At 28.2% G+C, this 57,671-nt stretch carries 50 protein-coding genes, 3 tRNA genes and 1 rRNA gene (1 of these 54 running past the window's edge); 8 read left to right on the forward strand and 46 right to left on the reverse strand.

The features are described 5' to 3' along the window. The 10 genes from ABCP60_RS11495 to ABCP60_RS11540 all read right to left on the reverse strand — a co-directional run. Positions 1-80: ribosomal RNA gene (locus ABCP60_RS11495) — 16S ribosomal RNA — on the reverse strand; the annotation flags it as partial. A 609-nt stretch (positions 81-689) separates the two neighbouring features. Continuing rightward, the gene (locus ABCP60_RS11500; RefSeq protein WP_176579628.1) at positions 690-1,745 is read right to left on the reverse strand and encodes a spermidine/putrescine ABC transporter substrate-binding protein; all 1,056 of its coding nucleotides are present in this window, start codon (positions 1,743-1,745) and stop codon (positions 690-692) included. After that, positions 1,742-2,419 (reverse strand): ABC transporter permease, encoded by a 678-nt coding sequence (locus ABCP60_RS11505; RefSeq protein WP_092923305.1) that lies wholly within the window; start codon positions 2,417-2,419, stop codon positions 1,742-1,744. The genes ABCP60_RS11500 and ABCP60_RS11505 overlap by 4 nt, the downstream gene beginning before the upstream one ends. A 104-nt stretch (positions 2,420-2,523) precedes the next feature. After that, positions 2,524-3,363, reverse strand: coding sequence for an ABC transporter permease (locus ABCP60_RS11510; RefSeq protein WP_166504874.1), 840 nt, complete (start codon positions 3,361-3,363; stop codon positions 2,524-2,526). A 2-nt stretch (positions 3,364-3,365) separates the two neighbouring features. Then, positions 3,366-4,409, reverse strand: coding sequence for a spermidine/putrescine ABC transporter ATP-binding protein (potA, locus tag ABCP60_RS11515; protein ID WP_166504873.1), 1,044 nt, complete (start codon positions 4,407-4,409; stop codon positions 3,366-3,368). Positions 4,410-4,426: 17 nt separating this feature from the next. Continuing rightward, positions 4,427-4,966 carry an XRE family transcriptional regulator gene (locus tag ABCP60_RS11520; RefSeq protein ID WP_092923256.1) on the reverse strand — a complete coding sequence of 180 codons (540 nt, stop codon included), beginning with the start codon at positions 4,964-4,966 and terminating at the stop codon, positions 4,427-4,429. A 375-nt stretch (positions 4,967-5,341) separates the two neighbouring features. After that, positions 5,342-7,693 (reverse strand): leucine-rich repeat domain-containing protein, encoded by a 2,352-nt coding sequence (locus tag ABCP60_RS11525; protein WP_343101791.1) that lies wholly within the window; start codon positions 7,691-7,693, stop codon positions 5,342-5,344. A gap of 340 nt (positions 7,694-8,033) precedes the next feature. Beyond that, entirely contained in the window at positions 8,034-8,783 is a 750-nt protein-coding gene (nagB, locus tag ABCP60_RS11530) for a glucosamine-6-phosphate deaminase (RefSeq protein ID WP_343101792.1), read from the reverse strand. 18 nt (positions 8,784-8,801) lie between these two features. Then, on the reverse strand, positions 8,802-9,932 hold the full coding sequence (gene nagA / locus ABCP60_RS11535; protein WP_343101793.1) for an N-acetylglucosamine-6-phosphate deacetylase: 1,131 nt from the start codon (positions 9,930-9,932) through the stop codon (positions 8,802-8,804). Between the two features lie 11 nt (positions 9,933-9,943). Next, positions 9,944-10,678, reverse strand: coding sequence for a GntR family transcriptional regulator (locus tag ABCP60_RS11540; protein WP_092923217.1), 735 nt, complete (start codon positions 10,676-10,678; stop codon positions 9,944-9,946). Between the two features lie 338 nt (positions 10,679-11,016). On the opposite strand from ABCP60_RS11540, the gene ABCP60_RS11545 reads away from it, so the two are divergent. Then, the gene (locus ABCP60_RS11545) at positions 11,017-11,859 is read left to right on the forward strand and encodes a S1-like domain-containing RNA-binding protein (protein WP_092923214.1); all 843 of its coding nucleotides are present in this window, start codon (positions 11,017-11,019) and stop codon (positions 11,857-11,859) included. Between the two features lie 45 nt (positions 11,860-11,904). Here ABCP60_RS11545 and ABCP60_RS11550 read toward each other — a convergent pair whose 3' ends face one another. The 3 genes from ABCP60_RS11550 to ABCP60_RS11560 are packed head-to-tail and all read right to left on the reverse strand — an operon-like array spanning position 11,905 to position 14,497. Continuing rightward, positions 11,905-13,083, reverse strand: a complete 1,179-nt coding sequence (locus tag ABCP60_RS11550; RefSeq protein WP_092923210.1) for an NADP-dependent malic enzyme — start codon at positions 13,081-13,083, stop codon at positions 11,905-11,907. Between the two features lie 16 nt (positions 13,084-13,099). After that, positions 13,100-13,648, reverse strand: a complete 549-nt coding sequence (locus ABCP60_RS11555; protein WP_166504870.1) for a Fe-S-containing hydro-lyase — start codon at positions 13,646-13,648, stop codon at positions 13,100-13,102. Positions 13,649-13,657: 9 nt separating this feature from the next. After that, entirely contained in the window at positions 13,658-14,497 is an 840-nt protein-coding gene (locus tag ABCP60_RS11560) for a fumarate hydratase (RefSeq protein ID WP_166504869.1), read from the reverse strand. 172 nt (positions 14,498-14,669) lie between these two features. Between ABCP60_RS11560 and ABCP60_RS11565 the strand changes: the two genes are divergently transcribed. Continuing rightward, positions 14,670-14,882, forward strand: a complete 213-nt coding sequence (locus ABCP60_RS11565) for a DUF378 domain-containing protein (protein ID WP_092923204.1) — start codon at positions 14,670-14,672, stop codon at positions 14,880-14,882. A 74-nt stretch (positions 14,883-14,956) separates the two neighbouring features. On the opposite strand, the gene ybaK is transcribed toward ABCP60_RS11565, so the two are convergent. From ybaK to ABCP60_RS11615, 10 genes are all read right to left on the reverse strand, one after another. Then, complete coding sequence (ybaK, locus tag ABCP60_RS11570) at positions 14,957-15,436, reverse strand: Cys-tRNA(Pro) deacylase (protein WP_092923201.1); 480 nt, start codon at positions 15,434-15,436, stop codon at positions 14,957-14,959. Between the two features lie 3 nt (positions 15,437-15,439). Continuing rightward, the gene (locus ABCP60_RS11575) at positions 15,440-17,230 is read right to left on the reverse strand and encodes an aminopeptidase P family protein (protein ID WP_092923198.1); all 1,791 of its coding nucleotides are present in this window, start codon (positions 17,228-17,230) and stop codon (positions 15,440-15,442) included. Positions 17,231-17,399: 169 nt separating this feature from the next. Continuing rightward, entirely contained in the window at positions 17,400-18,230 is an 831-nt protein-coding gene (locus ABCP60_RS11580) for an energy-coupling factor transporter transmembrane component T (protein WP_092923195.1), read from the reverse strand. Next, positions 18,227-19,933 carry an ABC transporter ATP-binding protein gene (locus ABCP60_RS11585; protein ID WP_092923192.1) on the reverse strand — a complete coding sequence of 569 codons (1,707 nt, stop codon included), beginning with the start codon at positions 19,931-19,933 and terminating at the stop codon, positions 18,227-18,229. The genes ABCP60_RS11580 and ABCP60_RS11585 overlap by 4 nt, the downstream gene beginning before the upstream one ends. Positions 19,934-19,952: 19 nt before the next feature. Beyond that, entirely contained in the window at positions 19,953-20,510 is a 558-nt protein-coding gene (locus tag ABCP60_RS11590; RefSeq protein ID WP_092923189.1) for an ECF-type riboflavin transporter substrate-binding protein, read from the reverse strand. Positions 20,511-20,802: 292 nt separating this feature from the next. Then, positions 20,803-21,189 (reverse strand): hypothetical protein, encoded by a 387-nt coding sequence (locus tag ABCP60_RS11595; protein ID WP_092923186.1) that lies wholly within the window; start codon positions 21,187-21,189, stop codon positions 20,803-20,805. A 215-nt stretch (positions 21,190-21,404) separates the two neighbouring features. After that, positions 21,405-23,342 (reverse strand): YgiQ family radical SAM protein, encoded by a 1,938-nt coding sequence (locus ABCP60_RS11600; RefSeq protein WP_343101794.1) that lies wholly within the window; start codon positions 23,340-23,342, stop codon positions 21,405-21,407. A gap of 367 nt (positions 23,343-23,709) precedes the next feature. Continuing rightward, entirely contained in the window at positions 23,710-25,362 is a 1,653-nt protein-coding gene (locus ABCP60_RS11605) for an amidohydrolase (RefSeq protein WP_092923180.1), read from the reverse strand. 101 nt (positions 25,363-25,463) lie between these two features. Then, complete coding sequence (locus ABCP60_RS11610; protein WP_092923177.1) at positions 25,464-26,819, reverse strand: alanine:cation symporter family protein; 1,356 nt, start codon at positions 26,817-26,819, stop codon at positions 25,464-25,466. A gap of 418 nt (positions 26,820-27,237) precedes the next feature. Beyond that, complete coding sequence (locus ABCP60_RS11615) at positions 27,238-28,740, reverse strand: helix-turn-helix transcriptional regulator (RefSeq protein WP_092923175.1); 1,503 nt, start codon at positions 28,738-28,740, stop codon at positions 27,238-27,240. Positions 28,741-29,063: 323 nt separating this feature from the next. Here ABCP60_RS11615 and ABCP60_RS11620 point away from each other — a divergent pair, with 323 nt between their 5' ends. Further along, on the forward strand, positions 29,064-30,377 hold the full coding sequence (locus tag ABCP60_RS11620) for a conjugated bile salt MFS transporter (RefSeq protein ID WP_343101795.1): 1,314 nt from the start codon (positions 29,064-29,066) through the stop codon (positions 30,375-30,377). Positions 30,378-30,453: 76 nt separating this feature from the next. On the opposite strand, the gene ABCP60_RS11625 is transcribed toward ABCP60_RS11620, so the two are convergent. The 11 genes from ABCP60_RS11625 to hcp all read right to left on the reverse strand — a co-directional run bounded on the left by ABCP60_RS11625 (position 30,454) and on the right by hcp (position 39,888). Further along, a complete protein-coding gene (locus tag ABCP60_RS11625) occupies positions 30,454-31,773 on the reverse strand; it encodes a hypothetical protein (protein WP_343101796.1) in 1,320 nt (439 codons plus the stop codon). A gap of 148 nt (positions 31,774-31,921) precedes the next feature. Beyond that, positions 31,922-32,632 carry a phosphatase gene (locus ABCP60_RS11630; RefSeq protein WP_092923166.1) on the reverse strand — a complete coding sequence of 237 codons (711 nt, stop codon included), beginning with the start codon at positions 32,630-32,632 and terminating at the stop codon, positions 31,922-31,924. Positions 32,633-32,861: 229 nt separating this feature from the next. Further along, a complete protein-coding gene (locus tag ABCP60_RS11635) occupies positions 32,862-34,127 on the reverse strand; it encodes a S1 RNA-binding domain-containing protein (protein WP_343101797.1) in 1,266 nt (421 codons plus the stop codon). Positions 34,128-34,249: 122 nt separating this feature from the next. Then, positions 34,250-34,945, reverse strand: a complete 696-nt coding sequence (gene sfsA, locus ABCP60_RS11640) for a DNA/RNA nuclease SfsA (protein ID WP_343101798.1) — start codon at positions 34,943-34,945, stop codon at positions 34,250-34,252. Between the two features lie 99 nt (positions 34,946-35,044). Continuing rightward, complete coding sequence (locus ABCP60_RS11645; protein WP_343101799.1) at positions 35,045-36,445, reverse strand: MATE family efflux transporter; 1,401 nt, start codon at positions 36,443-36,445, stop codon at positions 35,045-35,047. A 173-nt stretch (positions 36,446-36,618) separates the two neighbouring features. Beyond that, a tRNA-Thr gene (locus tag ABCP60_RS11650) sits at positions 36,619-36,693 on the reverse strand. 4 nt (positions 36,694-36,697) lie between these two features. Further along, positions 36,698-36,773: transfer RNA gene (locus tag ABCP60_RS11655), tRNA-Asn, on the reverse strand. A gap of 11 nt (positions 36,774-36,784) precedes the next feature. Next, positions 36,785-36,858, reverse strand: a tRNA-Cys gene (locus tag ABCP60_RS11660). Between the two features lie 180 nt (positions 36,859-37,038). Continuing rightward, positions 37,039-37,224, reverse strand: coding sequence for a DUF1858 domain-containing protein (locus ABCP60_RS11665; RefSeq protein ID WP_092923153.1), 186 nt, complete (start codon positions 37,222-37,224; stop codon positions 37,039-37,041). Beyond that, positions 37,224-37,901 carry a nitrite reductase gene (locus ABCP60_RS11670; RefSeq protein ID WP_092923150.1) on the reverse strand — a complete coding sequence of 226 codons (678 nt, stop codon included), beginning with the start codon at positions 37,899-37,901 and terminating at the stop codon, positions 37,224-37,226. Before ABCP60_RS11670 ends, ABCP60_RS11665 begins: the two co-directional genes overlap by 1 nt. A 262-nt stretch (positions 37,902-38,163) precedes the next feature. Next, the gene (hcp, locus tag ABCP60_RS11675; protein WP_343101800.1) at positions 38,164-39,888 is read right to left on the reverse strand and encodes a hydroxylamine reductase; all 1,725 of its coding nucleotides are present in this window, start codon (positions 39,886-39,888) and stop codon (positions 38,164-38,166) included. Positions 39,889-39,993: 105 nt separating this feature from the next. On the opposite strand from hcp, the gene ABCP60_RS11680 reads away from it, so the two are divergent. After that, the gene (locus ABCP60_RS11680; RefSeq protein WP_240276161.1) at positions 39,994-40,632 is read left to right on the forward strand and encodes a Crp/Fnr family transcriptional regulator; all 639 of its coding nucleotides are present in this window, start codon (positions 39,994-39,996) and stop codon (positions 40,630-40,632) included. Positions 40,633-40,691: 59 nt separating this feature from the next. Here the strand turns inward: ABCP60_RS11680 and ABCP60_RS11685 are convergent, their stop codons facing one another. The 5 genes from ABCP60_RS11685 to ABCP60_RS11705 all read right to left on the reverse strand — a co-directional run bounded on the left by ABCP60_RS11685 (position 40,692) and on the right by ABCP60_RS11705 (position 45,799). Then, positions 40,692-41,360: a copper homeostasis protein CutC gene (locus ABCP60_RS11685; protein WP_343101801.1), complete on the reverse strand. Its 669-nt coding sequence runs from the start codon at positions 41,358-41,360 to the stop codon at positions 40,692-40,694. Positions 41,361-41,393: 33 nt separating this feature from the next. Beyond that, complete coding sequence (locus ABCP60_RS11690; protein WP_092923138.1) at positions 41,394-42,275, reverse strand: cation diffusion facilitator family transporter; 882 nt, start codon at positions 42,273-42,275, stop codon at positions 41,394-41,396. 118 nt (positions 42,276-42,393) lie between these two features. After that, positions 42,394-43,506, reverse strand: coding sequence for a DNA polymerase IV (gene dinB / locus ABCP60_RS11695; RefSeq protein WP_166504858.1), 1,113 nt, complete (start codon positions 43,504-43,506; stop codon positions 42,394-42,396). Between the two features lie 280 nt (positions 43,507-43,786). Further along, positions 43,787-45,295, reverse strand: coding sequence for a DUF1846 domain-containing protein (locus ABCP60_RS11700; RefSeq protein WP_092923132.1), 1,509 nt, complete (start codon positions 45,293-45,295; stop codon positions 43,787-43,789). A gap of 324 nt (positions 45,296-45,619) precedes the next feature. Further along, the gene (locus ABCP60_RS11705; protein WP_092923302.1) at positions 45,620-45,799 is read right to left on the reverse strand and encodes a hypothetical protein; all 180 of its coding nucleotides are present in this window, start codon (positions 45,797-45,799) and stop codon (positions 45,620-45,622) included. Between the two features lie 656 nt (positions 45,800-46,455). Between ABCP60_RS11705 and ABCP60_RS11710 the strand changes: the two genes are divergently transcribed. Next, a complete protein-coding gene (locus tag ABCP60_RS11710; protein ID WP_166504857.1) occupies positions 46,456-47,250 on the forward strand; it encodes a tetratricopeptide repeat protein in 795 nt (264 codons plus the stop codon). A 90-nt stretch (positions 47,251-47,340) separates the two neighbouring features. Here ABCP60_RS11710 and ABCP60_RS11715 read toward each other — a convergent pair whose 3' ends face one another. Then, complete coding sequence (locus ABCP60_RS11715; protein WP_195238552.1) at positions 47,341-49,002, reverse strand: ribonuclease J; 1,662 nt, start codon at positions 49,000-49,002, stop codon at positions 47,341-47,343. 110 nt (positions 49,003-49,112) lie between these two features. After that, on the reverse strand, positions 49,113-49,580 hold the full coding sequence (locus tag ABCP60_RS11720; RefSeq protein WP_092923123.1) for an iron dependent repressor, metal binding and dimerization domain protein: 468 nt from the start codon (positions 49,578-49,580) through the stop codon (positions 49,113-49,115). 145 nt (positions 49,581-49,725) lie between these two features. Between ABCP60_RS11720 and ABCP60_RS11725 the strand changes: the two genes are divergently transcribed. Continuing rightward, positions 49,726-49,953 (forward strand): FeoA family protein, encoded by a 228-nt coding sequence (locus tag ABCP60_RS11725; RefSeq protein WP_092923120.1) that lies wholly within the window; start codon positions 49,726-49,728, stop codon positions 49,951-49,953. Between the two features lie 29 nt (positions 49,954-49,982). Next, positions 49,983-52,109, forward strand: coding sequence for a ferrous iron transport protein B (gene feoB, locus ABCP60_RS11730; RefSeq protein ID WP_195581719.1), 2,127 nt, complete (start codon positions 49,983-49,985; stop codon positions 52,107-52,109). 74 nt (positions 52,110-52,183) lie between these two features. Here the strand turns inward: feoB and ABCP60_RS11735 are convergent, their stop codons facing one another. Next, positions 52,184-53,212 (reverse strand): BMP family ABC transporter substrate-binding protein, encoded by a 1,029-nt coding sequence (locus ABCP60_RS11735; protein WP_195929263.1) that lies wholly within the window; start codon positions 53,210-53,212, stop codon positions 52,184-52,186. A gap of 310 nt (positions 53,213-53,522) precedes the next feature. Further along, a complete protein-coding gene (locus ABCP60_RS11740; RefSeq protein WP_195929264.1) occupies positions 53,523-54,707 on the reverse strand; it encodes a M20 family metallopeptidase in 1,185 nt (394 codons plus the stop codon). A gap of 209 nt (positions 54,708-54,916) precedes the next feature. On the opposite strand from ABCP60_RS11740, the gene ABCP60_RS11745 reads away from it, so the two are divergent. Beyond that, positions 54,917-55,237, forward strand: a complete 321-nt coding sequence (locus ABCP60_RS11745; RefSeq protein ID WP_195581718.1) for a hypothetical protein — start codon at positions 54,917-54,919, stop codon at positions 55,235-55,237. Positions 55,238-55,363: 126 nt separating this feature from the next. On the opposite strand, the gene ABCP60_RS11750 is transcribed toward ABCP60_RS11745, so the two are convergent. From ABCP60_RS11750 to metK, 3 genes are all read right to left on the reverse strand, one after another. Continuing rightward, positions 55,364-56,230 carry a hypothetical protein gene (locus tag ABCP60_RS11750; protein WP_092923105.1) on the reverse strand — a complete coding sequence of 289 codons (867 nt, stop codon included), beginning with the start codon at positions 56,228-56,230 and terminating at the stop codon, positions 55,364-55,366. 45 nt (positions 56,231-56,275) lie between these two features. Next, entirely contained in the window at positions 56,276-57,373 is a 1,098-nt protein-coding gene (locus ABCP60_RS11755; RefSeq protein ID WP_092923102.1) for a hypothetical protein, read from the reverse strand. A 181-nt stretch (positions 57,374-57,554) separates the two neighbouring features. Beyond that, a protein-coding gene (gene metK / locus ABCP60_RS11760; RefSeq protein ID WP_343101802.1) for a methionine adenosyltransferase crosses the window boundary here: on the reverse strand, positions 57,555-57,671 show its 3' portion. 1,077 nt of this gene lie beyond the right edge of the window; the window shows 117 of its 1,194 coding nt (coding positions 1,078-1,194); its start codon lies beyond the right edge, outside the window; the stop codon is at positions 57,555-57,557.

Consider the following 57,671-nt stretch of genomic DNA (forward strand, 5'->3'; position numbering starts at 1 on the left):
TCCGAAGAGAATCGCTCGACTTGCATGTGTTAGGCACGCCGCCAGCGTTCATCCTGAGCCAGGATCAAACTCTCAAATATAAGTTTTCCTGCTCAGACTATCATTATCTGAATATCTGGCTTGGTTTGTTTTCGATTCTTTTAAGAATCAGTTATATAAATTAACCTACTGTTTAATTTTCAAAGTTCATTTTAAGCGACTATATTGGCGCTTACTTTTTTGTTTTGCCCTTTTCTTAAGGACAAGTATAACTATACCACCTTGAACGTATATAGTCAATAGTTTTTATTATTTTTTTATTTATATAAATCTCATACCTCTCTTCTTGTTTTTAAGTTAACATATGTCTCTTTAAATTAATAATATAATACTATAATCAAATTATATTACTTTAATAGGACATTCAATGGGTGGTGCTATATGCATTAGGTATATATCTAGATACAATGGATATGGAGTATCAAGACTTTAAAACTCTTATTTAGTTCATTTAGAAGAAGATGGGCATAAAGCCTTCTATGAATCAAGAGATATAATAAATAAAGTTCTGGAAGAGTTTATAAAACAAACTACAAAAGAAACTATTTTTATATATAAACAATAAGAATTATGTATTAAGTTTTATCTATTTATAAATTAACATAAAGTATAATTTCTTTTCAAAAAAAAGAGTAGAATACTCTACTCTTTTACTTTGATTTTAACTCAATCCAAGCTCTATCATATAATTTTATTTTGTCATCTAAATCTATAAATGTCTCGCATTTATCCAGTAACTTTTTAGGTGGATATGCAACTGGATTTTCAGTTGTTTGTTCATCTAATAGCTCTATTGCTCCCGTATTAGGTATAGAATATCCAATATATTCAGCATTTTGCTTAGCATTTTCAGGTTCTAATAAAAAGTTAATAAACATTTCAGCTTCTTTCTTATTTTGTGCTGTTTTGGGTATGCACATAGCATCTACCCATTTATTAGTTCCCTCTTTTGGTATTACATAAGCTAAGTTAGGATTTTGTTCCATTAAGGTAACTGCATCTCCAGAATAAATTATTCCCATAGCAACTTCTTCGCCTAATAATCTATCTTTACCTTCATCATTAACATATGCTAAAACTAAATCTTTTTGCTTCATAAGAAGTTCTTTTGCTTCTTCTATTTCTTTTGGATTTGTAGTATTCATACTGTATCCAAGTTTTTTTAATGCTATTGCCATAGTATCCCTAACTGAGTCAAACATCATTATGTTTCCTTTATATTTTGGATCCCATAATATGTCCCAGCTATCGACAGGCTCTTTTACCATTTTCTTATTATATAATATTCCAAATGTTCCCCACATATATGGTACGCTGTACTCATTATCTGGATCATATACTGGATTTAAAAAACTCTTATCTATATATTTCATATTTGGTATATTTTTAAAGTCTATCTTTTGAAGTAAGTCCTCATTTCTCATTTTCTCAACCATATAATCTGAAGGGAAAACTAAGTCATAATTAGTACTTCCACTTTTAACTTTCTGATACATCATCTCATTTGTATCATAAGTCTCATATAATACATCTATTCCAGTTTCTTTTTCAAACTTAGCTATAAGATCTTCGTCTATATAATCCCCAACATTGTATACATTAAGTACTTTTGTAGAATCTGTAGAACTTTTACATCCAGTTAATGCTACTGAACTTATTATACCTATAGTTAAAAGCGATATTATCTTTTTTCTTATTTTCACTATTTGTCACTCCCTGCTACTATAGATTGTTTTTTATTTGATATTAAAAGCAATATTAATACTACTGTAAACATTATAGTAGATAAAGCATTTATTTCTGGTTTTATACCTCTTCTTGCCATACCATATATTTCTATAGAAAGATTACTAACTCCATTTCCTGTATTAAAGAAACTAATTATAAAGTCATCTATTGACATCGTAAATGCAATTAAAAATCCTGATATTATTCCTGGTTTTATTTGAGGAAGTATTACTTTCCTAAGTGCATACATAGGTGTAGCACCTAGGTCCATTGCTGCTTCTTCTATGTTTTGTGGCATCGACCTAACCTTAGGAAGAACCGACAATATTACATATGGTATACTAAACATTATATGAGCTAATAACATAGTTGTAAAACCAAACTCTATGTTTAAAAAAGCAAATAAACTCATTAGAGCTACTGCTGTTACTATATCTGGGTTTAGCATAGGAAGATAGTTTACATTTAACATTACCTTTCTTCCTCTTGTTCTCATCTTTTGTATTCCTATTGCACTTATAGTTCCTACTATAGTTGCTATTATAGATGAAATTAAAGCAACTATTATAGTGTAGTATAGTGCACTCATTATATTCTCATCATGTATTAATCTTTGGTACCACTTAAACGTAAATCCACTCCAGTGAGCCATTGATTTAGAATCATTAAATGAAAATACAACTAGTGCAAATATTGGTGCATATAAGAATAAGAATACCAAAAACAAATATACATTAGATATTACTTTCTTTAACTTTAAAATAATAACCCACCGCCTTCTTTATCTGATTCATCATCAACTTTAGACATTACTGCCATTGATATAAGTATTACTATCATCATAAATATAGAGACTGCTGAACCAAAGTTCCAATCTCCTACAACAGTAAATTGTTGTTCTATTAAATCACCTATTAACATAAATTTACCACCACCAAGTAATCTTGATATAGCAAATGTTGTTACAGATGGCATAAATACCATTGTTATTCCAGAAACTACGCCTGGCAAACTTAATGGGAATATCACTTTGGTAAATACTTGTAAACTATTTGCTCCTAAATCTCTTGCAGCATTTATTAAATCATTATCCATCTTAGATAAAGATGTATATATAGGTAAAACCATAAATGGTAAGAAATTATAAACCATTCCAAGTAATATTGCTACATTAGTATATAATATGCTAACAGGTTCTATTCCAAATATTCCTAATAAATAGTTTAAAAGTCCATTTTTACCAAGTATAGCAACCCATGCATAAGTTCTTAATAAAAAGTTCATCCACATAGGAAGTATAAATAATAATATTAATGTTCCTCTTCTATTTACATTTGCTTTTGATATTAAATATGCTACTGGGTATCCTACTAAAAGACATATAATTGTAGATATTCCAGCTAATGTTATCGATCTAAAAAATACTTTAAAATAAATAGGGTCCATCAATTCTTTGTAGTTAGCTAAAGAAAACACTCGACCATTATCTGTTTCTATAGTAAAACTAAAAACAAATACTAGTATTAAAGGGATTACAATAAATATTGCACTCCATACTATATATGGATATGCTAGTATAGATTTTTTATTTTTCATAATTAATTTTGCTCTTTTCTCATTATATGGATATCTTCTGGATATATATCCATTCCTAATTCTGATCCAACTTGTGCATTTTTAGTATTATGAAGAATCCATTTTCTATCATTTTCTTTAACTTCTATTTCATAATGAACACCCTTAAATATACTAGATGTAACTGTCCCTTTTAACATTGAATCCTCTGGATTTACCATTTTTATATCTTCTGGTCTTATTACTACTTCTATATTTTCATTTTTTTCAAACCCTTTGTCTACGCATTCAAATACTTTACCGCAAAATTCAACTTTATAATCTTCTAACATAATTCCATCAAATATATTACTTTCTCCTATAAATCTTGCAACAAATGAATTTTTAGGTTCATTATATATATCTTCTGGTGTTCCCATTTGTTGTATCTTACCTTTGTTCATTACAACTATAGTATCTGACATACTAAGAGCTTCTTCTTGGTCATGAGTTACAAATATAAAAGTTATTCCCAACTTCTTTTGCATTCTCTTTAATTCTATTTGCATCTCTTGTCTTAGCTTTAAATCTAACGCCCCTAAAGGTTCATCTAATAATAATAATTTAGGTTCATTTACTAATGCTCTAGCAATAGCAATTCTTTGTTGTTGCCCTCCACTTAGTGAATCAACCTTTCTATTTTCTTTTCCTTCTAATGCCACTAATTTTAACATTTCTTTTACTTTTTCATCTATTTTATCTTTAGGCATTTTCTTTATCTTAAGTCCAAATGCTATATTTTCATATACATTCATATGAGGAAACAATGCATATTTTTGGAAAACTGTATTTACAGGTCTTTGGTATGGAGGTATTTCATTAATCTCTTTTCCTTCAAATAATACACTACCTTCATCTGCCTGCTCAAACCCTGCTATTATTTTAAGCGTTGTAGTCTTACCACATCCACTTGGACCTAGTAACGTTAAAAATTCATTTTTCTTTATATCTAAAGATAAATCATCCAAAACTTTTAAATCATCATATTGTTTTGATAGATTTCTTAATTCAATTATATTTTCACTCAATTATTAACACCTCTTTCCTAGAATGATGGAGGAGTTGATACCCAAATCACTTTTGCAGTAGTTTTTCCTGCATTTGATATGTAGTGATTAGCTCTTGGCTTAAAGTAAAAACTCTCTCCTTTTCTTACTTTATTATATTTATCTCCTATATGAAGGTATATGGCTCCTGAAAGAACATAGCCAAACTCTTCACCTTCATGTGGCTTTTCTTCCTTATACCTACCGCCTGGTTCTAGAGTTACTATTACAGGCTCCATTTCATTTTTTTGTGAATTTGGAACTAACCATTTAAATGTATATTTAAGATCTTCATCTTCTGTCTCAAACATATCATCCTTTGTAAAACAAATTCTTTCATCATCTATTTCATTAAAAAATTCTCTCAAGTTTGTTCCTAATATTTCTAATATATCTATAAGTGTAGCTATGGATGGTGAAGTTAAATTATTTTCTAATTGAGATATAAATCCTTTTGATAATTCACATCTATTAGCTAATTCTTCTTGAGTCAATTGCTTTTCAATTCTCATTCTCTTTATTTTCTCACCTATATCCATCTTTCCACCTCCTAATTTTCATATTTTTAGTAAACATATTGTTTAAAATACCTAAACATCAAAGTTTATTATATAAAACTTCTATATATAATTCAATAGTTTTTTTAATTTTTTCATTTTTAAAGCATTACATATAAATCAAGTATTTTACTGGTTTTATATGTAAAATACCTCTACATTTGTTTATATTAATATTCATAAAGTTTAGTATCTCTAACTCACTTTTATAATCTAAAAAATTTTAACTCTTTTATATTTTTTATTTTTCTTAAAGTATATATATCATCTATTTTCCTTAAATTTGTAAACCCTATACTAATGTAAAATAAAATCGCATAAATAATTTAGGTTAAAATAAAAAAAAATAAGGCTTAACTAAGCCTTATTTTTTTTTATTTTATTTACAACTAGTCCTAATAATGCTACTAGTACTAAAGCAATATATCCTAAACTACCTGTATCTCCTGTTTGAGGATTAAAATTATCGTTTATCTCGATTTTATTAGGTTGATGTAAACTACTTGGTTTATTCGCGCTTACAATACTATTTGAGCTTACACTACTTTCATTTGACTCTGATTTATTTTCAGTCTGATTGTTATTTGTATCATTTTTAATAGAATCTAGTAAAACGGTAACTATCCTTTTTACAGTAGTAGTATTTCCATCACTGTCTGTTACCGTATATATTAATTCATATTTACCTGGCTTATTGACATCTACATTTCCTGTTATCTTAATATCCTTAGTTATATTACCATCCTCAGTATCTGTAGCAGTTACTCCAGCCATTGGATCAAATTCCGTTCCTTCTCTTATACTTATATTATCAACTCCAGTTATTACTGGTTTATCATTACTTTTTACTGTGACTGTAATTGTTTTAGTAGCTGTTGCTCCTTCATTATCTGTTACTTCATATTTAACTGTGTAAGTACCTACCTTATTTGTGTTAACTGTATCTTCCACTACTTTAATTTTGTCAGTAATATTTCCATCTTCTTTATCATTAGCAGTTACTCCTGTTAATGGATTAAACTTTTCTCCAACCTTTATTGTTTTATTCTCTGCATTTATCGTTGGTGCTTTATTTACTATAAGTTCGATTGGTTGAATTACATTACCTGAAAATTCAGCATTACATTTACCAATATTTACATTCTTTGAAAAAGAGTAATTTTCACTATTAACATTTATATCTTTCCATAAGATTTTGTTAGTATCTTTATTATATAATCCATTTTCAGAAATATTTGATGGTTCTATTTTATTTCCTTTTTCATCTACTATTATGTCATCAATTTCTATTGACCCCAATTGCTTTACTTTTTTTGATTTTAATTTTATATTTTGGTTATCTAATTGTAAGTAATTTAAATGGTTCAAACTAGCTAAAGGAGTTATATTGCTTATTTGATCATTGTTTAATTTTAAAAAAATCAGTTTATTTAGATTAGCTATAGGACTTATATCACTTATCTTATTATCTGCTAAATCTAAAATAATTAACTTAGATAATCTCTCTAAGATGTTTATATCACTTATTTGGTTATTAGCTAAGTGCAAGATAGTTAATTTAGTTAAATTTGATAAAGGAGTTATATCACTTATTTGATTATTATTTAAATTTAAAAAATCTAAATTAGTCAAATTTTCTAAAGAGTTTATGTCATTTATCTCATTATCACTTAAATATAATCCTGCTAATTTAGTCAATCCTCCTATAGAACTTATATCACTTATGTGATTGTAAGACAAATGCAAGCCATGTAATTTAGTTAAGTTTGACAAAGGAGCTATATCACTTATTTGATTGTGATTTAAATATAAATAATTTAAATTAGTTAATTTTGATAAAGGGCTTATATCACTTATTTGATTTTCAGTTAAGCGCAACGTAACTAAATTAGTTAGATTTGATATAGGACTTATATCGCTTATTTGGTTATTAGTTAAGTCAAAAGTAGATAAATTAGTTAATTTAGTTAAATTTGATACATAACTTATATCACTTATTCGATTATTAGCTAAATCCAAATCAGCTAAATTAGTTAAATTTAATACAGGACTTATATCACTTATTTGATTTCTAGCTAAGTTCAAAGTAACTAAATTAGTTAATTTTGATATAGGACTTATATCACTTATTTGATTATTGGTTAAGTGCAAAATAGTTAATTTAGATAAGTTTTTTATAGGACTTATATCATTTATTTGATCTCCATCTAAGTATAAGTAAGTCAAATTCACACAATATTGCAGTCCTTCTAAATCTGATATTTTTGAATCAATTACAGTTAATCTTTTTAATGACTCTAATTCAGACTTACTTATATCTGCATCCAAATCTTTCTTTCTTAACTGTTTATTTATTGCTCTTTTTAAATTTATATCTTTAATATCAATTATTTTACTTTCTTTAACCTTTTCATCTACAGATTTAGCATCGCTATTTACTATAGGTTTATTTTCAATTTTTAAATTATTATCTTTAATTTCATTTTTAGTATCTATACTTTCTGTGTTAGAAATTTCTGTAGATGGCTCATTTTTTTTATCTATAGAAATTGGATCTAAATGTTCTTCTTTATTCAAACCAATTCCAGTTGTATCTTTATTACTAGACTCTATTTCATCTGCTAGTACATTTACCATCATTGATTGTATAGTTACTGTTGTTGTAATTACTAATACAAATGTCTTTTTAATATTATTTTTTTTGCTCATTAGATTTTTCCCCCCTTTATTTAATTAAGATTCAAATAAAAGTTTTATTAAATAGAACATTATAAAATAATGGAAATTATTGCTACTTACCATTCTTACCCCTAAAAACTTTTTAAAATCAAATTTCAAAAAATAAAATTATTGATACCTAATATTCATATATAGATTTATAATACTTAAATTCATATGAAAATTAGTATAGGTTTAAAAAATTTCTCTATTGGTTAAATAATCATCTAAAACCCAGTTGTACAATTTTTTATACCATTTAATGAAATATAAATACTTAAAATATAATTTTAATTAATAAAAAATAACACCTCATATGAGGTGTTATTTTTTATACTAACTTATAATCTTTTGGATCTAACTTACTTGCTGAGTCTTTATCTAAGATTAATACTATATCATTATGAAATTGTAATATTGATGCTGGCACTTCTGGTAAAACTTTACCATATACTGTGTTATATATAGCTTCTGCTTTTCCTTCTCCTGATGCTAAAAGCATTATTTTTTTAGACTTAAATATTGAACCAGTTCCCATAGTTATAGCCTTCTTAGGTACATCATCTATGCTATCAAAAAATCTTGCATTAGCTTCTATTGTACTATCCTTCAAATCAACTAAGTGAGTTCCTCTTTCAAAGTTTATTGTAGGCTCATTAAATCCTATATGAGCATTGTGACCTATACCTAATACTTGTATATCCACTCCCCCAGCTTCTTTAATAGAATCATCATATTTTATACATTCTTTTTCTATATCATCAGTCATACCATTTGGTATATGTATATTTTCTTCTTTTATATTTATATGGTTAAATAAATTTTCTCTCATAAAATAGTCATAACTTTGTTCGTTTGACTTTGGAAATTCAAAGTATTCATCTAAATTAAACGTCTTAACTTCAGAAAAATCTATAAGACCTTCTTCATACATACTTACTAACTCTTTATACATTCCTATTGGAGTGCTTCCTGTAGCTAATCCTAAGACAGAATCTGGCTTTAGTGTTAATTGACTAGCTATCATTTGTGCAGCTTTTTTACTCATTTCATCGTAATCTTTGCATACTAATATTCTCATAATAAATTACCCCCTCATCTATTTTTTGTATATTATTTTTCCACAGTTTATAGTCATATGACAGTTTATATTTTCATCAAATATAGCTATATCTGCATCCTTTCCTATTTCTATACTACCCTTTTTATTATCTATTCCTATTGACTTAGCAGGGTTTATTGATGCTAATTTTATAACTTTTTTCATATCTAAATTAGTATTATTCATAAAATTATAAACCATCTTATTAAGAGGCATAACGCTTCCTGCTAGGCTTCCACTTTCTAATCTTGCTTGATTGTTCTTAACAATAACCTTTTGGCCACCTAGAGAATACTCTCCATCTTCTAATCCACCAGCTTCTATTGAATCTGTTATAAGAATTACCTTATCCTCACTCTTATTATTCAAGATGAATTGGAATAAATCCTTCACTATGTGTATTTCATCAGCTATTACCTCACAATATGCATTAGTTGTAAGAGCAGCTCCGACAACCCCAGGATTTCTATGATTTAGTCCACTCATTCCATTAAATGTATGTGTTATATTACTAGCTCCCATATTTATAGCTTCTTTTGCTTCGTCATATGTAGCTTTACTATGACCTATTGATAAAACTATGTCTGTGTTAGCTTTAATTTTTTTTGTAAATTCCATATCTACATCTTTTTCTGGGGCATAAGTTATTATCTTTATTACATCCTTGTATTTGTCTATAAATTCATAAGTTGGAGCAACTATAAATTTTTCATTTTGAGCTCCTTTATAATCTTTATTTATAAATGGTCCTTCTAAATGAGTTCCTATTACTTGGGCTCCTTTAGTATCTTTATCCATATATTTCTTTATAGTATCTAAAGCATCTGTTATACTCTTTTCATCCATAGTCATTGTTGTTGGTAAAAACGAACTTACACCATGTCTTGCTATGGATTTAGCTATTGTGCAAATAGCATCATCAGTGCCATCCATTGTATCTTTTCCCATGTTACCATGTATATGTATATCTATTAATCCAGGACATACATAATTTCCATTGGCATCTATTATTTCACAATCTTTTGGTGCTTCATTAACTATATCGATTATCTTCTCATTAAATACTAATACTTTATTTTCTACTATTTGGTTTTCTAAAACTATTTTTCCATTAACTATACATTTCATACTTAACACCCCTACTCACTTAATATTAATTCATATTGATACTTATCACTTCTAAATATAGATATTGTATATTCTATTGGCTTTCCTTCAGTATTATATGAATTTCTTTGAAGCTTAAGCGCTAATGATCCTTCTTCTGTATCTAATATATTAGATTCTTCTTCTGATAAAATCACTGGCTCCATAGTCTGCCTAGCTTTTGTTATCTTATAATTATAGTTTTCACTCAGCATTTTATATAACGAATTATTATCTAACATTCCTTTAGTAAAACCTTTGCACATTTGTTCCGACAGATAAACAGTTTCTATACCAAATGGCTCTCCATCTGTATACCTTAGTCTAACTACCTTATATACATTAGTCTTTTCATCTTTTATATTTAATTTATTTTTTATTAAGTCACTTGGTACTTCCATTTCAAAAGATAGTATATCAGTCCTTATGTTTATACCCTTTTCTTTCATTACATCTGTAAATCCTTTTACATTTGAGAACTCATATTTTTTCTTTTCCTTAGCAACAAATGTACCTTTACCTTGTACTCTATATAATATTCCTTCACTTACAAGACCCATAATCGCCTTATTGACAGTCATGCGACTTACATTTTGTCTAGAACAAAGCTCTCTTTCAGGTATTATAGCGTCTCCTTCTTTTAATTCTCCATCTTCTATCATTTTTCTAATTATAGAACTTAATTGTATGTGAAGTGGAGTGGTAATATTTTTATCTACTATTTCCATATTTTTCACCACTCTTTTTATGTTGTAATATTTATTTTGGTATATACCAATTGTACTTTATTTCTATCTATCTATTCAATAGTTTATTTAAAATTTGCATAAAATATTTTTAAGTATATACAATGACAAATTTTAAATAATTCATTATACGATAAAAATAATGTTTTTGCATCATGTTCTTTATATGTTATATGTAATATTTTGTTTAACATGTGTGCTTTCTATGGTATTATATTAAGATACACTATTAAACTTACATATTTTAATTTTAATAAAAGCATAGTATTTAATTATTTTAATCGTATATATTAAATCAAAATTTAAGGAGATGATAAAACTTGATAAAAATAGGTGATTTCAATAAACTTGAAGTTAAGAGAGAAACAAGCTTTGGTTATTTTTTAGATGGAAAAACATCTAATTCAAAGGATGATATTTTACTTCATAAAAGATTTATAGGACATAACAAAATAGAACTTGGAGATGTAGTAAATGCATTTATCTATATAGATTCAGAAGGTAGACGTACAGCTACACTTATACCTCCTAAAGGTAAAGTAGATGAAATATGCTACTTAAAAGTTGTTGCTCACACTAAAATAGGTAGCTTTATAGATATTGGACTTCCAAAAGATATATTAGTTCCTTTTAAAGCTAAAACTTACGATTTAGAGAAGGGGAATAGATATTTATTCAATATATATCTTGATAAAACAGGTAGGCTTGCTGCTACGACAGATATAGATAGTTTATTAACAACAGACCACAGTTATAATATAGGAGATACAGTTTCTGGTATAGTTTATGGATTCCAAACTAATAATAGCGCTATGGTATGTGTAGATAATAAATATGCTGCAGTTATACTTGCTAATGAATACTTTACAGATTTAAAACATGGAGATAAACTTGAAAATCTAAGAGTTATAAAGATTTATGAAGATGGAAAGTTAGGACTTACTCCTAGACAAGAAAGAAAAAATGAACTAGATTCTCTTGAGTCTCAAATAATAGATTATTTAAAGAGTAATGATGGTCATATGAATTTTAATGATAAAAGTTCTCCAGAAGATATATCAAAAGAATTTAAAAGCAGTAAGAAAAACTTTAAACGTGCTCTTGGAGTACTAATGAAAAAAGATTATATATATCAAAATGAAAATGGAACATATTTAAAATAAAAATATAAAAAATGGAGTTTACTTAATTGTAAACTCCATTTTTTATTAGATTCTATTAACTTTAGTTTTTATAGCAGCTTTTTTAACAGCATTTGCTACATTATTAGTAACATCTTTATTGAACGGATCTGGTATTATATTTTCTGAAGATATTTCTTCTTTTCCTATTGTATTTGCTATTGCATAAGCTGCCGCAATTTTCATTTCTTCGTTTATATCACTAGCCCTAACATCTAATGCCCCTCTAAATACACCTGGAAATGCCAATACATTATTTACTTGATTAGGAAAATCTGACCTTCCTGTTCCAACTACAAGAGCCCCTCCTGCTTTAGCTTCATCTGGCATTATTTCAGGTATTGGATTTGCCATAGCTAAAACCATAGACTTATCTGCCATAGTTTTTATATCTTCTCTATCTAATAAGTTTGGCGCAGATACACCTATAAACACGTCTTTACCTTTTATTACTTCTTTTAAAGTTCCTCTTTCATTTCTAATGTTCGTTATATCTAACATATCTTTCTGTGCCCAGTTTAGATTGTCCATTTCTTCATTTATAGCACCATATTCATTACAGAATATTACATTCTTAACCTTCATACTTAATAGTATCTTTCCTATAGCTAATCCTGCAGCTCCCGGTCCGTTTATTACTATTTCTAAATCCTCGATATTTTTACCAGATAATTTTGAATAGTTTATTATAGCTGATGCAACAACTATAGCCGTACCATGTTGATCATCATGAAATACAGGTATATCCATTTCTTTTTTTAATCTAGATTCTATTTCAAAACATCTAGGAGAACTTATATCCTCTAAGTTTATTCCTCCAAATACTGGCTCCATTAATTTTACGGTATTTACTATTTCATCTACATCATTTGTTTTAAGACATATAGGGAATGAATCTACATTCGCAAACTCTTTAAATAATATTGCTTTTCCCTCCATAACAGGTATAGATGCTTCTGCACCTATATTCCCAAGTCCTAAAACAGCACTTCCATCACTAACTACCGCAACAATATTCCCTTTTGATGTATATCTATAAACATCATCTTTATTTTTATGTATTTCTTGACAAGGTCTGGCAACACCTGGAGTGTATGCTACTGCTAATTCATCTCTATTCTCTACTTTTACCTTACTTACTACACTTATTTTCCCTTTGTTTTCTTCGTGCATTTTTAAAGCTAATTGTGCATAATCTTTAGACATATTCTACCTCCGTGTTTTATCTTTTACAATAAAGTCTCCTACCTTTTTCGTATATATTTTCACCATAACTATCTATAGCTACAATTAATTGCAAATCTTCTATTTCTAATCTTCTTATTGCCTCTGCACCTAAATCATCATAAGCTATAACTTCACAAGATTTTATAGAATTTGATATATAAGCACCTGCACCACCTATCGCCGCAAAGTATACAGCCTTATGTTTTTTGATACCTTCTATTACAGCTTCACTTCTTTTGCCTTTTCCAATCATAACCTTAAGACCCCTTTCTAATAGAGGAATAGTTAAGTCATCCATTCTATAACTTGTAGTTGGCCCTGCTGAACCTATCACCTCATTTGGCTTATTTGGAGTTGGTCCAACATAATATATAGCCTGTCCGCATATATCAAAAGGCATTTTTTCTTTTCTTTCTATAGTTTCAATAAGTCTTTTATGAGCAGCATCCCTTGCAGTATATATAGTTCCACTTAAACTTACTACATCTCCACATCTCAACTTGATTATTTCTTCATTGGATAACGACATATTTAATTTAATCATAAACCACCCCTATATTATAACTTTTTTGTGTCTTGAAGCATGACAGTTTATATTTACTACAACAGGAAGACCTGCTATATGAGTTGGAAATGTTTCTATATTTACAGAAAGAGCTGTCGTATTTCCACCTAAACCTTGTGGTCCTATTCCCAATTTATTGATTTCTGCTAATAATTCCCTCTCTAATTCTGCTATAAATCTATCTTTACTATGTTCTCCAATGTTTCTAAGTAAAGCTTTTTTTGATATTTGAGCACACTTATCTATAGTACCACCTACACCAACACCTACAACTATAGGTGGACATGGATTAGGACCAGCTTCTGATACTGTATTTATTATAAATTCTTTTATCCCCTTTACCCCATCAGATGGTTTTAGCATCTTCATTTTACTCATATTTTCACTACCAAAACCTTTAGGAGCAAATTCTATCTCTATCTTATCTCCCTTTACCATTTCATAGTGTATTATAGCTGGAGTATTATCTTTCGTGTTAATTCTATTTATAGGATCTACTACAGATTTTCTAAGGTATCCTTCTTCATATCCTTGTCTAACACCTTCGTTTATAGCAACTTCTATTGTACTTCCTCTTACTAATACTTCTTGACCTACTTTTACAAAAAACACTGCCATACCAGTATCTTGACAGATTGGTATTTTTTTTTCATTTGCTACTTGTATGTTTTCTAAAAGTACATGTAATATATTCTTCCCTAATTCACTTTCCTCTTTTTCTAAATTATTATGTATAGCGCATACAACATCCTCTCCTAAATTTATGTTAGCGTCTATACACATTTTTTTTACTACTTCTGTAATTTTATGAGATTTAATTTCTCTCACTCGAACATACACCCCATTTTTATTTTTAATATTCGTAACACAATTAGACTTTATCATTTTTTACAAATTTTAACAATATATTGCTTATATTTTAATTATTTTAATATTATGTATAAAATGTAATTATTTGTTAATCATATAATATACAAATAATTTTTTTGGAGGTATAACTATGGATATGTTATATGATATAGCTCTTATACTAGTTATTATTGGTGCTATAAATTGGGGTCTAGTAAGTATCGCTAATTTTGATTTAGTTGCAGCAATTTGTGCTGGTGGAGGAAGATTTGGTAATATAAATACTTTAAGCAAAATAGTATACGGCTTAGTAGGACTTTCAGGGATTTATATAGCAATAGATTACTTTATGGCTATGATGTAAAATTTATATTTACCTAACTTTATAAAAACATAATTTTTTATATAAAATAAAAAAGAGGGTATTTACCCTCTTTTTTATTTTATAATATCTCTAAACTCTAAATTAATTATATCTTTTAAATCTTTTGGTGAAATCTCTACTTGGTAACCTATTTTACCAGCGCTAACTATAATGTTATCAAGTTCTTTTGCACTTTCATTTACAAAAGTTTTATAAAGTTTTTTCATACCTATAGGTGAACATCCCCCCCTTATATATCCAGTAAACTTATTTATATCATTTACATTAATCATCTCTATACTTTTTTCGTTAGCTACTTTTGCTGCTTTTTTTAAATCTAAATGTTCATTTACAGGTATAACATATACATATATGTTTTTACTTTGAGATATAGCTACTAATGTTTTATATACTATGCTAACATCTTTACCTATCTTCTGAGCTACTTCAACTCCATCTACATGTTCTCCTTTTTTGAATTCATAAGAGTACATATTATATTTTATTTTTTTAGAGTCTAGTATTCTACATACATTAGTTTTTACCTTACTCACTTATTATATCTCCCTTGTATAATTTCTTAACCACTCACACTCATCTTTACTTAAGAATGGTGATATTTTATCAAATACTTCTTTGTGATAATTGTTTAAGTATTTCTTTTCATCTTCTAACATTAAACTTGCATCTACTGCATCTAAATCAATTGGCGCAAAAGTTATAACCTCAAAGTCCATGAATTGACCATATTCATTTTTCTCAGCTTTTCTTGTAACTACTTCATTTTCTATTCTTATACCATGAGAACCTTCTATATATACCCCTGGTTCATTAGTAGTTACCATACCTTCTTCAAGCACACAACTATCATCTCTTTCTGGTACTACTCTCCATCTAAATCCATTTGGAGCTTCATGAACATTTAGTACAAATCCTATACCATGACCTGTTCCACATTTATAATCTATTCCTAAATTCCAAAGTGGACCTCTAGCTAATATGTCAAGATTATACCCTCTGCATCCATATAAAAATTTAGCTTTAGATAATCTAATCATACCTCTAACCACATTTGTAAAATGAGTCTTAGCATCTCTTGTTATTTCACCTAATGCTATAGTTCTTGTTATATCTGTAGTACCATCATAATATTGCCCACCTGAATCTATTAAGAATAAATCTCTTGGTTCTAGTTTATAGTTGCTTTCTTCTGATGCGCTATAATGCATCATAGCAGCATGTTCTCTATATGCAGCTATAGTATTAAAACTTGGTTCTATAAATTTATCTTGTTCTCTTCTTAAGTCTTCTAGTTTTTGAGCCGCACTTATTTCAGTTATTTCTTCTTTATCTACATTAGTTTTAAGCCAATACATAAATTTAGTGAAAGCTACACCATCTTTTATATGGCTATTTCTTATATTCTTTAGCTCTATTTCATTTTTTATTGCTTTAAACATAATAGTAGGATTTTGTGTATCTATCTTTCTAATAGATTTTGATATATTGTTATAAATAGCATAATTTACTTTATTTGAATCAAGTAACACAACTTCTTTTTCATCTATAGTTTTAACAAATTCATATATAGAGTCGTATGGTTTAACTTGTACTTTCTCTTTATTTAATTCATTTTTTATAGTTTCATCTAATTTGTCTTCATCTATAAATAAATAAACTTCATCTAAAGTTATAACTGTATAAGATAATACTACTGGATTGTGTTTTATATCTCCACCTCTTATATTAAATAACCACGCTATATCATCTAATGTTGTTATGATATGCACACTTGCTTCTTTTTCTTTCATAGCATTTCTTACTCTTTTTAACCTTTCTGAAAAACTTTCTCCTGTGTATTTAACATCTAATAAAAAAGCTTTTTCCTTTGGTAATTCCGTTCTATTTTCCCATATTTGACCTACTAAATCATAGTTATATTCTATATCAATATTTTTAAATTCTAATTTATCTTTTAAATTTTTTCCTTCTTTTGCACATACTACTTTACCATCAAAACCTAGTTTTGAATCTTTTTTCATATTATCTATTAGATATTTTTCTATAGTAGGGACACCTTCTTCTCCCATTTTAAATAACTTTATAGTACTATTTTTAAGTTCATTTTCAGCTTGTATGAAATATCTTCCATCTGTCCATAAACCTGCTTCATCTTGAGTAATTACTATTGTACCTGCTGAACCTGTAAATCCTGATATATATTCTCTTGATTTAAAGTAATCACCTACATATTCACTTTGGTGATAATCTGAAGATGGTATTAGGTAAGCATATATCCCTTTGTCGTTCATTAACGCTCTTAATTTATTGATTCTTTCTTTTATCATAGTCTTACTCCTTTCAATTTTGATTATCTTATGTACTATTTTAACACTATTTAGTAATTTTAACTAATTAATTTATATTATAATTTATCAAATATAAAATAGCCTATATGAAATTTCATATAGGCTATCATCTATGGATTTTAAATAGTATATATCTGGCAATTTTATATTATATAAAAGGATTATAAAATCTCGAACCATCGACCTTAATCATAACTATAGATATTAATAAAATTATTATTAACACTAGTATAGATATATAATCTCTTTTTTCAAATTTTCTTCTATTAAACCAAGTACGTTTTTTGTTATTTCCAAAAGCTCTTAGCTCCATAGCTAAACTTATTTTATCTATTCTTTCTAAACTAGAGAATATCAAAGGCATAAGTATTGCTGCCGAATTTTTTATTCTTTTAGATAACTTTTCTTTTTTTGATAAATCAATTCCTCTTGCTTGCTGAGCAAAAGATATATCCTTATAGTCCCTTTGAACATCTGGTATATATCTAAGAGCGATTGATACTGTATATGCAGCTTTATAACTTACACCAAGCTTATTTAATGATGCTGCAAATTCACTTGGATCCGTTGTAAGTATAAATAAAAGCGCCATAGGTATTGTTGCAAAGTATTTCAATACTACATTTAACTCATAAAATAGTTGTTCTTTTGTTATTGTATATGGGCCTATTAAGTGAAGTAAATCCGTCCTACTTCCATATATTTCTACACCTTGATATGGAGCAAATATAAATATTAAAAGTGCGTTTAGTAGTAAGAAAAATAATATAAAATAAAGCACAAAAGATACTTCTTTAAATTCAATTTTTGACATTTTAAATACTACTATTCCAACAATAAAAAGTCCAAGTAAAACTCTTGTATCATATGTTATCATTGCCGCTATTGTCCAAAGTAAAAAACATATTAACTTTGTAGCTCCAGTTAACCTATGAATAGGTGAGTCTTTCTTTATATATGACAACATTTCTGTATTCATATGTTTCTAACCCTCCTATCATAATCAATAAATCTATTTACAAATTCTACAGAATCTTTTATTTTACATTTTATAGCTAGTTCTTGTAGTGATGTTTCTTTTAAATTTGCTTTTTCTATTATCTCTTTATTTGTTAATATCTTAGTTGATTTATCATCACCTATTTTTTGACCATTTGATAAAACTACTACATTACTTGTATATTCTAGCATAAGATGCATATCATGAGTTACCATAATTATAGTAACACCCTTTTTATTTAACTCTACTAAAAATTCCATTATTTCTGTATAATGCTTGAAGTCTTGTCCTGCTGTAGGCTCATCTAGTATTATTACCTCTGGATTTAATACTAATATAGATGCTATTGTAACTCTTTTCTTTTGACCAAAACTAAGTGCTGATATGGGCCAATTTCTGTACCCATAAAGTCCACAAGTTTTAAGTACATTTTCTACTTTTTCTTTTATTTCTTCTTTATTATATCCTCTTATCTTTAAACCAAAAGCTACTTCATCAAATACCATAGTCTTAGATATCATTTGATTAGGATTTTGCATAACAAATCCTATTTTTTCCGAACGCTCTTTTATAGATTCATCTTTTATATCTTTCCCATCAAATAATATTCTTCCACTAGTAGGTTTGTAAAAACCACATATTAATTTTGATATAGTAGATTTACCTGCACCATTTTTACCTACTATACTTGCTATATCACCTTTTCTTATCTTAAAAGATACATCTTTAAGTATTTGTTTTTCAGGAGAATATGAGAAGTTTATGTTATCTAGTTCTAATATATAGTCGTTTTTAGTTTTAGATTCTTCTTTTTTAGTATTCTCATACCAGTCATTGACTTTATCTTTACACTTTTCTATATCTAATGTATTTATACTTTCAGGTTTTAAGTCTTTACTTATCTCACAACCTGAGTATTTTAAAGCAGTTATATATAAAGGCTCTCTTACCCCAACTTCTTCTAAGATGTTAGTTGATAAGAGTTCATTTGGAGTAGTATCTGCTACTATACATCCTTTGTCCATAACTACTATTCTATCTACTTTACAATGAAGAACATCTTCTAATCTATGCTCTATTATTACCATTGTTTTATTTTCTTTTTGTTGTATACTATCTATAAGTTCCATAGCACTTTTCCCTGTCGCAGGATCTAAGCTTGCTAAAGGCTCATCAAATAGTAATACTTTAACTTCATCTACTGTTACTCCAGCTAAAGTTACTCTTTGTTTTTGACCCCCAGATAATTTGTATGGTGATGCTTCTAATTCCTTATCTATATCAACTAACTTAGCAGCTTTGTTAACTCTATCTATCATTTCATTTTGCTCTACACAATAGTTTTCTAGTTTAAATGCTATATCTTCTCCTACTGTAAGACCTATAAACTGGCTGTCTGGATCTTGAAGAACAGTCCCAACTACTTTAGATAATTCAAATATATTTTTATTTTTTATATCCTCATTATTTATTCTTAATTCTCCACTCATCTCTCCACTATAGAAAAATGGTACTAGCCCATTAAGGCAATGTGCTAAAGTACTTTTACCTGAACCTGATGGTCCTACTATTAATACTTTTTCACCTTCATAAATAGTCAAGTTTATATTTTTTAATGTTGGCTCAGCTTGAACTCTGTATTTAAAATTGAAGTCTTTAAACTCAATTATTTTCTTTTTCATAAATGCCTCCTTTCGCCTATTATTCTTCTACTCTTAAACTCCCGCTCTTTATTTTTGTTTTAGAGTATGTTTTTAATATTAATGTTCCTAATATACCTATTGTAACCATGTTTGATATTCCACCTATAGCTCCTTGTATGTATACCTTATTTGCAGGTTCTGCATATATAACTATATCTAAAGTAGGTGCTACAACAAACCAAGCTATTATATTTGCTACAATTTGAGTTATATTAAAAATTATAATTTGTTTAATGGAGAAATCTCCTTCATCTACTTTTATTCTTTTATACATTATACCTATTATAAGACCCACTATAGCCGATGATATTACCCAACTAAACCAAGGCATTCCATAAAACACTAAATCTTTTAATCCATGTCCTATAAGCCCTATTAAAAATCCTGCTATAGGACCATAAATTACTGCCATTAACGCTAGATAAGCATATGCTGTTTCTATGTTAGTGTTTGGTATACCACTTGGTATAGAACCAAATCTTCCCAATATCATAAATACAGCAGCTCCAATTCCTATAGCAACTATAGTTTTTATTGAAAGTTTACTTTTATTCATACTTATACCTCTCTATTTTAGATGTATACATTTATATTTATTTAAATTAAACACAAATTTTAGTATAACCCTTACTAAAAAAAATGTCAATGTTAGTCGATTTTTTAACCATATTTATACCTTTATTATTTGCGTTATTTTTTATAAATACTTAATCTTTTAATTAAATAATTAATATATTTTATGCTTATAACAAAAACAAAAAAGGCAGAGAAAAATCTCTGCCTTTAAGAAATTATTGATTTTATTCTTAAGGTAACTTATTTATTTTATTAGATAATAAATAACAGCATTAATTTCCAAGTGAGTCAAATTGTAAATCAAAGCATAGTAATACTCTTGCAGTCATAGTTGTTGATAATGCTGTAATTACAACAGCATTTAATTGAGCTACTGAAATTACCGCTTCTTGATTTGGTGCTATGACAATGTCAATAGGACTTGCTTGAACTCTAATACTTACAGTTCTTGATAAGTTTCTAATCTTTATTGTAGCACGTGTAGTAGCTGGATCAGATGAGTCATAAACAACTACTCCAGCAGGTGTAGCAGTTGATCTTATAGTAAATTGTTCCTTAACAAATCCTTCACAGCATCTACTTTCTATATCACATACTTCATCTCTTATATCCTCAAAATCGTCTCTTTGGAAATATTCACAATTATTATTTCTGCACATATTATATTAACCTCCTTTTAATTAGGACAGCTTATTTGCTTGTCCTTTAATATAATATGTTTTAGATAAAATTTCGTTACACTAATCGACTTTTTTTTACATTTTTTGCTATTAATTTAAATTTCCAATATTTCAATAAACTTTTATCATTAATTTATATAAAATACTATAAAGATAATAAAAGGATATGAACTTATGTCATATCCTTTATATATTTATCTTCTTTTCTTTTTCATAGGCTTAGAACTTTTAGAAAACTTTTTACTTGACTGATTATTTCTTGAAGAATTTCTTCCTCTTGAAACCTTATTATTTGAATTTTTAGAATTCATGCTTCTATTTGAATACCCTCTAGCTTCTCTTGGTTTTATTAAACATCTTGGATTAAATCCTATTAAATCTTCTCTTCCAGCTTCAACTAATGCTGCATGCACTAAATCATAGTTTCTTGGAGCACTATATTGAAGTAATGCTCTTTGCATAGCCTTTTCTTGTTTAGACTTAGGAACATATACTGGTTTCATAGTTAACGGATCTATTCCTGTATAGAACATCGTAGTTGATAATGTCCCTGGAGTTGGATAGAAATCTTGTACCTGCTCTGGTTGATATTTAATGTCTCTTAAGTACTCTGCAAGCTCTATAGCTGAATTTAATGTTGAACCTGGATGAGACGACATTAAATAAGGTATAATATATTGTTTTTTGCCAGCTCTTTCACTTAATCTAAAGAATTTTTCTCTAAATTTATCATAAGTATTTCCTGCTGGCTTTTGCATATGTTCTAAAACTTCTTCTGCTATATGCTCTGGAGCAACTTTTAATTGCCCACTAACATGATGTTCAACAAGCTCTTTAAAGAACTTATCGTTTTTATCAGCCATTACATAGTCATATCTTATTCCTGAACGTACGAATACCTTCTTAACCTTAGGTAAATTTCTAACTTTTCTCAATAATTCTAAGAAATCTGTATGGTCAACTTTTAAGTTCTTACATGGATCTGGGTGTAAACATTGTCTATGCTTACACGCCCCTTTAGTTATTTGCTTTTTACATGCTTCATGTCTAAAGTTTGCTGTAGGTCCTCCAACATCATGTATATATCCTTTAAAATCTAGAAGTTCTGTTATATATTTAGCTTCATCTAGTATAGACTCATGGCTTCTACTTTGTACTGCTCTACCTTGATGGAATGTTATCGCACAGAATGAACAGCTTCCAAAGCAACCTCTTGAACTTACTATGCCAAATTTAACTTCTTCTATAGCAGGTATCCCACCCATTTCTTTGTATATAGGATGATAATCTTTAGCATAAGGTAGTGCATAAACTTTATCTAGCTCTTCTCTATTTAATGGTGGTTCTGGTTTATTTTGAACTAAGTACTTATCACCATGTCTTTGTATTATAACTTTTCCTCTATATGGATCTTGCTCATCATATTGAATTTTAAATGCTTTTGCATATTCTTCTTTACTTGAACATACATCTTTATATGATGGTATCTCTACATAATCATCATATATTTCTTCTTTACTATCTGCTATATAACAAGTTCCATTTATATGTCTTATATATTTAGGATCAAATCCATCATTTAAAGCATTAGCTACTTCTACTATTTGTCTTTCACTCATACCATAAACTAATAAATCTGCACCACTATCTATTAGTATAGACTTTCTTACTTTATCTCCCCAATAATCATAATGGGCAAATCTTCTTAAACTTGCTTCAAGCCCTCCAATTGCTATGTTAGCATCTTTGTAAGCTTCTCTAATTTTATTACAATAAACTATTACTGCCCTATCAGGTCTAAGTCCCATTTTGCCACCTGGAGAGTACATATCTTTGTCTCTACGCTTTTTACTTACTGAATAGTGATTAACCATTGAGTCCATATTTCCTGAATTAACTAAGAAACCTAGCCTTGGTTCTCCTAACTTCATAAAATCATCAGTACTTTTCCAATCTGGTTGTGCTATTATTCCTACTTTATACCCTGCATTTTCTAATACTCTAGATATTATAGCTGTACCAAAGCTATGGTGGTCAACATAAGCATCTCCTGTAACTATAACAAAATCTAGTTGTTCCCATCCTCTATCTATCATATCTTGCTTGCATATAGGTAAAAATTTGTTTTCCATTTTATCACCTGCTTAATCTATATTTGTCTATTTTAACATATTAAAAATTCATTTTCTGTCTTTAGGTCTTAAGATTTAATTATATCATTAATTTACTTTATTTTTAATCATTATTTGTTTATTTTTATCAAAATTAAAATAAGTATGGTAATTTTATATAATTTCCTGGAAAATATTTATGCTTACTGTCTCATTTTATATTTTACTACACAAAATAGATACTCTTAATTATTATTAACCACTTAATATAAATATCAAACAAAAGTATTAGTTAAAATGTTTATTTATTAGTTTTTAGGCTATAAAAAATTTTTAATTTGCTTAAAATTTAAAATAGCGATGAGATATCTCATCGCTATTTTTTATATTATGCGTTTTGTAATTCAGCTTCTTTAACAAATATAGTTTTACCTTCTTTTATAGTTTCTAATACTTTTATGTTTTCTATTTCCATAGTATCAACTTCAAGAGGGTTTTTATCTAATATAACTAAGTCAGCTAATTTACCAACTTCTATACTACCTTTTACATCTTCTTCGAAGTATTGATATGCACCATTTATAGTTACAGCTTTTATAGCTTCCATAACTGATATTCTTTGATGCGCTCCTAATACTCTTCCTGATTCTGTAGTTCTATTAACAGCTGTATGCATAGCTATTATTTGGTTTGGCATTTTTACTGGTGGATCTTGGTGTAGCGTAAACTTTATACCCTTCTCTAACGCCCATCCTATTGGAGATATATTTTGAGCTCTTTCTGGTCCAAATACTTGATCATGGTGTAAATCTCCCCAGAATCTTACATGATCATTGAAGAATGTTGGTATTGCACCTATTTCTTTAACATCATCTAATTGGTCTTCTCTTAATGCTTGACAGTGAACCATAACAGGTCTTAAATCTGCTTTACTTCCTGTTATTTCTAAAGCTTTTTTGTAACATCTTAAGAATTGAGCACAAGCCTCATCACCATTTACATGAGTATGAACTTGTACATTTAAGTTTATACAATCAACAAAGTAATTAGTTACAACTTCATCAGTTTGAGTTCCATATCCACAGTAATCAGCTGGTTGACCTTCTGGCACAACGTGATAAGGCTTACTTAACCAAGCAGTAAATCCTTGTGGAGATCCATCTAACCAAGTCTTAGCTCCTGCTAACTTATAATGATTGAAGTATTCTCTCTTTGGAGTTCCTTCATTTTTCATTAAATTCATTGTTGATGGCTGAGTAGCAAGTCCAACTATATCTATCATTAACATATTATTTTGAGCACATGCTCCTAATATATGATTATAATGATTAGCTTCTTCTACTGAAGCATCTTGAGTTGTTGTAATACCTAATGATGCATATATCTTTTGAGCTTTAACAACAGCCTTTAAAACTTCTTCGAATCCTGGAGCTTTTATAACTTTTTTCTTTTCACTATCTAATATAGCATTTTCTTCTAATACTCCATTTGGTTCTTTTGAGTCAGGTGATACAGTTCTTACAACTCCACCTTCTGGAACTATATAGTCATCACCTACATATCCATATAATTCTAATGCTTTAGAGTTTACAGCTGATAAATGCCCTGATGCATGAGAAACAGTTATCGGTACTTCTGTACTTATTTGGTCTAAGTCAAACTTAGTTGGATGTTCTCCACCTTCAAATTTAGTGTTATCATATCCAAATCCTATTAACCAGTTTCCATCTGTTGGAGGATCACTTTCGAAGGCTTCTTTTAGTCTAGATAATAGTTCTTCCTTAGAAGTTACATCTCCTAATGTTACTATCATTAAAGTTTGAGCTACAGCAACTACATGTCCATGAGGATCTATAAACCCTGGAAGAATTGTTTTCCCATCTAGGTCTATTTTTTCAGTAGTTTCATCTGCTAACGCAAGAACTTCTTCATTACTTCCTACTGCTTTTATTTTTCCTTCTTCAACTAATATAGCTTGTGCTATTGATTCATTTTTATCAACAGTTACCACTGTTCCATTGAAGTAAATCTTTTTAGTCATTGTATTTCTCCCTTCACCAGGCAAGTTTTAATGTATATATATAAAGCTACTTACTAATATAGCAAGTAGCTTTTTAGCTTATTTAAATAATTAGTATATCATTAAGCTACTTTGTCTTTTTTAACTGATCCACTTAACTTGTAAGCTTCCCAATGTTTGAATGTAAATATAGCTAGTGCTGTTACGTTTATTCCTGAAAGTACAAATAATAATAAGTCAACAGCTTCAAATACCACGTTAGCTCCAAATACTGCTAAAGTACCAGCAGCTATTATTAATACTAAATATATTGCTATATTTTTGTTAACTGGATTTTGCTTAAATAACTTTGTCATGTAGTAGTAAGATCCAAGTATTGTAGTTAATGCTGATAATACTGTGAATGCTGCTAATACAATTAATCCAAATATACCAACTACATGCTCAGCAGTAGCAAAGTATCCACCTAATCTTGCAACAGTACCTGCTGCATTTCCATTAGCATCAACTAATGCTAAAGTTCCTACCTCAACTCCATAAGAAGCTATATATGAAGTAACAACTATAGAAACGAATACTGTTACAGCTGTTGGTAATAACGATATCATAGCTGCTTCTCTTGGTTGTGAGTCAGATTCTTGAGCAGCCATTGCTAATGCTCCAAGACCAGTTTCTGCTGTTTGTATAACCTTTTGCATACCTAATATAAATCCTAATGGCACACCCATCATTGCATTAACTGGATTCATCATACCTTTTATCATACTTCCAAAGAAAGTAGGTATGTAATCAGAAGTCTTAAGAACAAACATTGTAAAGAATATGAAGTATCCAGCAACTGCTGTTCCTATCATATAAGTCATTGCTCCCATGAATAACTCATGCTTTTTAGATAATACTAATGCAGCAACTACCGCTATTACTGGTATAACTATAAATAAATATCTTTGAACTAATGATAATTCGATTCCAAACTTATCATTTAATACTGTAGCAAAAACTGAATCTATACCACTAAATTGGAATCCACCAAATCCGAATACTGCTAATGCAACGAAACATACAGCATATGTTATTCCTAATTTAGGGCTTATTAGAGTAGATATATACTCCTTTGGAGTTTTCCCCATTATTTTTGAGTTTAATGTTTCAGAATATGAAACAGGAAGCATTATTAATGAACCTATTAACGCCCATATAGCCATAGCTTCTATATTTGCTTGCCCACTTGCTGATAATTTTGATAATGCACCAAGAACACCTATTATTGCTCCTGTACCTATCATTGCCCCTAAAGATATAGAAGCTGGCCCGATTACATTTTTCATTTGTAATTTAGCAGGCTTTGTAGCTTGTTTTTGTATCATGAAGATTGTTCTTATAGCCATTGTAGCGCCAACAACTAATATAAATGGTAAGAATACTGGCCATATAGCTTCAGATACTTTTGTTATTGCAACTTCTAACTGATGTAGCATCTTTTATGTTCTCCTTGTAAATATTTATTTTGATTTTTATTTGTTTTTTGTATATCTCCCCCTTTAAAATATACAAAAAAAATAGGCTTCACATTCATTAAGAAATACAACAATTTATAAAAGTTAATCTTAGCCATTGTATTTTCCCATCAAAAAACTGACTATTCTTACGTATTTTATTAATTAAATAATAACGATATATTTATAGCAGTTTTAAGATTTAAATAAAAATTATAAAACTTTTAAGATTAACTATATAAAATTATTGGATCATTAATGATTTTGTTAGTGCCTATTTACAGTTACTACAATATCAATTTTTTATTATTTAAGTCAATAAATTATTTTGACCCTTATTTTCTTTTTTCAACAAATTCAAATATTTTTGAAATTCGTCAACATAATTTCTAGTAAATTATTAATTAATTTCACCATTTATTATTCTAGTGTAAACTAATGCTTTTGATATTTTTTCTAAAATTTCTTCTTTTTCACTTACTAGCATATTTTCTTTTTCACTCCATACAATATCAAATACTTCATCGCATATTTTTTTGAATTCATTATCTTTAATAATTGCATAATCATTTACCCCATCCATAGGATGTGTTTTTATTAACTTTAGATTCTTAGATAAATACATAGATGGACTTAAACCTGAATCAAATTCTTCTATGGAGCTATTTTCAATAAGTTTAATTTCTATATTTTCATGTTCTTTTATTATTTTTTCTATATTTTTAATATGTCTCTCCATTTGTTCTAAAGTCAATTTTACTGGTTTATTAAAGAATGTTATTTCTCCTGTCGATATATACTTCATTAGTTTTGCTTCATAAATTAATACCTTTATGTTAGATTGATATGTTACATTTTGTAAAAATGCATTTATTTGACGCAACTCTTGTAATAACTCTTTGTCATTTCCAAATACATCTTCTGCAATTTCTATAAATAAATCAGATGGCATAAAGAATTCATTCATAACTCCTAATACCCACTTTAAGTCTTGCCCCATTATATATTGTATATAAGTTTTATTCTTTAATAAATCTAGTGGAGTTTCTTTCTCTACAAGCAATTTACCTTGATTTTTTAATATTTCTTCTAAACTATAATAAACTTCATCTATGATAGCCTTTTCTTTAGACATATTTGTAAATAAGCATTGTCCATTACTTGCAAATATGGCACTATGGAAAATTCTATCCTTTATAACAGCTAAAATGTTACTATTATCTACATTACAGTTATATACTTCAAAATCTAAATTAGGATATGTTGTTATCATGTCAATTATAAGTAGTGTATTTAGTACCTTATCATTTTGATTCCCTTCAAACCCAGTTAATACTCTTGCTTTTACTTCTTTGTCTTTTTGTATGCTATATAACGCTGTTTTCATTTCTGATATAGAAACTTTATCATTTCCATTAAGTCTATATAGGTTTGCAGATAATATTAGATCTAGCTTACTCGATTTACTTATATGAAGTATTGCATCCTTTGCTAAATACTGTTTTCTAAGCCTTGGGTTTATATGCATCATACTATTATAATTATCTTCAGAATGTGTATTCTTATATATATTAGAAGAACTTTTTTGTGCCGTAACCATATATGATTCTTTTAAACTTCTTTCTATATATTGAGCTAATACAGTATCGTCTTTTACTTCTACCTCTATTTCAAAGTAGTGTTTAAGTTCTTGCTTTGATGTAGAATTTAAAGATTTAACTATAAACTCTGATGTAATTTTACATATACTAGATATACTTTTTTGAGTTGGTAGGTTTCTCCCATTAATCCATTTACTTATATAAGATATATCGTATCCTAACTCTTTTGCTAATGTACTCTTTTTTTGATTTGATAAATAAAGTAACTTTTCTAGTAGTTGACCAAATGCAATATTTTTCAACCTATTCACCATCCTTTTTTTCGCTCATTCTTTTATGATTTCTTAATATTATTATATATTTTATTTATTACTATGACTCCATTTTATAGTATATCTGACAATAACATACTAAGTATAAATTAATCAAAGTTGATTTTTAATTGAAGTTGTTGAATATTCTTGAATCAAGTTTCAATTTTGTTCATCAACCTTCCTTTGTTTTTAATATATCACTTATGATATCCTTTTTCTAGGATATATTTCATTTTAACCTTAAATTTTACATTTATATCCATTTTAATGTGTCTATTTACAAAAAACAACAACAAAGGAGAAATCATACAATGAACACTAAAAGTAAAAAATTCGCAACTGGTTGGTTAATAGTAGTTGCATGTATGCTTATACAAGCTATACCATTTGGAGTTGCTGCAAACATCCAACCACAATTTATGGCTTACATCCTATCTCCTGATTCAGGATATGGATTTACACAAGCTGGATTCTCATTAATATTTACATTAGGTACAGTTGTATCTGCTATAGCATCTCCATTTATAGGAGCAATGTTTAATAAAGTTAGTGTTAAAACAATGTACTTAATGGGTTCTATACTTTCAGGTGGAGGATTCTTAGCATTCTCTATGTGTAAAGAATTATGGCAATTTTACCTTGTTGCTGGTATAGTTCAAGTTGGTACAGCTGCTATATCTTCAATCGGGGTTCCTTTATTAATAAATGGATGGTTCGATGAATTATCAAAAGGTAAGGCAATGGGACTTGCTTTCGCTGGAGGATCTATAGGTAATATATTCCTTCAAAGTATGACTGCTTATTCATTAACTAACTTCGGTATATCTAAATCATACTTTATGTTTGGTGCTTTATCATTAATTGTAGGTATACCTATAACTTTATTATTCTTAAGAATGCCAAAGAATGATAGTGAAATAGTTAGAGGTAAGAAAAAAGACAATGGAAAAGAAGAAAAAGAGCAAAGTACTATTTCAGTTGATTGGGGATACTCTTTAAAAGAAGTTAAAAATGTTAAATTCTTCTGGCTGTTTGCTTTAGGATTATTCTTCTTAGGTATGTATGTTTCTGTACTTGCTGTACAATATCCTGCTTACTTAAAGAACTTCTTAAAAGTTGATCCTATGATAGTTGGTATGGTAGGTTCTACATTCGCTATATTCTCTCTTGGAGGAAACTTATTTGGTGGAGTAATATTTGATAAATTAGGTATAACTAAAGGGCTTATAGTTGCCTTTGCATTAGCTGGTACTTCTTGCCTAGCTCTAATGAATGCAGGTTTAATACCTATGTTAGCTCCAATATTTGCTGCTTTAAAAGGATTATCAGTATTCGCTTACATGATGGGACCTTCTTTACTTGCAGGATCATTCTTCGGTAAAAAAGAGTTCGGTGCTATACTTGGTGTAGTTCAAATATTCTTCGCAGTAGGATTTGCTGCTGGTTCATCAATATTTGGATTATTAGTTGATAAAATGGGATACAGCATAGCTTGGATATTCGTTTTAGCATTTATAGTTGTATGTTATGTATCTTTAATAACTGCTTCTATAGGTATGTCTAAGTTAAACAAAGAAAGAATAGCTAAATTACAAAAAGATGCTTCTTCTCAAGGAGTTGCTTAATAATAATTAAGGAGTGTATAAAATACACTCCTTTTTAATTTTTATTTTATATTTAATTATGATTTAATGCATATTTTTATGCAGCTTTCCTAATTTCTAAATTTCTTATTTTATATTTTTTCCATTCAAACTCTGTGAACATAGCAAGTGCCATAATATTAATAGATGTTGATATAAATAATAATATCTCTAATAGTAAAAATACTAATTCTACATTAAATACAGATAATGCACCTCCTAATATCAATAAACCTACATAAACAATATAATTATTTTTAACATTAAAATTGGCTACATTTATAAGTACAAGATACCCTCCTAATAAGGTGGTTAATGCAGATAAAGCTATAAATGTAAATAGTATTAATATCCCAAATTTACCCGTTACACTAATTATAGTATCAAAGTATGACACTAGCTTCTCGTATCCATTAACTGAAAAATTTATTATTCCTTCACTAAGTCCATAAGATGCTATATATGAAGTAACTAATACCGATATAACAATAAGTACTGTTGTTAGTATAGAAGATATTAAAGCAGCTTCCCTTGGTTTAGCATTTGATTTCATAGATGCTAATGCAAGTGTTCCAAGACCTGGTTCTGCTATTTGTATAACTCTCTGAAGTCCAAATATAAGACCTAGTGGTATTCCAAACAACACAGATACAGGATTTTTAAATCCTATAATAATACGCTCTACAAATATAGGTATATACTCTTGTGTTTTATAAAGAAATATGAAAAATGATAATAAATAAGTTGAAAATGATAATATTACCATAGTCACTAAAATTCTTAAAAATATACTCTGTCTGTTTTTAAGTATAATGGTTATTAATATAATTATTACTGGAATAACAATATACATATATCTTTGTAGTTCATTAAATTCTAAACTTACTATTTTATTTATACTAGTAGTTACTACTGCATCTATCCCACTTAACTGTATTCCCCCTATAGCAAATATATATAATAAAACTAAAGATGCAACATACAATTTTGATGCTTTAGTTGATATAAATGCTTTTATATATTCTTTGGGTTGCATTCTCACAACTTTAGATATTAAAGTTTCACAATATGATATAGGTATTAATATTATCGATCCAAGTAATGCCCATATAGCAATTGATTCAACATATATTTGCCCACTTATAGAAAGCTTACTAAGTCCAGTTAAAAAACCAACGACTGTTCCTGTTCCCATCATAGTCCCCAAGGCTACGGTACTCTGTGGAATTATGTACTTGTAATTTATTTTCCCCTTTGTCGTAATGCGTTGCCTTATGTTAAAAAAAACTTGCAAACATATATATGTCCCAAGTAAAAGCAAAAAAGGTATAAACATAGGCCAAACAACATTAGACACTACCCTCGCAATATACTCCATGTCAACTCTCTCCTTTAAATTAAAGCATAATAAAAGTAACACTTATCAATAAGTGTTACTCTTATATTATACTATATTTTAAATATAGTTTGTCCTTCTTTTATACTCTTTATTTCCTAAATTTACTTAACTTTAATCTATCATATATTTATAAATTTAAAAACTCTATTATACTTTCTTCACTATAATTTATAACTAACTCTTTAGGAAACTTCACATCATTTATTACCTTTTCAGAATATGGGAATTTACCTACATCATAAGATATATGTGCATCACTTCCAAGTATTACTTTTGCATTGTATTTTTTACAACATTCAAGTAGTGTAGTTACATTATCCCAAGCCCCTTGTCTAAAAGTCGTCGGCTTTAGAGATGAATTATTTATTTCTAATGCTATGTTTCTCTCCTTTGCCTTTTTTACTACTTTTTCATAATTAACTGGATATCTACTATCATCTAAATGTCCTATTATCTTAACTTTTGATTTATCCATTACATTAAGTACAGCTTGTGTATTTTCTTCTACACTTCCAGCATCTATACATGGTGTGTGTAAGCTAGCTATAACATAATCTATATGTGTAAGCATGTCATCATCTACATCTGTATTTCCTTCAAAATCTACAATATTTGCTTCTATTCCTCTAAGTACCTTAAGTCCATTAACTTCTCTTGGTATACAATAAATATTATGGAAGTAATATGGGTGTGGTCCACCTGGCATATTTGGTGCATGTTCTGATAACCCTAAATACTTTAATCCATTATCAATAGCCGATTGTATATTTTCTTGTACTGTACTATATGCATGTCCACTTACTATTGTATGTGTATGTAAATCTATTAACGCTTTCATTTAAATTCTCCCTATAAATTATAATTTTTTCTGTGTTATTTTCTTAAATAAAGACCATAATAATATTAATAAAATTAATCCTAATACTACTAAACTCATTATTCCCAAAAAATCAAATACTATAAATAACATCGTTTCAAACTTAGAACTACTCGGTGTAAATATTATATCCCCCTAATAATATACAGTTAAAGCCATATTGTTTCACAACATGGCTCTTCATATAATGTTATTTTTGTAAATTTTTAAATTTATCTTTAAATAATTCGCCTAATGAACCTAATGATTCTTCAACTTCTAAAAATTCTGAGTAATCTTCTTCTGGTTCTTTATTAGCTTCTTTTATAGATAATATCATTTTTCTATTCTTTGGCTTAAATTCTATAACCATAGCGCTAACTTCATCGCCAACATTTACTACATTATTAACTCTCATAACTCTTTCTTCACTTAATTCAGATATTGGTAAGAATGCCTCTACACCTTCTCTTATCTTAACAATAGCACCTTTTTCTATAGTTCTAACTACAGTTCCAGTTATTATATCATCTAATTGCACTTCTTGCTTTATTAATTCCCATGGATCATTGTTTATATCTTTTAACGCTAATGCAAACTTTTTGTTTTCTTTATCTATATCTAATACATAAACTTGTACTTCTTGTCCTTCTTGAATTACATCTTCTACAGACTCTACTCTTTCCCAAGATAAATTGTTTTGGTGAAGTAAACCTTCTATTCCACCGATATCAACGAAAGCTCCATAAGGCATCATTTTAACAACTTTACCGTCTCTTTTTTGTCCAACTTCTAAAGATTCAAATAAAGCTTCTTTATCCGCTTTAACTTTTGCTATATGAGCTTCTCTTTCAGCTTTAACTCTAGCTCTTTCAGCTTCTTTTTCCGCCTTTATTCTTGCTCTTCTTTCTTCTCTTTCTTTATCAATTCTTTCTTGTAATACTTCTCTATGACTAGCTACTAATCTATTTTTCTTTAAATCTAGCTCTTTTATATATACTTCTAAATTACGTCCAACATACTCTTTTGTATCATTTACAAACTTAGTATCTAATTGAGATATTGGTATAAATAACGTTTGCGTTTTGTAAGTAGCAAATACTCCTCTTTCTATGTTTTTATTTACATTAACAGTTATTATTCTATGTTCATTATGTATTTTTTCTAATTCTTTTATATCTGCTTCTTTATCTAATCTTAATTTTGATAATTGTATTGTTCCATCTTTATGGTTAACTTTTGTTATAACAGCACTTATTTCATCTCCTACATTATATACATCACTAGTATATTTTCCTTTAGGAAGATTTAATTCGTTTGTAGGTATTATCCCATCAAATCCAAAGTTAAGTTCTAAGCTAACACCGTCATTACTTACCTTAGATATTTTACCGTTTATAGTTTCCCCAACTTTTATGTTGTTTAGTTCTTTTTCTTGTTGTTCTAAAAGTTCTTGCATTGATAAATTATTCGTCATAGTTATAAACTTCCTTTCATAATAAATATCATATATAAATATTATACCATTAATATTTCAAATACTTATATTTTTCTTACAACATTTTAAAGTTATATGCTAAATTTTAAAAATATGTTATTTTATAAAATAACTTCTACAGCTTCCTTTATGACTATACTTTCTTTATCTACATTACAATCATAGGATACTATATTTACACCTTTTTCTCTTGCTCTTTTTAATGCTTCCCATAATTCAAAGTGCATTTTTTTATTAGGAGTAAAATATTTTACATTATCCATCTGAACTAAAAAAAATATATAGCACTCATATCCATCGTCTTTTGCTTTTATTAATTCATTTATATGTTTTATTCCTCTTTCAGTTTTTGCGTCGGGAAACATCACCACACCATTCTCTTCTAGTGTTACTCCCTTTATCTCTATAAACACCTTTTTATTTTTAGTTTCTAAATATATATCAAATCTTGAATCATGGTATTTCTGTTCAGGCTTAATATAGGTTATTTCTTCATTAAGACCAGGAAGTTGTATTAAACCATTCTCTAATGCTTCATATACCACTTTATTTGGTATCTGAGAATCCATATTTATTAGACGTTTTCCTTTTTCAACTGAAACTAGTGAATATTTTGTCTTTCTATTTGGATTATCACTTTCTTCTAAATATACAGTACAACCTTCTATTAATAACTCTTTACATCTCCCTGTATTTTTAACGTGTACTTTTTCTACTTTTCCATCTATATCACAATAAGCTATAAATCTATTTGGCCTTTCTATAAATTTTCCCTTTACGATTTTATTATACTTCATATGTCTCTCCTTAATGAAAATTCAATTTTATTACAATAATTATTTGCAATAAAAAATCTCTTATAAATATATATATCCATAAGAGATTTTTTAACTCTATTAATTTGTATTTAAGCTTTCTTTATCATTAGTGTTTATACTGTTACTTTCTATATTGCTTAAATTTTTCTTATAAAACACCATAAAGCATATTGCTGTTGTTATAACTGCCGTTATATCTGCTATAGGTTGTGCTAAAAGCACTGCAAATAACTTATTTTCCATAAATGTTGGTAGTATATATATTAATGGTATTAATAAAATTACTTTTCTAAGTAATGCTAAAAACAGAGAAATTTTAGCTTGCCCTAGCGCAAGTAGTGTATTTTGACACGCTACTTGTATTCCAAATATAGTTATTCCAACAAAATAAATCCTTATACTCCAAACTGTTATTTCAACTAATTTTGGATCACTATTAAATATCCTAACAAACATCTCCGGCATTATCATAAGCGCTGTACACATTGTTGCTGTATATCCTAAAGTAATTAATATTGTTAATTTAAAAGCCTTTTTAACTCTACCAATTTGTTTTGCTCCATAGTTGTAACTCATTATAGGTTGAGAACCTTGAGTAACTCCCATTGTCGGAAGCATTATTATCTGCATTATACTACTCATTATAGTCATTGCACCTACAGCTAAATCTCCACCATACATTTGAAGCTTTGTATTTAATGTTATTAAAACTAAACTCTCCGTAGCTTGCATTATAAATGGTGCAACTCCAAGCCCCATTACTCTTCCCATTATTCTAAAATCTATTTTTAAGTATTTTTTTCTTATTTTTAATGTTGTCTTACCGCTTAGTAAAAATCTTAGTACCCACATTGCTGATATTGCTTGAGATATAATTGTAGCTGTAGCAGCACCTCTAACGCCCATATCTAATCCAAATATTAATATTGGATCAAGTATTATATTCATAGCCGCACCTATAGATACTGTCACCATACCTATTTTTGCGAAACCTTGTGTATTTATAAATGGATTCATACCAAGTGCAACAAGAACAAATATAGTTCCTATTAGATATATACTTAAATAATCCATTGCATAACCTATAGTAGCTTCACTTGCTCCAAACGCCCAAAGTAATGGTTCTTTAAATACTAAAAATACTAGAGTTAGTAATATTGCTAACAGTACAAGTGTAGAAAAACTATTGCTCATTATTTTTTCTGCGCCATCATTATTCTTTTCCCCCATTTTTATTGCAGCTAATGGAGCTCCCCCCATCCCTACTAAAGCCGCAAAAGCTGCTACTATTAATGTTATTGGGAATGCAACTCCAACACCAGCCATTGCTATATCTCCACCTTGCATTCTCCCTATAAATATTCTATCAACTATATTGTATAATACATTTACTAGTTGAGCTATTATTGCAGGTGTTGCTAGCTTAAATATTAATTTAGGAATGCTTCCCTTTCCCAAGTCCGTGACATTATTACTCATCCAAATTCCCTCCTAGATTTATTATATTTTAAGTTTACATTGTCAACTATTTCAAATTTAAATATATACTATTTTACTAATACTTTTAATTATAATACATAATTATTTAATTTTAAAATATTTTCTATTTTATAAAAAAATAACTCTAATCATATGATTAGAGTTATTCAAATTGGAGCTGGTGATAGGAATCGAACCTACAACCTGCTGATTACAAGTCAGCTGCTCTACCGTTGAGCCACACCAGCATATTGGCGGGAATAACAGGACTCGAACCTGTGACCCATTGATTAACAGTCAATTGCTCTACCAACTGAGCCATATTCCCATATATTAAATTGGAGGCGACACCCAGATTTGAACTGGGGATCAAGGAGTTGCAGTCCACTGCCTTACCACTTGGCTATGTCGCCTTATCAACACAATACTATTATATTATTTTAAACATTTTTTTGCAACTGTTTTCATTATTTTTTTAATTAAATTTTTATACTTTTTTCGACTATTTTAGAGCTTTATAATATGTGTGGTAATTTCATATATCAGTAAGAAATATATGTACATTTCTTACTGATATATTTATTATTTTAATATTAAAGGCTATTTATCTTAGCTAAAACCTCATCTAAATCTATTCCATGTATTTCACAAGCTTGTTCTAATCTCTCCATTGCAGCTGAAGGGCAACCTAAGCATCCCATACCATAGTCCATAAGTATTTTTACTGCCTCTGGTTTTTCTTTTATTATATCTCCTATTATAGAATCTTTAGTTATCATTATAATTCCTCCTTTAAATTTGCTATTTCTAATACATCTTTTCTAAAACTTTCTATACCTATTCTATCTATGAATTCACCTAACTTTTCGCCCATTTGACCATGCTCATTATAGTAGTTAAGTAAAGTTTCAACTAAGGTATATGCTTCTTTCTCTGATAATTTTTTAGTTATTATATCAGCTATTCTTGGATAAAAACCTGCACTTCCTCCTGCACATACAAAGAAAGTTCCATCAATATCTACTAAAACTCCAATGTCTTTAGAATATACACTTGTACATGCATTTCTACATCCCGCAACTCCTATTTTTGTTCTGTTTGGAAGTGGCATTCCATGAAAGTTTTTACTTATTCTCATAGCTATACCTATCGTTGGATACTTTGACCTTTTACAAAAATTTGCTGGACACATCTCTACATTTTTTACAGAATATTGATTTGTAACTGCTGGTTTCATATCAAGTTCTTTCCATATATCATCTAGATCTTCTTCTTTTAAATTAGTTATTAATATTCTTTGACCTGATGTTATTTTTAATACTCCATTATATTTTTTAGCTACATTAGCTATTTTTATAAGAGTATCTGGTAATACAAACCCTCCAGGTATATGAGGAGTTATTCCATATGTTCTTTTACCATCCCTTATTTTTTGTAAATTCCCATAATTACTCATCTATATCTACACTTTACCTTTCTTATAAAGTTAAGTTACATCTATTTAAATTTTATTTAACCTTATTATATCCTATTTTTCGTAAAACTTGTGTAACATATGTTACATAAAACTCAAATTATTACTGAAAATATTAAATTTTTTTTCATTAATATTTTAAAGTGTATTGTATCGTCTGTATGAGTTATAAATAGTTTTAGCTTAGCATAAAATATTTTATATAAAAAAGACACCATTTTATATGGTATCTTCTTTATTAAAATTAGTTTCCTAAGAACATATTTAAATCATCTTCAATATTTGTTATTCCACCTATACCAAAGTTTTCAACTAAAACTTTAGCTACATTTGGTGATAAGAATGCTGGTAATGTTGGTCCTAAATGTATATTTTTAACTCCAAGATATAATAATGATAATAATACTATTACAGCTTTTTGTTCATACCAAGCTATATTAAATGATATTGGTAAATCATTTATATCTTCTAATTCAAATACTTCTTTAAGTTTTAATGCGATAAGTGCTAATGAGTAAGAGTCGTTACATTGTCCTGCATCTAATACTCTAGGTATACCATTTATATCTCCTAAAGGTAGCTTGTTGTATTTATACTTAGCACATCCTGCTGTTAATATAACTGTATCTTGTGGTAAAGCCTTAGCAAATTCTGTGTAGTAGTTTCTTGACTTAGCTCTTCCGTCACATCCACCCATTACAAAGAATCTCTTAATAGCACCAGTTTTAACTGCTTCTACTACTTTATCTGCAAGAGCGAAAACTTGATTATGTGCAAATCCACCTATTATTTCTCCAGTTTCTATCTCTATAGGAGCTTTACACTTTTTAGCATGTTCTATTATAACAGAGAAATCTTTATCATCTTCTGCATTTCCTTTTATATGTGTACATCCAGCAAATCCTGCTGCTCCAGTAGTATACAATCTATCTTTATAGCTATCTTTTGGCGGAACTATACAGTTTGTAGTCATTAATATTGGACCATTGAAGCTTTCAAATTCTTCTTTTTGCTTCCACCAAGCATTTCCATAGTTACCTACAAAGTGTGGATACTTTTTAAACGCTGGATAATAATGAGCTGGTAACATTTCAGAATGAGTATATACATCTACTCCTGTTCCTTCTGTTTGTTTAAGTAATAATTCTAAATCTTTTAAATCATGTCCTGATACTAATATACCTGGATTATTTCTAACACCTATATTAACTTTAGTTATTTCTGGATGTCCATAAGTTCCAGTATTTGCACTATCAAGTAAAGCCATTCCGTCTACCCCAACCTTACCTGTTTCTAATGTTAATGCTATTAATTCGTCAATAGTTAGGCTATCATCTAATGTTTTAGCTAAAGTGCTTTGTAAAAATGCATTAACTTCTTCATTGTCATACCCTAAAGCATTAGCATGCTTCATATATGCTGATAAGCCTTTTAATCCATATATTATAAGTTCTCTTAAACTTCTTATATCTTCATCTTTTGTAGCTAATACACCAACTTTAGTTGATTTTTCGTCTAGTATTGTATCTATTTCTACTTCTTTCTTACCACTTCCTAGTATCGTGTTTTTTAGTTTAGATAATACAGATACTTTAGCATCTAATTCTTCATTATTTGATGCATTCCATAACGCTGCTTCTGATAAATTTTCTTTGTTCTTTAATTTTGATAATAATTCTTCTTTAGTTTTTAAAGTTTGTTTTACTCTTTCATAGAATATTTCATCATCAAAATTTGCATTAGTTATTGTTGTAAATAAGTTTATAGTTATTAGATGGTTAACAGTACTATCTATTTTTTTTCCTTCATTTCTTAGTCTAGTAGTAACCTCTGATAATCCTTTAGTTGTATATATTAATAGATCTTGCATTCTTGCTAGATCTGGTGATTTTCCACATACTCCAAATTTTGTACATCCTGTACATCCTGCTGTTTCTTGACACTGAAAACAAAACATTTTATTTTCCATTTCATGTCCTACTCTTTATTTTATGTGATAATTATATGTTATAATAGTATATATTTCTGTAACATACGTTACACCAATAAAAAAATTATAAAAGTAGGTGATTTTTTGTTTAAAACTAGAGAGGAAGCATTACATTTTTTTAAAGATTCAACTTATACCATATCTAAATATAATAAAAATGATATTATAGCTATTGAAGGTTCTCCTTGCGACAAAGTAGGATTAATATTACAAGGTAGTATTGATGTAAAACGTATATTAACCAGTAATAATGTTATACATATGTCTTCTTTATCTGTAGGTAACTTTTTTGGAGAAATTATAGCGTTCTCAGATACTAATGCGTACCCTGCTACTATAATGGCATCTAGTAATTGTGAAATAATGTTTATACATAAAACTTCATTTATAATCTTTTGTACTAAAAATCCAGATTTTTTAGATATGTTTTTAAATGACTTAAGTAATAAGATTATACAACTTAATAATTCTATAAAAAATTTATCTTTTTCAAGTATACGTCAAAAACTAAGTAACTATCTAATTACACAACATACTATCCAGAAAAGTAAATTTATAAAACTTGGCATAACAAAACAAAAGCTTTCTGAAATGCTTGGTATCCCTAGACCTTCTTTATCTAGAGAGCTTATGAAAATGAAATCTGATGGACTTATAGATTATTCAAAAGATACAATTAAAATATTGGATATAGAAACTTTAGAAGAGTTATTAATGGAGTAAAAAAAGAGCAAAGTAAGACTTAACAATTATGTCTTCTTTGCTCTTTTATATTTTATTGTCTATTTTATTATTTTAATTAATTCTTTTAATTTATTTTCATCTATTCTACCAAAAGGACTATTATCAATTCTTATAGCTGTCCCAAAGTGGTAATCCGTGGCATTTGTTGATTCTTTTATTGTGTTTATATTTTCAAAGTTGAGTCCCCCACCTAGTAGTATATTTATATCTTTTGATACTTCTATCATAGACTTTATTTTTTCTATATTATAATCTATACGTTTAGTACCACCTGCTGTTAATATATTTGTTATATTATATTTATTTAATATCTCAGTACTTTTAATCACATTTGTAAAATCTATAGCCTTATGGAAAGTTACATCAATTCCTTTACATTTTTTAAGCAATCTTTGTAGATTTACTTCATCTATATTATTTTCTTTGTCTAAAAGCCCCAACACTACTCCATTTACACCTAAACTTTTAGCTATCTCTATATCTTTTTCCATTATTTCTATATCATACTCACTATATACAAAACTATTTGCATGATTTCTTATCATAACGTTAACAGGTATATTTACGTTATTTACTACCTTTTCTATAGTAGCAAAACTTGGAGTTAAACCTCCTTCTGTTAGCGCACTAATAAGTTCTATTCTATCACCTCCACAAGCTTCTATAGTTTTAGCGTCTTCAACTGACATCCCTATTATTTCTAACATATTCTCTCCCTTTTTAAGTATAATTTATAACTATTATACATTAATTCTATCGTTATAATAAGGTTCTGTATGAACTATAACTTGACAATTTTCATTTATTTCTTTTCTTATAACATCTTCTATCTTATGACCTAATATATGTGCCTCTTCTGTGCTTAAATTTGGATTTACTAATACATGCATATCAATATGAATATCATTTTGACTTCCTCTACTTCTAATTTTATGCACATCTTTAACTTCATCAAATCTAATTACAATATCATTTATAACTTTTTCATCTATAATAGCTTTATCTACTAATACGCCTATAGACGATATTAGTATTTCATATGCAGAATGAAGTATAAATAAAGCTACTACTACTGATACTATCGGGTCAATAATTGGAGGAAGACCCATGTTTATACCAAATAAAGTTATTAAAACTCCTATCGATACAAACACGTCACTTTTTGTATGCATTGAGTCTGCTATTAGGATATGACTATTTAATTTTTTTCCCATTTTATACTCATATTTACTCACCAATATATTTATAAATAATGTGAAAATTAATATAAGTAGACTTTCAATTGTAATTGATGGTTCTACAATATTTTTAAATCTATCTATAGACTCTATGATTATATTTATTCCTACCAGAGTTAACATAGCTCCTATAAACATACTTGCAAGAATTTCAAACTTCCTATGTCCATAAGGATGCTCTCTATCTTTAGGCTTTATGGCTATACTTATGCCTACTATTCCTACCACATTTGACGCTCCATCTGATAAGGAGTGAAATCCATCAGCCATCATACTAGCACTTTTAATAAAACCTCCTATTATTATCTTCAACAAAGCTACGATTAAATTTGCAAATAAAATTATCCATAATATTTTTTTTACTTCTCTTAGATTACTATTCATAGTGCCTCCTTTTAGTAATAAATAAAATTATATGAAATCTCTTAAAATCTGGTAATAACTATCATTTACCTTTAAACTAAAAAATCCATGAAAAGCATATTTATGCTTTTCATGGATTTTAATTTAAATTAGTATTGTTATTCATATTATTTATATATTCAAATATAGTTACATTTGTGCATTCTTTTTTAGAATCTACTAAATTAGATACGGTTACTCCTAGTAATCTTATCTGTTTATTTTTAGTATCCACATTTTTTAATAATTCATATACATTAGTTCTAATATCCTCTTTTTTATATATTGGATTTCTTAAACTTAAGCTCCTTGTTATTTGACTAAAATCATCATACTTTATTTTTAAAGTTATAGTTTTTCCTAAATTATTAGAATATGATAGTCTATGTGATACATCTTCACATATTTGTGAAAGTATCTCTAGAACTTCCTCATCATCTATACTTAAGTTATTTTTTAAAGTAGTTTCTGAACCAACTGATTTTCTTTCTCTATGCGGTTTAACTTCTCTATAATCAATACCTCTTGCAAATTGATAAAATACATAACCTCTATTTTTAAATATTGATTCTAATTCACTAATATCTAATTGCCTTAAATCATATCCATTTTTTATTCCTAAATTATTTAGTGTTTTTGCTGTTACCTTGCCAACTCCAAAAAATTTGTTTATTGGGAGCTTGTCTAAAAATTCTTGTTTATTTTCTGGTGTTATTACCGTTAATCCATTAGGCTTTTTGTAGTCTGATGCTAGCTTAGCCAAAAATTTATTATAAGATACCCCTGCAGAAGAAGTTAATCCAACTTCTCTTAAAATATCTTTCTTTATCATCTTAGCTATTTGTGTTGCATATTTTATTCCTTTTTTATTTTTAGTAACATCTAAGTATGCCTCATCTAAAGATAAAGGCTCTACTAAATCTGTATATCTATAAAATATATTTCTTATCTTTTGTGATACTTTATGATATTCTTCAAATCTAGGCCTTATGAAATATGCATATGGGCACCTCTTATATGCAGTTTTTGATGGCATAGCTGAGTGAATCCCATATTTTCTAGCTTCATATGAACAAGTAGCTACAACTCCTCTACTTTCTGGTCTCCCTCCAACTATCACAGGTTTCCCTCTTAAACTTGGGTTATCTCTTTGCTCTATAGATGCATAAAAGGCATCCATATCTATATGAATTATTTTTCTATTATCTACCAATTTAATCACCTTTTAAATCTTGATTTATATATATATCTTACATTAATTTTGGTTTATTTTTATATTTTATTTGCCTCAATTCTGCTTTTTATATATTATTTAAAGTTTTTTAAAAAATAACTTGCAAATTTTTGAAAAAACCTTTAAAATAGTTATTCCAAGGAACTAAGTTATTTTTAGTTCTTGATGACCGTATTTTTATATTTATTTTTATTTTGTAATTGTATACAAAAAGACCATACTACTATTTGTAATATGGTCTGATTTTTTATATCAATTTTTAATTTGCGTAGTAAAGATTTTGCGATGGATACTCTGGATCAGATGTTACATCTATTCCAAGTTCTCTAAATGTTTGTTCATCACTTTTACTTAATATAGTTGTTGAGTGTGCTTGAGCTCCTTTTAATAAAGGTAATTTGTCAAGTACAACTTGTGCAGTTGGGTTTGTAACAGCGCATATGCTAAGTGCAGTTAAAACTTCTTCACAACTTAACTCTGGATTTCTACTTCCTAAAGTTTTAGTTTTTAAGTTTACAATTGGCTCAAGTATAGCTGGTGATATTAGATGTAATTCATCATCTATATTTGCTAAATGTTTTATAGCATTTAATGTTGCTGCTGCAGTTGCATCCATTAATTCTGAACCTTTACCTGTAAGTATTACCCCATCATTTAATTCTATTGCAACAACTGGGCACATATCATTTTTATTTGCAGCTTCTTTTAATTTGTTGCTGTACTCTCTTGCTGGCATAACAACTGTTCTATCTTCTGGCTTTAAGTTAAGTCCTTGCATTATAACTTGTATTCTTTCAAAAGCACCTTTATCAACTTGTCCTTTTTTGTATTCACAAGCAGTCTTGAAATATCTTCTTATTATTTCTTGTCTAGATGCTTCTTGTACAACTTCATCATCTACTATACCAAATCCAACTCTATTAACACCCATGTCTGTTGGTGATTGATATATAGATTCTTTTCCTGTTATTTTTTCGATTATTTTTTTAAGAACTGGGAATAATTCTAAATCTCTATTGTAGTTTACAGACATTTCACCGTATTTTTCAAGATGGAACGAGTCTATCATATTTACGTCTTTTAAATCTACTGTAGCTGCTTCATAAGCTATATTTAAAGGATGCTTTAAAGGTACATTCCATACTGGGAATGTTTCAAATTTAGAATATCCAACAGCATTTCCTCTTTTATTTTCATGGTATAACTGACTTAAACAAGTACCAAGCTTACCACTATTTGGACCTGGAGCTGTAACAACAACTATAGGCTTAGTAGTTTCTATGTATGGATTTGCTCCATATCCTTCATCACTTACTATTGTATCAACATCTGTTGGGTAACCTTTTGTTGGGGCATGCTTATATACTTTTATTCCTCTACGCTCTAATTTATTTATGAAAACTGTTGTAGCAGGTTGTCCTTCATATCTTGTTATAACAACGCTGTTTACATCTAATTCGTAACTTCTTAAATCATCGATAAGTCTTAGAACTTCCATATCATAAGTTATACCGAAGTCTCCTCTTATCTTATTTCTTTCTATATCTCCTGCATAAACACATATCACAACTTCTACTTTTTCTTTTATGTGTTGAAGTACTTTTATTTTGGCATTTTCATCAAAACCTGGTAATACTCTTTTAGCATGTAAATCTCCTATTAGCTTACCACCAAATTCTAAATAAAGTTTGTCAAAATTATTAACTCTTTCTAAGATATATTTTGATTGCTCTTCTAGATATTTCTTGTGATCGAATCCTATCTTCATCTTTGCACCTCACTAAATTATTTAATTTTTGATAACCGTATTTTTATATATATTTTTATTCGTATTAGTGAAATTTGTTTAAAAATGTAATATTTTTTCTCTTATTTTCACTTTAAGGTTATATTATACATTCAACTTTTCAATATTTCAAGATTATTTTTTGTATTTTTAATATATATATTTATATATATTAAGTATTCACAAATATATTAAAATATACAAGTAAATCAGCAAAAATACTTATTTTTTTAAGTTTTGTTTTAAAATAATTTAAAAAGCTAAGATTTTACTCTTAGCTTTTAATTTAATTATATTTAGTTTAATTTAACAATCAAAGAATCCTTCTTGTCCACATATTATTAATAATAATATTAAAAATGGTATCCATGAACATATATCTATTTCACACCATACATCTCCAAATGCTAGGAATAAGAAAAATAGTACTATTATCCACCATGCTCCAAATCCACCTTCACAGCCTCCAAAGAATCTGTCTAACATATTACTCATATATTTACCTCCTGTTGTCATTTATATTCTAGAGTTTTTATACTCTTAAGATATATTATGTAGGACGGTTTATTTTTGATATAATTTTATATTTGCAATTTACATCATTAATCGACAGATTTGAGAAATTCCACTATTTCTACATTTTTTAATTATGATACATGGATATATTGATAATTAATCATAATACTATTTTAAATATAAATGCAATTATATAACTTTTGTAACCTGCTATTCTACCAAACATTATACTTTCTCTGTATATAAATACTTACCTCATTATCATAAAATCCCAAGACTTTTATCGTAATTACTTTTCTCATTATTTCTGAAATATTTACATTTGCCAGTTTATAAAGAAGCATAAAGGCTAAAGCTCCTATTGATACTGTCATTATAATAACTACATAATTTAAACTTTATATAGTATTTGTTAAACATCTAAACATAATGAGATACATAATTCTCAGCTATGCCTATAACCTTAACCTTTTTCATTTTATATGGTAATTTCTATATCGTAAACAATTCCACTATAGTCCTACATATAGTATATTTTAATTCACCCTTTATAAATTTCATTCATATTATATTTAGTAATATAATAAGTGTTAAAGTCTTATGTAACTTTATTGGAGGAGATATATTTGAGTTTTATAAATACAGAAAATAAATATATAAATAATGGGATTCGATTTTTTAATTTAGGAAATATATACTATTATGGTCTAGATGTAGAAAAAAATTTTAAAAAAGCATTTGGTTTATATTTAAAAGCTTCCACTTTTAATATAGCTGAAGCTTTTAACATGCTCGGTGTTTTATCTTTTAATGGAGAAGGGGTAAATAAAAATTTAGAAGATAGTGTATATTACTTTGAAAAGGCTAAGGATTTAGGAAATTTAACTGCTATGTTTAACCTAGCATTAATCTATGTTTTCTCTGAAGATAAAAAAGACTATTGTAAAGCTCATGCCTATTTAGAGAAACTTGTCGATTTAGGCTATATATTAGCTAAAGATGTTTTGGACTATTTATACTATAATGGCTATGGAGAAAATAAAGACTATAATAAAGCATTAAATTATTGGATTAATAATGATATCTTAGATTTTTCTAATATAAATATGAATAATGATATTAATATTCCTTACACTATTGAAGATTTTGGCAACTTTGAAGAGTTAGTTATTGAAAATTCTAATTTTAGCGATGATATTGAGGATAAAAGACTAATAGATGCTGATAACTACTATAATGGGACTTTAGGTAAAATCGACTATACTAAAGCATTTGATATATACCTTAAATTAGCTGAAGGTGGGAACGGATATGCACAGATAAAAGTAGCTAATATGTATAAAGATGGACTTGGTATTGAAAAAGACTATACTAAATCTTTAAAGTGGTACTCAAAAGCACTTTCTAACTCTAATAAGTAGTAAAAAATTAAAAAGTCTTCTATTAGTTTAAAATAAACAAATAGAAGGCTTTTTAATTTTTTGTTATATTATTTAATATATCTTTATATACTATACTTCCATTATTATAGGGAAAACAATAGGTCTTCTTTTAGTTTTATGGTATAGCAATTGTTCTATGGATCTTTTAATATTTGTTTTTAGTATTTGCCACTCCAATATTTCTTGTTCTAGGCATTTTTCTATCTCTTCTTTTGATACCTCCTTTATTTTATTTATTAAATCCTCTGCTTCTCTAGCGTATATAAATCCTCTAGTTATTACGTCTGGACCTGCTACTATACTATAACTATCTCTATTTATAGCAACTACAATAGTTACCATTCCATCTTTAGCTAAATCTCTTCTATCTCTAAGTACAATATTTCCTACATCACCAACTCCTAAACCATCTACAAATATAACCCCTGTATGAACTCTTTTATTTGCATTTACCCCTTCATTAGTTATTTCTAACACTTGTCCAGTTTCTAAGGTAAATACATTTTGAGGCTTCATTCCTAACTTTATAGCCAAATCTTTATGATGTTTTAAGTGTCTATATTCTCCGTGTACTGGCATAAAGTACTTAGGCTTAACTAAGCTATGAATAAGCTTTAACTCCTCTTGATAGGCATGTCCTGACACATGGATTTCTTCTAAATCCTCATATATAACATCTACACCTTTTTTAAATAATTGGTTTATAACCCTAGAAACTAACTTATCATTACCAGGTATAGGTGATGCAGATATTATAAAAAAGTCGTCTGGTTCTATAATTATCTTTCTATGTGATCCATAAGCTATTCTAGAAAGACCCGCCATTGATTCTCCCTGGCTTCCTGTTGTTATTATAGTTATTTCATTATTTGGATACTTACTTATATCATCTATATCTACTATGTATTCTGTAGGTATATGCAAATATCCTAGTTCCATAGCTACTTGAGATATATTTTCCATACTTCTCCCACTAAATACTACTTTACGATTTTGCATTACAGATGCATTTACTATCTGTTGCATTCTATGAATATTAGAAGCAAATGTAGCTACAATTATTCTTCCTTTAGCATTTGTAAAAATTCTATTTAATGTTTCTCCTATAGTTTTTTCAGATATAGAATGTCCACTTCTTTCAACATTTGTGCTATCTGCCATTAAAAGTAGTACACCTTTTTTGCCCAGTGTAGCTATTCTGTTTAAATCTGTCATTCGCCCATCTATAGGAGTGTAATCTATCTTAAAGTCTCCTGTATGAAGTATTATACCTAAAGGTGTGTGTATGGCTAATCCACACGCATCGGCTATACTATGAGTCACCCTGATAAATTCTATTTTCATATTTTCTAATTTTATACTTTGACCAGCTTTTACAGGGTTTAAATCTACATGATTTAACAAATCATGTTCCTTTAACTTATTCTCTACTAGTCCTATTGTAAGTTTCGTTCCGTATACTGGTATATTTAACTGTTTTAATATATATGGTATAGCTCCTATATGGTCTTCGTGTCCATGTGTTAAAAACATTCCCTTTACTTTATCTTTTTTATCTAACAGATATCGTATATCTGGTATAACTAAATCTACTCCATACATATCTTCATCCGGAAAAGATATCCCACAATCAATAATGATTATTTCATTATTATACTCTATCGCAGTTATATTTTTTCCTATTTCTCCAAGACCTCCAAGTGGAATAACTTTTATGCTATCCTTATTCATAAAGTATGTCTCCTTTTCTTTTGTTCAATTTATGTTAAATTTAATATTTTGTATTCAATCATTCTATAAGTTATTTTTAACAATATATATTTAATTATTAGTTATTTTTATTAATATGCATCGCCTTTTTCTAATATATAGTCTTTAAACTCTTTCAATATAGATTTATTTTCACCTAAAAATCCTACTAATAAACTTATTTTTTCTAATGTTTCTTCCCTAATAGTATGTTCAATTTTTTCAGTTTCTTCATGAAGATTATTTTGAACACCTATAATTTTTAAAAACGATTCTATAGTGTCATGCCTTTTTAATAATTTTTCTCCAATTTTCTTGCCTTCACGACTTAAATTTATACATCCATATCTTTCATGTTCCAATAAATTTTTACCGCTCAGCCTTTTTACCATTTTACTTGCTGATGGTATTTTTACATTTAGCGCTAATGCAACTTCAGCAACTTTAATTTTCTTATTTTCTAGATATAATCTATATATCATCTCAATATAGTCTTCTTCGCTAGGACTAAGTTTATTATTTTTTATATATTCATTAAATGTGTAATACTCATTATTCATTGTTTTAACCTCCTATGTGTCTTATATTAAATATATTAAATGCCTATTTTTAATAGTACTTTTATGTAACATTTCTTATAATTTTTTCATAGTATTTAGTGTGAAAGTTAGCTTAGACTAAGTTTGAATTTTATGGAGGTGCATTATGACTAAGCTCAGTGATATAGATATAAACTCTACAGTTATAGTTAAACAACTTTTAACTGATGGATATATAAGAGAAAGAATGCTTGCTCTAGGTCTTACAGATGGTGCATTAGTTCATGTTATAAGAAAAGGACCTAAAAATAATTTAACAGTATACGATATAAGAGGAGCAAAAATAGCCCTTAGAAAAGAAGAGGGAGATAACATTATTGTTTCTAGAATTTAATTTTTAGTTTTATAAAGGGGGGATTTATTATGGGTTTAACTCATGACTCTACAAAAGCAAAATCCTTAAAAGATATGTTTGACATTGAAAGAAAGCCCAACCAGTATGTCATTGCCTTAGCTGGTAACCCTAACACTGGTAAAAGTACTGTTTTTAATACTTTAACCGGCTTAAAGCAACATACTGGCAATTGGCCTGGTAAAACAGTTTGCACTGCTCGTGGGGATTTTAAATACAATAATAAAGAATATGCTTTAGTAGATTTACCAGGTACTTACTCTCTATTTGCTGCATCACAGGAAGAAATGGTGGCTAGGGATTTTGCTTGTTTTGGAAATCCAGACGCAGTTATTGTTGTTGCTGATGCTACATCTTTAGAAAGAAATTTCAATCTAGTTTTTCAAATTATGGAATTAACTGATAAAGTTATACTTTGCATAAATCTAATTGATGAAGCTGAGAAAAAAGGTATTTCTATTAATAAGGACAAAATAGAAAAATATCTAGGAATACCTGTTGTTTTGACATCAGCTAGAAATAAAAAAGGAATTGATGAACTTTTATGTACTTTAGATAAAGTAGTATTAAATCAATACGAGTATAATAATAAAATTATAAAATATAATAAAGAAATTGAGAGTTATGTAAGTATTATAGAAAAAGACTTAAAAGAATATATTCCTTTTATAAAATCTAGATGGCTTGCTTTAAGGCTTATTGATGGAGATAATAGTATTTATAAATCTATGAATGACTATGTAGATGGTGACTGTAACAAATCAATTGATTTAATTAAATCAAAACTTCCACTAAATATAGATAAAAAATCAATAAGAGATAGTATAAGTAAGACTAATTATGAATATGCTTCTGAACTATATAATTTATCTATAAATATAAAAAGTGATATAAAGTACAAGAGAGATGATAAAATAGATAAGATTATTACATCTAAAGTATTTGGAATTCCTTTAATGCTATTGTGTCTTGCTTTTATACTTTGGTTAACTATACAAGGTGCAAACTATCCTTCACAGATGATATCTAATGTACTTTTTGGTATAGAACCACATATATATAATTTTTTAGAAACTATACATCTACCTGTTTGGTTAAATGAAATGCTTACTTTTGGTATGTATAGAACTCTGGCTTGGGTTGTTTCTGTAATGTTGCCACCTATGGCAATATTTTTCCCACTATTTACTTTACTTGAGGATTTTGGGTATCTTCCTAGAGTTGCATTTAACTTAGATCATTTATTTAAAAAAGCATGTTGTCATGGTAAACAATGTCTTACTATGTGTATGGGATTTGGTTGTAATGCTGCTGGTGTTATAGGTTGTAGAATAATTGATTCTCCAAGAGAAAGACTAATTGCAATACTTACCAATAACTTTGTTCCTTGTAATGGTAGATTTCCAACTTTGATTGCTGTAGCTACAATATTTTTCTCTTCAGCCATTGCAAGTTCCACTTCTACAAGTATAGTAACTGCTCTTTGCATTGCTTTGATAGTAGTATTTGGTGTATTAATAACACTTTTAGTCTCTTATGGGTTGTCAAAGACACTATTAAAAGGAGTTCCTTCTACTTTTACACTAGAGCTTCCACCATACAGAACTCCTCAAGTAGGAAGAGTTTTATATACATCTATTATTGATAGAACTTTATTTGTCTTATACAGGGCAATTATAGTTGCCATACCTGCTGGTATTGTGACATGGGTATTTGCTAATATTTATATAGGAGACATGAGTATTCTAGTTCATGTAGCAAATTTCCTTGATCCAATAGCTAAATTTATAGGTCTTGATGGATTTATTCTTTTGGCCTTTATACTTGGTTTACCTGCAAATGAAATAGTCATACCAGTTTTACTAATGTCTTATTTGGCTACAGGTTCAATGATTGAATTAGATGAACTTTCAGCTTTAGGAACAGTTTTAAGAGATAATGGATGGACTTATCTAACAGCACTTAATGTTATGTTATTTAGCTTACTTCATTGGCCTTGTGCTACTACCTTAATCACTATAAAAAAGGAAACAGGTAGTGCTAAATGGACTTTAATCGGATTTTTACTACCTACTGTAATAGCATTTACAATTTGCTTTATGACAACTTGCTTATTTAACATTTTAGGCTTAGCTTAATATTAATAAATAAAAAATAGAGCTATCTTATAAGATAGCTCTATTTTTATAGTTATAGTAGATTAAAAATTATTCTATTGATTTACCATTTCATTATATTCTTTTTCATTTTTAGGTGCTTTTAATTCACCTTTTTCAAACTTTTCAATTTGTTGATTTACATAATCCATTACATCTTGTGGTACTAAGTTTTTAGTACTTTCAGGTAATCCAACAGCACCTTCTTTTAGGCCATATATTGTTGTTGTTCCACCTTCAAACTTATCTTCTTTTAACTTCTCGACTACATCATATACACCAACGTCAACCCTTTTTATAGCTGAAGTTAATACATTTTTAGGCGCTAGAGAACTTTGATCTCTATCAACACCTATAGCATATTTACCTTCTTCCTTGGCAGCTTCTATAGCCCCAGTACCAACATCTCCACCTGCAGTGAATATTATATCAGCACCTTGAGAATACATTTGCTTAGCTATAGCCTTACCTTTTGCTTGGTCTGTAAATGAGTTTGCATATTGAACTTGTATTTTAGCTTCTGGATTTGTGGCTTTTACCCCTGCCATATATCCATATTGGAATGCTTCTATAACTGGTAACTCCATACCACCTATAAATCCTACATTATTAGTCTTAGTCATTTTACCAGCAACTATACCTGCTAAATATGCAGATTGTTCTGAGTTAAATTGCACTGCTTCTACATTTTTAGGTACTTCTTTATATGTTTCATCTATTAAAGCAAACTTTTGGTCTGGATACATTTTAGCTGCTTCTTCTATAGCTGGTGCTAATTTCATACCTACCCCTAGTATTAAATCTGTATCTTGGTCTACTAAAGTTTCTATGTTACTTGCATAGTCTGAATCTTGCTTTGATTCTAAGTATGTAACATCTACTCCTAAATCTTTTTTTGCCTTCTCTAGACCTTCCCATGCAGATTGATTAAATGATTGATCATTTACTCCTGCTACATCTGTTACCATAGCTATTTTTAATTTACCATCATCTTTCTTTTCACTTTCTCCGCCTGAACATCCTACTAATAATGATGCTGATAATGCAGTTACAGTTGCTAATGATACTAACTTTTTAAATGTCATGATAAATCCTCCTAGTTTTATTCAAAACCCCGCCTTTTTAAGTTGTCCAAAGATAAAACTTTTTTATTTCATAAAAAAATCCTTTTATCAGCATGATAAAAGGATAGTAATTTCTATACTACTAGTGTAAACATTAATATCTTTTTAGTCTCTCTGGACTATTTTAAAGCTGATTTAGTATTATTTTGTTTTCATTTTTATTTATTATTACATTTTTATACATAGTTGTCAATATATAAAACAACAAATAAATTTAAATTTTATTTTTTAAGTTTAACTATTTAATTTTTCTATATACAAAATTTTATAATTAATTTTTATTAAAATATAAAACATTTGCTATATGCATTAGAGTTCCTACTGCTAAGCATCTTTCATCTATATTAAATGTAGAAGTATGAAGCTGAGTAACCTCTTGATTACTATTCCTGCAACCGATATGATAAAAAACACCTTTACATTCTTCTAAATAATAAGAAAAATCTTCTCCTCCTAAAGATGGCTTCTCCTTTAGTATAAATCTATCTTTTCCAAATAATTTTTCTGTACTTTCAGCTACTATATCTACTAGATAATCATCATTTACTACAGGAGGATACCCATCGCTTCCCCATAATACTTCTCCTTTACAATCAAATGCTCTACATATATCTGATACTATATTTTCTATCCTTTTTATCATTTCTTTTCTTGTATTTTTGTTTATTGTTCTTAATATTCCATTCATTGAAACCTCTTCACATATAATATTTTGAGCTTCTCCTCCCATAATTTTGCCAATTGTCAAAACTGCACTATCTAATGGTGATATATTTCTACTTACTATGCTTTGTAGGGCTAAAATTATACTAGAAGCTACTAGTATAGCATCCTTTCCTGATTCTGGGTATGCTCCATGAGATTTTTTACCTTTTATAATAATTTTTAAACTATCAGTGCTTGCATTTAATATATTATATTTTGTCTCTATATATCCAGTCTCTAAATATGGCATTACATGTAATCCAAACATATAATTTACATCTGGATTTTTCATACATCTATCTTCTACTAAAAATTTTGCTCCTCCTACTGTTTCCTCTGCTGGTTGAAATAGAAATTTTACATTTACATGTAACTTATCTTTCATATCATTTAAAATCTTACATGCTCCAAGTAGCATAGCTATATGAGCATCATGTCCGCAAGCATGCATTACACCTTTATTTTTTGATTTATAATTAATTTCGTTTTCTTCATTTATGGGCAATGCATCCATGTCAGCTCTAATTCCTATAGTTATATTATTTTTTGGTTTTATAATGTAAGCCATAACTCCGTTGTGTTTTTCAAATTCTGTATACTCTATGTTCATTTCCTTTAAGTAATTTAATATTCTATTTTTAGTGTTGTATTCATTTAATGATAATTCTGGGTACTTGTGAAACTCTCTTCTCACCTCTATTAACCAATTCTCTATATCTTCTACCTTTCTTTTAATATTTTCAGTATACATAAAGTCTCCTTTATAAAAATAATTTACATAAAAATATATGTATTAAAATACTTTTTAAGAAATATATTTTATATATATTGTTGTTTATACCTCAATTCATGTATTATATATTTTTGTTTTATTTAAAAGGTGTAAGTTAATAAATATAGAATTTTATTATTGTATTAATTTTCAAAATTTTTACATTTATTTTGAGAGGTGTGATAAGTATGTTTGAAATGGTTAAATTTCCTTATAATGCTAGACCTGTTGCAAGATTAGATGCTAATAACATTGTCCATAATCATTTATATCATGACTGTCCTATTGGCAAAGTTTGTGATAATGTTATGTATGATCTTAGTGATAATCCAATTGGGAGAGTAGAAGAAGATGGTACTATTCATTCTCACCATATAAATAATTCGCCTATTGGTAAAGTTAACTCTGATGGTTATATATCTAAAGGAAATGATTTAGTTGGAAGAATAGATTGCAATAATCAACTAGCTGGTGGAGCTTATTTATTATTAATACATGATAATAGATAAACTTTTGAAAAATTATTATTTAACTTACTTTATATTTTAATAATGTTTAATTTTTTTATTAAAAATAGAAAAAGTATCTATAAATCTAGACACTTTTTCTATTTTTTATTTATGTAAATATATTCTTTATTTTATAAATTGACCTATAAAATCAATCATCATTTTCTTAAATACGCCGCTATAATCTACTATTTGTGCTAATTGATTCCCATTAGGTGTTTGACTATTATAATTTGATATTTTAAATGTTAGGTATCCATCAACTTCTTCAATAAGATATCCAACATCTTTTGTATTTGATAATTCAAGATCTCCCATATCTACATCCATATCTTTTATTATTTCTTTATTTGCACAAAGTATTCCTTCTGAATATGTGCTTATATCTGTTCCAAATACTACATATTTAGCACTTGTATCTTTTGATGTTTTAAGGAATAATCTATTTGTTAGGTTACTTTTTTCCATATTAACAGGTATTAATTCACTGTTTATAGCCTCATCTAAATTATTTTTAGTAGTTTCTATGAATTTGTCCATATCAAATTTTTCTTTTTCTATTTTTAATATGTTTAAAGTATCTAAATTTTCTTGAGGTATATATTTTACCACATTCTCAAATACATGATATACATCTCTTATCTCATATCCTTTATTTATGTAACTTTCCTTTACTTTATATTCTTCATCAAATTCTTTTAATAATTTTTTATTTTCTTCTTTACTTTCATAGTCTTTTATACTTGTTACAAATGGTATTATTTTGCTTGGTTTCATTAAGAACATTTCTAATGGTTTTATAGTATCATTTGCTTCTTTTATGTCACTTTCTTCAAATGCAACCTCTATTCCATCTTCTAAGAAAGCAACTTCAACTTCCATCTCATATTCATTTTCATCTATTATATTACTTCCTACTGGATACATTACTACTAACTTGCTTTTGTCGTAAACATATCCAAATGCATAATCTATTTCTAGCTGTTTTGTCATATTTTTCTCCTTAGTATTTTAGTTATGTATTTATTATATCAAATATTATAAACCTTTATATTTAATATTAATACCAAATACATTATTTTTTATCTTATTTACAAATATGGATATTAGTATTATAACTCCAAACATACCTGATAGTGGATATATAAGTTTTACTAGTGTTGCAAAAGGTAATCTTCCTCCGATTATTCCTAATACAGTACAAAATATTGCTATGCCTGTGAACTTACTACTCTTTTCCTTAAAATAACTTGTGCATACAGTCCATAGTAACGGAACTGCAGTTGTATATATTCCCGCAATTAACATAAGTGAGAACATAGCCCCTACGATTGGGCCAATTTTATCAGCCATATATAAAGTAGGTATTTCAGTTATGTATATATTTTCTATATCAGACATTATCCCTAAATTAAGAGCTATAGCAGCTGCCATAAATAATACTCCACCAATAATGCCTCCCCATATACAACTACTTTTCTTTTTTGCTGTAGAACCTACTCCAACTAAAAATGGTGTAGCTATTATTAGGTTTAGCCCTGTGTATATTATGCTTGTAGTTAACCAGTGATCTACTGGTTTAGTAACATCTATCGTTGTTAATATTTGATTAACAGCACAAAGAGATTCATAATTTCTTGCAATAGTTACTACTCCAACTCCTACTGACATTATAGCTATAATTGGACCTATATTACCCAAGATATCTATAACCTTATTCATTCCCATAAGTACAGATACTAATGCTAGTAATCCTATTATTATGGAACCTATTTGTTTATCTATCCCATAATATTGATTTATAGATGCTCCTGCCCCTGATATCATAACCATAAAGCTACAAAAGAAAAATATAGGCATAAATAATTTAAAAAATCCACCTATATAATTTCCACATAAATATGTAAATATATCATTGCTACTTCTTAGTTTTTGAGTTTTCCCAATTTCTAATAAACTAGATCCACAATATGCTAGTAAACCCATACATATTAAATTTGACAATATACTAACTATCCCATGTGCTGAAAAAAATTGCATTATTTCTTGTCCGGTAGCAAATCCAGACCCTATACATACAGATATATATGTTCCTGCAAATTTAATTATCTCACTAATACTACTTTTACCTCCCATAGTAATTCCTCCTTATAGATATTAAATCTCATTACATATATATGCTTGTTTACTATATAAATATTAACTACTTGTCTAAATAATATTAAGGTTTATATTATTTAGCCTATTTTTATGATGAAATCATTGGAATCAATAATAAATAGAGAGGTAATCTTTTAAAAGATTACCTCTCTATTTATTATTGTCCTAATGCTTCTTTTCTTAATAGCTCTGCTTTATCAGTTCTTTCCCATGGTAAATCTATATCTGTTCTACCAAAGTGACCATAAGCTGCTACTTGCTTGTATATAGGTCT

Origin of the sequence: Romboutsia sp. MSSM.1001216sp_RTP31141st1_G3_RTP31141_220114, from assembly GCF_039031195.1 — a bacterium.
GTDB classification, from domain to species: Bacteria; Bacillota; Clostridia; order Peptostreptococcales; family Peptostreptococcaceae; genus Romboutsia_C; species Romboutsia_C hominis.

Excerpts from the sequence above, each read along its gene's own strand:
- ABCP60_RS11555 (WP_166504870.1), bottom strand. The coding sequence starts at position 13,648 with ATGATTAAATTAAATATGTCGTTATCCAATGAAGAAATAATCAAGTTG.
- ABCP60_RS11550 (WP_092923210.1), bottom strand. The coding sequence starts at position 13,083 with ATGTCTAAAGATTATGCACAATTAGCTTTAAAAATGCACGAAGAAAAC.
- ABCP60_RS11595 (WP_092923186.1), bottom strand. The coding sequence starts at position 21,189 with ATGTGCAGAAATAATAATTGTGAATATTTCCAAAGAGACGATTTTGAG.
- ABCP60_RS11565 (WP_092923204.1), top strand. The coding sequence starts at position 14,670 with ATGGATATGTTATATGATATAGCTCTTATACTAGTTATTATTGGTGCT.
- ABCP60_RS11585 (WP_092923192.1), bottom strand. The coding sequence starts at position 19,933 with ATGAAAAAGAAAATAATTGAGTTTAAAGACTTCAATTTTAAATACAGA.
- hcp (WP_343101800.1), bottom strand. The coding sequence starts at position 39,888 with ATGGAAAATAAAATGTTTTGTTTTCAGTGTCAAGAAACAGCAGGATGT.
- ABCP60_RS11610 (WP_092923177.1), bottom strand. The coding sequence starts at position 26,819 with ATGCTACATCAGTTAGAAGTTGCAATAACAAAAGTATCTGAAGCTATA.
- ABCP60_RS11505 (WP_092923305.1), bottom strand. The coding sequence starts at position 2,419 with ATGGCTCACTGGAGTGGATTTACGTTTAAGTGGTACCAAAGATTAATA.
- ABCP60_RS11520 (WP_092923256.1), bottom strand. The coding sequence starts at position 4,966 with ATGGATATAGGTGAGAAAATAAAGAGAATGAGAATTGAAAAGCAATTG.
- ABCP60_RS11705 (WP_092923302.1), bottom strand. The coding sequence starts at position 45,799 with ATGTTAGACAGATTCTTTGGAGGCTGTGAAGGTGGATTTGGAGCATGG.
- ABCP60_RS11580 (WP_092923195.1), bottom strand. The coding sequence starts at position 18,230 with ATGAATACAGAAATGTTGTCATATATAAAGAAAGACTCACCTATTCAT.
- ABCP60_RS11745 (WP_195581718.1), top strand. The coding sequence starts at position 54,917 with ATGTTTGAAATGGTTAAATTTCCTTATAATGCTAGACCTGTTGCAAGA.
- ABCP60_RS11540 (WP_092923217.1), bottom strand. The coding sequence starts at position 10,678 with ATGGAAATAGTAGATAAAAATATTACCACTCCACTTCACATACAATTA.
- ABCP60_RS11525 (WP_343101791.1), bottom strand. The coding sequence starts at position 7,693 with ATGAGCAAAAAAAATAATATTAAAAAGACATTTGTATTAGTAATTACA.
- ABCP60_RS11715 (WP_195238552.1), bottom strand. The coding sequence starts at position 49,002 with ATGAATAAGGATAGCATAAAAGTTATTCCACTTGGAGGTCTTGGAGAA.
- ABCP60_RS11690 (WP_092923138.1), bottom strand. The coding sequence starts at position 42,275 with ATGAATAGTAATCTAAGAGAAGTAAAAAAAATATTATGGATAATTTTA.
- ABCP60_RS11590 (WP_092923189.1), bottom strand. The coding sequence starts at position 20,510 with ATGAATAAAAGTAAACTTTCAATAAAAACTATAGTTGCTATAGGAATT.
- nagB (WP_343101792.1), bottom strand. The coding sequence starts at position 8,783 with ATGAGAATATTAGTATGCAAAGATTACGATGAAATGAGTAAAAAAGCT.
- feoB (WP_195581719.1), top strand. The coding sequence starts at position 49,983 with ATGGGTTTAACTCATGACTCTACAAAAGCAAAATCCTTAAAAGATATG.
- ABCP60_RS11630 (WP_092923166.1), bottom strand. The coding sequence starts at position 32,632 with ATGAAAGCGTTAATAGATTTACATACACATACAATAGTAAGTGGACAT.
- ABCP60_RS11600 (WP_343101794.1), bottom strand. The coding sequence starts at position 23,342 with ATGGAAAACAAATTTTTACCTATATGCAAGCAAGATATGATAGATAGA.
- nagA (WP_343101793.1), bottom strand. The coding sequence starts at position 9,932 with ATGAAATGTATAGTTAATGGAAAAATAGTTTTAGAAAACCAAATAGTA.
- ABCP60_RS11605 (WP_092923180.1), bottom strand. The coding sequence starts at position 25,362 with ATGACTAAAAAGATTTACTTCAATGGAACAGTGGTAACTGTTGATAAA.
- ABCP60_RS11635 (WP_343101797.1), bottom strand. The coding sequence starts at position 34,127 with ATGACGAATAATTTATCAATGCAAGAACTTTTAGAACAACAAGAAAAA.
- ABCP60_RS11720 (WP_092923123.1), bottom strand. The coding sequence starts at position 49,580 with ATGAATAATGAGTATTACACATTTAATGAATATATAAAAAATAATAAA.
- ABCP60_RS11685 (WP_343101801.1), bottom strand. The coding sequence starts at position 41,360 with ATGTTAGAAATAATAGGGATGTCAGTTGAAGACGCTAAAACTATAGAA.
- ABCP60_RS11725 (WP_092923120.1), top strand. The coding sequence starts at position 49,726 with ATGACTAAGCTCAGTGATATAGATATAAACTCTACAGTTATAGTTAAA.
- ABCP60_RS11625 (WP_343101796.1), bottom strand. The coding sequence starts at position 31,773 with ATGGAGTATATTGCGAGGGTAGTGTCTAATGTTGTTTGGCCTATGTTT.
- ABCP60_RS11750 (WP_092923105.1), bottom strand. The coding sequence starts at position 56,230 with ATGACAAAACAGCTAGAAATAGATTATGCATTTGGATATGTTTACGAC.
- ABCP60_RS11735 (WP_195929263.1), bottom strand. The coding sequence starts at position 53,212 with ATGACATTTAAAAAGTTAGTATCATTAGCAACTGTAACTGCATTATCA.
- ABCP60_RS11645 (WP_343101799.1), bottom strand. The coding sequence starts at position 36,445 with ATGAGTAATAATGTCACGGACTTGGGAAAGGGAAGCATTCCTAAATTA.
- sfsA (WP_343101798.1), bottom strand. The coding sequence starts at position 34,945 with ATGAAGTATAATAAAATCGTAAAGGGAAAATTTATAGAAAGGCCAAAT.
- ABCP60_RS11575 (WP_092923198.1), bottom strand. The coding sequence starts at position 17,230 with ATGATAAAAGAAAGAATCAATAAATTAAGAGCGTTAATGAACGACAAA.
- ABCP60_RS11620 (WP_343101795.1), top strand. The coding sequence starts at position 29,064 with ATGAACACTAAAAGTAAAAAATTCGCAACTGGTTGGTTAATAGTAGTT.
- ABCP60_RS11670 (WP_092923150.1), bottom strand. The coding sequence starts at position 37,901 with ATGAGTAATTATGGGAATTTACAAAAAATAAGGGATGGTAAAAGAACA.
- ABCP60_RS11740 (WP_195929264.1), bottom strand. The coding sequence starts at position 54,707 with ATGTATACTGAAAATATTAAAAGAAAGGTAGAAGATATAGAGAATTGG.
- ABCP60_RS11755 (WP_092923102.1), bottom strand. The coding sequence starts at position 57,373 with ATGGGAGGTAAAAGTAGTATTAGTGAGATAATTAAATTTGCAGGAACA.
- ABCP60_RS11700 (WP_092923132.1), bottom strand. The coding sequence starts at position 45,295 with ATGAAGATAGGATTCGATCACAAGAAATATCTAGAAGAGCAATCAAAA.
- ABCP60_RS11510 (WP_166504874.1), bottom strand. The coding sequence starts at position 3,363 with ATGAAAAATAAAAAATCTATACTAGCATATCCATATATAGTATGGAGT.
- ABCP60_RS11665 (WP_092923153.1), bottom strand. The coding sequence starts at position 37,224 with ATGATAACTAAAGATTCTATAATAGGAGATATAATAAAAGAAAAACCA.